33 protein-coding genes and 3 pseudogenes are annotated in these 46787 nt (G+C 63.4%); 15 read left to right on the top strand and 21 right to left on the bottom strand.

Annotated features, from left to right (window positions below; all coding sequences use genetic code 11):
• From EOA78_RS13665 to EOA78_RS13705, 8 genes are all read right to left on the bottom strand, one after another.
• The coding region (locus EOA78_RS13665) for a F0F1 ATP synthase subunit epsilon (RefSeq protein WP_245477493.1) at window positions 1–270 on the bottom strand (270 nt) is incomplete at its 3' end.
• 112 nt (window positions 271–382) lie between these two features.
• Window positions 383–1966, bottom strand: a complete 1584-nt coding sequence (atpD, locus tag EOA78_RS13670; RefSeq protein WP_164783745.1) for a F0F1 ATP synthase subunit beta — start codon at window positions 1964–1966, stop codon at window positions 383–385.
• Between the two features lie 73 nt (window positions 1967–2039).
• A complete protein-coding gene (locus EOA78_RS13680) occupies window positions 2040–2924 on the bottom strand; it encodes a F0F1 ATP synthase subunit gamma (RefSeq protein WP_127315585.1) in 885 nt (294 codons plus the stop codon).
• A 33-nt stretch (window positions 2925–2957) separates the two neighbouring features.
• Complete coding sequence (gene atpA, locus EOA78_RS13685; RefSeq protein WP_127315586.1) at window positions 2958–4487, bottom strand: F0F1 ATP synthase subunit alpha; 1530 nt, start codon at window positions 4485–4487, stop codon at window positions 2958–2960.
• A complete protein-coding gene (locus tag EOA78_RS13690; protein WP_029349048.1) occupies window positions 4487–5047 on the bottom strand; it encodes a F0F1 ATP synthase subunit delta in 561 nt (186 codons plus the stop codon). The genes atpA and EOA78_RS13690 overlap by 1 nt, the downstream gene beginning before the upstream one ends.
• 246 nt (window positions 5048–5293) lie before the next feature.
• Window positions 5294–5689, bottom strand: a complete 396-nt coding sequence (locus EOA78_RS13695) for a DUF4345 family protein (protein ID WP_127315587.1) — start codon at window positions 5687–5689, stop codon at window positions 5294–5296.
• Between the two features lie 97 nt (window positions 5690–5786).
• On the bottom strand, window positions 5787–6482 hold the full coding sequence (locus EOA78_RS13700; RefSeq protein WP_127315588.1) for an aspartate/glutamate racemase family protein: 696 nt from the start codon (window positions 6480–6482) through the stop codon (window positions 5787–5789).
• A 306-nt stretch (window positions 6483–6788) separates the two neighbouring features.
• On the bottom strand, window positions 6789–8972 hold the full coding sequence (locus EOA78_RS13705; protein ID WP_127315589.1) for a primosomal protein N': 2184 nt from the start codon (window positions 8970–8972) through the stop codon (window positions 6789–6791).
• A gap of 90 nt (window positions 8973–9062) precedes the next feature.
• On the opposite strand from EOA78_RS13705, the gene fsa reads away from it, so the two are divergent.
• A complete protein-coding gene (gene fsa / locus EOA78_RS13710) occupies window positions 9063–9716 on the top strand; it encodes a fructose-6-phosphate aldolase (RefSeq protein ID WP_029349054.1) in 654 nt (217 codons plus the stop codon).
• Window positions 9717–9841: 125 nt separating this feature from the next.
• Here fsa and lptE read toward each other — a convergent pair whose 3' ends face one another.
• Complete coding sequence (lptE, locus tag EOA78_RS13715; RefSeq protein ID WP_127315590.1) at window positions 9842–10429, bottom strand: LPS assembly lipoprotein LptE; 588 nt, start codon at window positions 10427–10429, stop codon at window positions 9842–9844.
• Complete coding sequence (gene leuS, locus EOA78_RS13720; protein ID WP_127315591.1) at window positions 10416–13040, bottom strand: leucine--tRNA ligase; 2625 nt, start codon at window positions 13038–13040, stop codon at window positions 10416–10418. Before leuS ends, lptE begins: the two co-directional genes overlap by 14 nt.
• 146 nt (window positions 13041–13186) lie before the next feature.
• Here leuS and EOA78_RS13725 point away from each other — a divergent pair, with 146 nt between their 5' ends.
• The 3 genes and pseudogenes from EOA78_RS13725 (at window position 13187) to EOA78_RS13740 (ending at window position 15496) form a co-directional block, all read left to right on the top strand.
• On the top strand, window positions 13187–13855 hold the full coding sequence (locus tag EOA78_RS13725; RefSeq protein WP_127315592.1) for a YggS family pyridoxal phosphate-dependent enzyme: 669 nt from the start codon (window positions 13187–13189) through the stop codon (window positions 13853–13855).
• A gap of 15 nt (window positions 13856–13870) precedes the next feature.
• Window positions 13871–14312 (top strand): annotated as a pseudogene (locus EOA78_RS13735) (type II toxin-antitoxin system VapC family toxin).
• Window positions 14313–14476: 164 nt separating this feature from the next.
• Window positions 14477–15496: pseudogene (locus EOA78_RS13740) on the top strand (aldo/keto reductase).
• Between the two features lie 60 nt (window positions 15497–15556).
• Here EOA78_RS13740 and EOA78_RS13745 read toward each other — a convergent pair.
• A complete protein-coding gene (locus EOA78_RS13745) occupies window positions 15557–16465 on the bottom strand; it encodes a LysR family transcriptional regulator (protein WP_127315593.1) in 909 nt (302 codons plus the stop codon).
• A 138-nt stretch (window positions 16466–16603) separates the two neighbouring features.
• Between EOA78_RS13745 and EOA78_RS13750 the strand changes: the two genes are divergently transcribed.
• Entirely contained in the window at window positions 16604–17785 is a 1182-nt protein-coding gene (locus EOA78_RS13750; protein WP_127315594.1) for an MFS transporter, read from the top strand.
• Window positions 17786–17822: 37 nt separating this feature from the next.
• Window positions 17823–18857 (top strand): aldo/keto reductase, encoded by a 1035-nt coding sequence (locus EOA78_RS13755; RefSeq protein WP_127315595.1) that lies wholly within the window; start codon window positions 17823–17825, stop codon window positions 18855–18857.
• A gap of 326 nt (window positions 18858–19183) precedes the next feature.
• On the opposite strand, the gene EOA78_RS13760 is transcribed toward EOA78_RS13755, so the two are convergent.
• Entirely contained in the window at window positions 19184–19456 is a 273-nt protein-coding gene (locus EOA78_RS13760; protein WP_127315596.1) for an usg protein, read from the bottom strand.
• Window positions 19457–19763: 307 nt separating this feature from the next.
• Between EOA78_RS13760 and acs the strand changes: the two genes are divergently transcribed.
• Window positions 19764–21719: an acetate--CoA ligase gene (gene acs, locus EOA78_RS13765; protein WP_127315613.1), complete on the top strand. Its 1956-nt coding sequence runs from the start codon at window positions 19764–19766 to the stop codon at window positions 21717–21719.
• A gap of 59 nt (window positions 21720–21778) precedes the next feature.
• Here the strand turns inward: acs and EOA78_RS13770 are convergent, their stop codons facing one another.
• From EOA78_RS13770 to EOA78_RS13780, 3 genes are all read right to left on the bottom strand, one after another.
• Complete coding sequence (locus tag EOA78_RS13770; RefSeq protein ID WP_127315597.1) at window positions 21779–23047, bottom strand: cyclopropane-fatty-acyl-phospholipid synthase family protein; 1269 nt, start codon at window positions 23045–23047, stop codon at window positions 21779–21781.
• 435 nt (window positions 23048–23482) lie between these two features.
• Complete coding sequence (locus EOA78_RS13775) at window positions 23483–24844, bottom strand: pilus assembly protein (protein ID WP_127315598.1); 1362 nt, start codon at window positions 24842–24844, stop codon at window positions 23483–23485.
• A gap of 342 nt (window positions 24845–25186) precedes the next feature.
• On the bottom strand, window positions 25187–26056 hold the full coding sequence (locus EOA78_RS13780) for a transglutaminase family protein (protein WP_095518125.1): 870 nt from the start codon (window positions 26054–26056) through the stop codon (window positions 25187–25189).
• A gap of 175 nt (window positions 26057–26231) precedes the next feature.
• Here EOA78_RS13780 and EOA78_RS13785 point away from each other — a divergent pair, with 175 nt between their 5' ends.
• Window positions 26232–26903, top strand: a complete 672-nt coding sequence (locus EOA78_RS13785) for an HAD-IA family hydrolase (protein WP_127315599.1) — start codon at window positions 26232–26234, stop codon at window positions 26901–26903.
• A gap of 20 nt (window positions 26904–26923) precedes the next feature.
• Here the strand turns inward: EOA78_RS13785 and EOA78_RS13790 are convergent, their stop codons facing one another.
• On the bottom strand, window positions 26924–27163 hold the full coding sequence (locus tag EOA78_RS13790) for a DUF1674 domain-containing protein (protein WP_065011324.1): 240 nt from the start codon (window positions 27161–27163) through the stop codon (window positions 26924–26926).
• Window positions 27164–27271: 108 nt separating this feature from the next.
• Here EOA78_RS13790 and htpX point away from each other — a divergent pair, with 108 nt between their 5' ends.
• From htpX to purH, 4 genes are all read left to right on the top strand, one after another.
• Window positions 27272–28288 (top strand): zinc metalloprotease HtpX, encoded by a 1017-nt coding sequence (gene htpX, locus EOA78_RS13795; protein WP_127315600.1) that lies wholly within the window; start codon window positions 27272–27274, stop codon window positions 28286–28288.
• On the top strand, window positions 28279–29673 hold the full coding sequence (locus EOA78_RS13800; RefSeq protein ID WP_164783746.1) for an RsmB/NOP family class I SAM-dependent RNA methyltransferase: 1395 nt from the start codon (window positions 28279–28281) through the stop codon (window positions 29671–29673). Before htpX ends, EOA78_RS13800 begins: the two co-directional genes overlap by 10 nt.
• A 138-nt stretch (window positions 29674–29811) precedes the next feature.
• Window positions 29812–31536: a heparinase II/III family protein gene (locus EOA78_RS13805; protein ID WP_127315602.1), complete on the top strand. Its 1725-nt coding sequence runs from the start codon at window positions 29812–29814 to the stop codon at window positions 31534–31536.
• Window positions 31537–31767: 231 nt separating this feature from the next.
• Window positions 31768–33384, top strand: a complete 1617-nt coding sequence (gene purH, locus EOA78_RS13810) for a bifunctional phosphoribosylaminoimidazolecarboxamide formyltransferase/IMP cyclohydrolase (RefSeq protein WP_127315603.1) — start codon at window positions 31768–31770, stop codon at window positions 33382–33384.
• A 125-nt stretch (window positions 33385–33509) separates the two neighbouring features.
• Here the strand turns inward: purH and EOA78_RS13815 are convergent, their stop codons facing one another.
• Window positions 33510–34886, bottom strand: coding sequence for an MFS transporter (locus EOA78_RS13815; protein WP_127315604.1), 1377 nt, complete (start codon window positions 34884–34886; stop codon window positions 33510–33512).
• 92 nt (window positions 34887–34978) lie between these two features.
• The gene (locus EOA78_RS13820) at window positions 34979–39757 is read right to left on the bottom strand and encodes an NAD-glutamate dehydrogenase (RefSeq protein ID WP_127315605.1); all 4779 of its coding nucleotides are present in this window, start codon (window positions 39755–39757) and stop codon (window positions 34979–34981) included.
• A gap of 135 nt (window positions 39758–39892) precedes the next feature.
• Here EOA78_RS13820 and EOA78_RS13825 point away from each other — a divergent pair, with 135 nt between their 5' ends.
• Together EOA78_RS13825 and EOA78_RS13830 are read left to right on the top strand one after the other, a co-directional pair.
• Window positions 39893–40456: a peroxidase-related enzyme gene (locus tag EOA78_RS13825; RefSeq protein ID WP_127315606.1), complete on the top strand. Its 564-nt coding sequence runs from the start codon at window positions 39893–39895 to the stop codon at window positions 40454–40456.
• Window positions 40457–40571: 115 nt separating this feature from the next.
• Window positions 40572–40895, top strand: coding sequence for a YciI family protein (locus EOA78_RS13830; RefSeq protein WP_095518128.1), 324 nt, complete (start codon window positions 40572–40574; stop codon window positions 40893–40895).
• Window positions 40896–40955: 60 nt separating this feature from the next.
• On the opposite strand, the gene EOA78_RS13835 is transcribed toward EOA78_RS13830, so the two are convergent.
• A complete protein-coding gene (locus tag EOA78_RS13835; protein WP_127315607.1) occupies window positions 40956–41570 on the bottom strand; it encodes a LysE family translocator in 615 nt (204 codons plus the stop codon).
• A 394-nt stretch (window positions 41571–41964) separates the two neighbouring features.
• On the opposite strand from EOA78_RS13835, the gene EOA78_RS13840 reads away from it, so the two are divergent.
• The gene (locus EOA78_RS13840) at window positions 41965–42591 is read left to right on the top strand and encodes a DUF1062 domain-containing protein (protein ID WP_127315614.1); all 627 of its coding nucleotides are present in this window, start codon (window positions 41965–41967) and stop codon (window positions 42589–42591) included.
• A 59-nt stretch (window positions 42592–42650) separates the two neighbouring features.
• On the opposite strand, the gene typA is transcribed toward EOA78_RS13840, so the two are convergent.
• Together typA and EOA78_RS13855 are read right to left on the bottom strand one after the other, a co-directional pair.
• Window positions 42651–44480, bottom strand: a complete 1830-nt coding sequence (gene typA / locus EOA78_RS13845) for a translational GTPase TypA (RefSeq protein WP_127315608.1) — start codon at window positions 44478–44480, stop codon at window positions 42651–42653.
• Between the two features lie 695 nt (window positions 44481–45175).
• Window positions 45176–46695: pseudogene (locus EOA78_RS13855) on the bottom strand (alkaline phosphatase); the annotation flags it as partial.
• Between the last annotated feature and the right edge of the window lie 92 nt (window positions 46696–46787).

A 46787-nucleotide genomic window follows, 5' to 3' on the forward strand; every position in this document is an offset into this window, starting at 1 on the left:
GATGTCGCCGACGGTTACCGCCGATTCGGCGAGCAGCGTGCAGCCGGCCGGAACGATATCGGCGAAGCCGCCGAACACGACGTAACGTTCTTGCTGGCCAGCCGCCGTCTTCACCGTGACGACGCCCGGCTTGATCGTGGTCATGACCGGCGCGTGATGGGCCATGACGGTCATTTCGCCTTCGGCGCCCGGAATGACGACGGATTCGACCTGCTCGGAAACCAGCAGGCGCTCCGGTGAGACCAGTTCGAATTGGAAAGCTTCAGCCATATCACCTTAGCGAGGAGGGAATAGTGAGTAGTAAGTAGTGAAAGGGTCCAAACGGCCCACGTCACACACCTGCTATTCTCTACTCACTACTCACTACTCCCTATTCGCTTGATTATGCCGCTTCGGCCGCCAGGCGCTGTGCCTTCTCGACCGCTTCTTCGATGCCGCCGACCATGTAGAAGGCGGCTTCCGGCAGGTGGTCATAGTCGCCGTTGCAGAGGCCCTTGAAGCCCTTGATGGTGTCGGCGAGGTCGACCAGCTTGCCCGGCGCGCCGGTGAACACTTCGGCGACGAAGAACGGCTGCGACAGGAAGCGTTCGATCTTGCGGGCGCGGGCCACCGTCTGCTTGTCCTCTTCCGACAGCTCGTCCATGCCCAGGATGGCGATGATGTCCTGAAGCGACTTGTAGCGCTGCAGGATCGACTGCACCTGGCGGGCGACCTGGTAGTGCTCTTCACCGACGACCATCGGGTCGAGCATGCGCGAGGTCGAATCGAGCGGATCGACGGCCGGGTAGATGCCCTTTTCCGAGATCGCGCGGTTGAGCACGGTCGTCGCGTCGAGGTGGGCGAACGAAGTCGCCGGCGCCGGGTCGGTCAGATCGTCGGCCGGCACGTAGATCGCCTGCACCGAGGTGATCGAACCCTTGGTGGTGGTGGTGATGCGTTCCTGCAGCGCGCCCATGTCGGTGGCCAGCGTCGGCTGGTAGCCCACGGCCGAGGGAATACGGCCGAGCAGCGCCGACACTTCGGAACCCGCCTGCGTGAAGCGGAAGATGTTGTCGACGAAGAACAGCACGTCCTGGCCCTGGTCGCGGAAATATTCGGCAACCGTCAGCCCGGTCAGGCCGACGCGGGCGCGCGCACCCGGCGGCTCGTTCATCTGGCCATAGACCAGCGCCGCCTTGGATCCTTCGCCGCCGCCCTTCTTGTTGACGCCGGACTCGATGAACTCATGATAGAGGTCGTTGCCTTCGCGGGTGCGCTCGCCGACGCCGGCGAACACCGAGAAGCCGCCATGCGCCTTGGCGACGTTGTTGATCAGTTCCTGGATCAGCACCGTCTTGCCGACGCCGGCGCCGCCGAACAGGCCGATCTTGCCGCCGCGGGCATAGGGCGCGAGCAGGTCGAGGACCTTGATTCCGGTGACCAGGATCTGCGCTTCCGTCGACTGCTCGACATAGGTCGGAGCCGGCTGGTGGATGGAGCGCATCTCGATGCCGTCGACCGGGCCTGCCTCGTCGACCGGCTCGCCGATGACGTTGATGATGCGACCCAGCATGCCGGGGCCGACCGGCACGGTGATCGGTGCGCCGGTGTCATAGACGTCCTGGCCGCGAACTAGACCTTCGGTCGAGTCCATCGCGATGCAGCGCACGGTGTTTTCGCCGAGATGCTGGGCCACCTCGAGCACGAGGCGATTGCCGACGTTGGACGTTTCCAGCGCGTTCAGGATCGCCGGCAGATGTTCGCCGAACTGCACGTCGACAACGGCGCCGATGACCTGGCGAACCTTGCCGGCCAAGCCAGTCTTCTTGATGGCAACGGTCGGCGCCTTCGCCGCGGCAGCCCTGGCGGGCGCGGCCGCTTTCTTGGCCGGAGCGGCCTTCGCTGCCGCTGCCGGAGCCTTTGCCGGTGCTGCCGCCGTCGCGGCAGCCTTCGGGGCCGCCTTCTGGGGGGTCGCTGCTTTCGCCATCGTCTTTACCCTTTTCGTCTCTTTGTTTCTCACGCAATCCGCCTGAAGGTCGCTGACCTTCATGGGAGCGCGCCTAGAGCGCCTCGGCGCCCGAAATGATTTCGATCAATTCCTTGGTGATCTGCGCCTGCCGCTGGCGGTTGTAGGTGATCGACAATTTGTTGATCATGTCGCCGGCGTTGCGCGTCGCATTGTCCATGGCGCTCATCTTGGCGCCCATCTCGCCGGCCGCGTTTTCGAGCAGAGCGCGGAAGACCTGTACGGAAATGTTGCGCGGAATGAGGTCGGAGAGGATTTCGCCCGGCTCCGGCTCGTATTCATAGACGGCACTGCCGCCGTCCGTCGCCTCGGTGGCAGCGGAAGGCACGCCTGCCGGGATGATCTGCTGGGTCGTCGGGATCTGGCTGATCACCGACTTGAACTGCGAGTAGAACAGCGTGCAGATGTCGAAGCCGCCGTCGTTGAAGAGCTGGATGACTTTCTTGGCAATGGCATCGGCATTGACGAAGCCGAGCGTCTTCACTTCGCGCAGGTCGACGCGCTCGATGATCAGCGCCGCGTAGTCGCGGCGCAGGATGTCGAACCCCTTCTTGCCGACGCAGATGATCTTGACCTGCTTGCCGTCGGCCAAAAGCTTGCGGATGTGGTCTCGGGCAAGGCGTGCGATCTGCGAATTGAAGCCGCCGCACAGACCACGCTCGGCGGTGCAGACGACGAGCAGATGCACGTCGTCCTTGCCGGTGCCGGTCATCAGCGCCGGGGCCTCGCCACCGCCGCCGATCGCCTGGGTGATGTTGGCCAGCACAGCGCCCATGCGCTCCGAATAGGGGCGCGCCGCTTCCGCCGCTTCCTGCGCGCGACGCAGCTTCGCCGCGGCGACCATCTGCATCGCCTTGGTGATCTTCTGCGTCGCCTTGACCGAGGCGATACGGTTACGAAGGTCTTTTAGTGAAGGCATGCCTCAAACCTGATCCCGTCCGTCCGGCTTCGTTCAAGCAAAGGTCTTGGCAAAGGTGTCGATCTCCGCCTTCAGCTTGGCACGCAGATCGTCCGACAGCGCCTTCTCCTTGCGGACGCCGTCGAGCACCTCTTTGCCGGCCGAGCGCATGTGGCTGAGCAAACCATGCTCGAATTTGCTGACCTGGTCGATTGCCAGCTTGTCGAGATAGCCGTTGACGCCGGCGAAGATCACCGCGACCTGCTCCTCGACCTTGAGCGGCGAGAATTGCGGCTGCTTCAGGAGTTCGGTCAGGCGCGCACCGCGGTTGAGCAGGCGCTGCGTGGCGGCGTCGAGGTCGGAGCCGAACTGGGCGAAGGCCGCCATTTCGCGATACTGCGCGAGCTCGCCCTTGATCGAGCCGGCGACCTGCTTCATCGCCTTGATCTGCGCCGAGGAACCGACGCGCGACACCGACAGGCCGACATTGACCGCCGGGCGGACGCCCTGGAAGAACAGATTGGTTTCCAGGAAGATCTGGCCGTCGGTGATCGAGATGACGTTGGTCGGGATGTAGGCCGACACGTCGTTGGCCTGGGTCTCGATGATCGGCAGCGCCGTCAGCGAACCGCCGCCATTGTCGTCATTGAGCTTGGCGGCCCGCTCCAGCAGGCGCGAATGCAGGTAGAAGACGTCGCCCGGATAGGCTTCGCGGCCGGGCGGGCGGCGCAGCAGCAGCGACATCTGGCGGTAGGCGACGGCCTGCTTCGATAGGTCGTCGTAGCTGATCAGCGCATGCATGCCGTTGTCGCGGAAATATTCGCCCATGGTGCAGGCGGTGAACGGCGCCAGGAACTGCATCGGCGCCGGATCGGACGCGGTGGCGGCGATGATGACCGAATAGTCGAGCGCGCCGCGCTCTTCGAGAACTTTCACGAACTGCGCGACGGTCGAGCGCTTCTGGCCGACGGCGACGTAGACGCAGTAGAGCTTTTCCTTCTCCGGCCCGTGTTCGTGCACCGATTTCTGGTTGAGCATCGTGTCGAGGATGATCGCGGTCTTGCCGGTCTGGCGGTCGCCGATGACCAGCTCGCGCTGGCCGCGGCCGACCGGGATCAGCGCGTCGATGGCCTTGAGGCCGGTCGACATCGGCTCATTGACCGATTTGCGCGGAATGATGCCGGGCGCCTTGACGTCGACGCGCTTGCGCTCGGTCGCCTGGATCGGGCCCTTGCCGTCGATCGGGTTGCCGAGCGCGTCGACGACACGGCCGAGCAGGCCCATGCCGACAGGCGTGTCGACGATAGCGCCGGTGCGCTTGACGATGTCGCCTTCCTTGATGTCGCGGTCGGCGCCGAAGATGACGACGCCGACATTGTCGGCTTCGAGGTTGAGCGCCATGCCGCGGATGCCGCCGGGGAACTCGACCATCTCGCCGGCCTGGACATTGTCGAGGCCATAGACGCGGGCGATGCCGTCACCGACGGACAGAACCTGGCCGACTTCGGAGACCTCGGCCTCCTTGCCGAAATTCTTGATCTGGTCTTTCAGAATTGCGGAAATTTCCGCGGCGCGGATGTCCATCAGCCGACCTCTTTCAGTGCAAGCTTGAGCGAATTGAGTTTGGTTTTGAGCGACGTATCGATCTGGCGCGAGCCAATCTTGACCACCAGCCCACCGAGCAGCGACGGATCGACGGTCACGGTGATCGCGACATCCTTGCCGGCAACGCTTTTCAGCGCCGCCTTCAGCTCGGTTTGCTGGGCGTCGGTCAGCGCATGCGCCGAGGTAACTTCAGCGGCGGTCTCGCCACGGTGCTCGGCGGCGACCTGGCGGAATGCCTTGATCATGCCGGGGATGGCGAACAGACGGCGGTTCTGGGCGACGACGCGCAGGAAATTGCCGGTGAGGCCGGTGATCCCTGCCTTGTCGGCGATCGCCGCAATGGCCTTGGCCTGGTCCTCGCTGGAGAACACCGGGCTGTTGATCAGACGGGTAAGGTCCGCACTGCCTTCGAGCATCGCCGCGAAACTGTTGAGGTCGGCCTCGACCTGGGCCACTGAATTCGCCTGGAGCGCGAGCTCGAACAGCGAACCCGCATAGCGCTCTGCGACACCTGAGATTGGCGATGACGATTGGGCCACGGACCGTCTTTTCTCTTGTCTGACAGGCCGCAGATTGTTGGCGCGAGCGAAAACTCTAGCTAAATCTTTGACCTTACTGCATTTTTCCAAGCACGGAGGCGCGGCTTCCGCTATCCCCGGCCGAAAGTCGATTGCCGTCTAGCACAGGCATTTTAAGACCGCAATGCGTCGTCCCGCATGGTTTTCAGGCACTATTGTCGCATCTGGCGTTGCGGTTCGACCGTCGGTCCCGAATTACCCTTTGATTCAAGCCACAAAGCCGAAGGCGAAGGCAAGCGGCAGCGCCGCCAGCACCAGTTCCACCACGATGGACGCCCAGTTGAAAGGTGTGTTGGCGCCGTCCGACATCATCGACAGCAGGCGGCCGAAGGCGGTGAACAGCCAGGAAAAACCAAGCGCCATGTAGAGCAGCGGTTGCGCCAGCAGAATGCAGCACAGGCCGACTCCGAGATAGAAGCCCGACATCCTGCCGCGCCCTTCGGCGATCGCTGCCGCCTTCTCAGGCTTGACCTGCAGCCGCAGAATCCGGAAGGCCAGCCCCGGCGCCAGGAACAGCAGCAGGCCGAACAGCAAGGTCACGACGGCGCTCGACCACGCCAGCCACTCGCCCTGGCTCATCGGCCACGGAAACGCAAATTCCATCCTTGTCCCCTCGCAAAATGGCTGTTTCGAAATTTTGGGCATTCTAGCGAAGGAAGAAACATGCGCCAGATGGCGTCGGTGAATTGCGCAAAGCGCATCAACCCAGAGCGAATTCGACCGCCGCTTCGGCATGGATGCGCGTCGTGTCGAACACAGGAACGTCGAAAACCTGCTGGCCGATCAGCATGGTGATCTCGGTGCAGCCCATGATGACGCCGTCGATCTTGTCATCACGCCGCATGCGGGCGATTTCGTCGATATAGGCCGCCTTCGATACCTCGCTGACGATGCCCTGGCACAGCTCATCGTAGATCACCCGGTGCACCATATCGCGCCCGGCTTCATCCGGCACAACGGGATGAAGTCCGTATTTGTCGATGAGGCGGCCCTTGTAGAAGTCCTGTTCCATGGTGAAGCGCGTCGCCAGCAGCCCTGGGCGGTTGACACCGGCCCGGCCGATCGCGACGGCGGTGGCGTCGGCGATATGGATCAGCGGCATCGCCACCGCCGCCTGCACCTGGTCGGCAAGCTTGTGCATGGTGTTGGTGCAGATCAGCAGGCCTTCGGCGCCCCCAGCCTCGAGCTTGCGCGCGGCTTCTGCGAGAAGCACGCCGGCGCCGTCCCAGTCTCCTTTGTGCTGACGCTCGGCGATCTCGGCAAAGTCGAACGACCACAGCAGCAGTTTTGCCGAATGCAGCCCGCCCAGCCGCTCTCGCACGATCTCGTTGAGCAGGCGGTAGTAGATCGCGGTCGATTCCCAGCTCATGCCGCCGAGCAGGCCAAGGGTTTTCATTCGGCGACACTCCAGAAGGACCTGATGATCTCTTTCAGCGGTTCGAAGTCCCTCTGAACTTGTACTCGTCCCGACGCCATGGCCTCAGATGATTACAGCCAACCTTCGCCACGATGATAAGCGTAAAAAACAGAAGGCAATACAGAATTGGGTGGTGGCTAAAAATCAGAGCTGTAAGGAAGAAAATGCTAAAAATCACCCAACCGGCTCGCAGCGCCAAAAAAACGACACTTGTCAGAAAACTCATATTCACCCGCTCGCGGTCATTTGTGGGTTACCCACTAAAGATAGCGGTCGGACGCCATGCTACAAGAAGCTTTGTGGGTCGATATCGACCTGCACCTTGACCGAGCCCCGTATCTTCGGTCCCTCGGCCAGCATCGCGCGGATGAAACCCTGCATGTCGGCGCGCCGCTCGCCCTGAATCAGCAGGCGAAAGCGATGGCGGCCGCCGATCAGCGACAGCGGCGCCTCGGCCGGGCCGAGCACGAACAGGTCGGAGGCCTGGGGCGCCGCCCGCCGCAGGCCGCGGGCGTGCCCTTCGGCTTCCGCCCGCGTCGCCGCGCTGACGATGACGCCGGCGAGCCGGCCGAAGGGCGGCAGCGCCGCCCGCTCGCGCTCGGCGATCTCGCGCTCGTAAAAGGCCTCCGCATCGCCGGAGACGATCGCCCGCATCACCGGATGGTCGGGCTGGAAGGTCTGCAGCAGGCCAAGGCTCTTCTTGCCGGTACGGCCGGCGCGGCCGGTGACCTGGCTGAGCAGCTGGAAGGTGCGCTCGGCGGCGCGCGGATCGCCATTGGCCAGGCCAAGATCGGCGTCGACCACGCCGACCAGCGTCATGTTGGGGAAATTGTGGCCCTTGGCGACGAGCTGCGTGCCGATGACGATGTCGGCCTCGCCCTTGGCGATGGCTTCGAGCTCCAGCCTCAGCCGCCGCACGCCGCCCATCAGGTCGGACGACAAGACGATGGTTCGGGCGTCGGGGAAATGCGCGACGACCTCTTCTGCGATGCGTTCGACGCCCGGCCCGCAGGCGACCAGATGATCAAGCGTGCCGCATTCCGGGCAGGCCTCGGGCCGTCGCTCATTGTGTCCGCAATGGTGGCAGACGAGCTGGCCGCGAAAGCGGTGCTCGACCAGCCAGGCCGAGCACACCGGGCAGCCGAAGCGATGGCCGCAGACCCGGCACAGCGTCAGCGGCGCATAGCCGCGCCGGTTGAGGAACAGCAGCGACTGTTCCTTTTTCTCCAACGTCTGACGCATATGGCCAAGCAGCACCGGCGACAGGAAGCCGCCGCGTGCCGGTGGAGCGCGGCGCATGTCGATTGTCTTCAGGTCGGGAAGCGCCGCCTCGGCGAAGCGCGCCGAAAGCACCGCCCTGCTGTAGCGGCCTTGGCTCGCATTGACGCGGCTTTCGACCGACGGTGTCGCCGAGGCGAGCACCACCGGAAAGCCGCCGATATGGCCGCGCACCACCGCCATGTCGCGCGCATTGTAGAAGACGCGGTCTTCCTGCTTGTAGGCCGGGTCGTGCTCCTCGTCGACGACGATCAGCCCGAGTTCCCTGAACGGCAGGAACAGCGCCGAACGCGCGCCGGCAACGACGCGCACGCCACCTTCCGCCACTTGCCGCCAGACGCGCTCGCGCATCTTTGGCGGCAGGTCCGAGTGCCATTCCGCCGGTTTGGCACCGAACCGTTCCTGGAAGCGCTCGAGGAAGGCATGGGTCAGCGCGATCTCCGGCAGCAGGATCAACACCTGCATGCCACGGTCGAGCGCCGCCGCAACCGCCTCGAAATAGACCTCCGTCTTGCCCGATCCGGTCACCCCGTCGAGCAGCGTGACGCCGAATGCGCCGGCGGCGACATTGGTGCGCAGCATCTCGGCCGCATCGCACTGGTCCGGCATCAGCGAAGGCTGGGCGTAGCCCGGGTCGGGTGCTGCGACCACCGGTCGCGGCGGGATCATGACCGTATCGAAGACGCCTTGCGCTTTCAGCCCGTCGATAACGGTCGACGAGACGCCGGCCGCATGCGCCAGCCCGGACCGCGTCCAGGCGAGCCCGCCTTCGGCTGTTTCCAGCACGCGCATCCTCGCACCCGTCATCCGGTCGGGTTTGGCGAAGGTGCGTTGCAGCCCTTCGATCCACGGTTCCGGGTCGAAGGCCTCGGGTGCCCTGAGCAGCATGCGCGCCACCATACCGGGCGGCGACAGCGTGTATTGCGCGATCCAGTCGACAAAGCGGCGCATGGCGCGGTCGATCGGCGGGCAGTCGAAGACCTGCTCGATCGGGCGCAGCTTTTTGGCATCGACCTTTTCGACGGCGCCGTCCCAGACGATGCCGGCGACCTGGCGCGGACCGAGCGGAACGCGCACGATCGAGCCCGGCACCACGCGCATGCCGGCGGGCACGGCATAGGTGTAGGGCCGCTCGGCGGGCATCGGCACCAGCACCGGCGCAGCTGCGATAAAGGGCGAATCTTCGATCATGAGGCGTGACCTTGCCCCGACTTTCGTCTAGATCAAAGTCCGACCCCAAATGTGCATGACATGCACATGAAAATTCTTCAGGAGACCGTCATGAAATTTTTTGTCGACACCGCCGATGTCAAGGAAATCCGTGAGCTGAACGATTTGGGGCTGCTCGACGGCGTCACCACCAATCCCTCGCTGATCCTCAAATCCGGCGGCAAGATCGCCGACGTCACCAGAGAGATCTGCGAGATCGTCAAGGGCCCGGTCTCGGCCGAAGTCGTCGCCACCGAATACACGGACATGATGGCGGAGGCCAAGATCCTGGCCAGGATCGCCGATAATGTCTGCATCAAGGTGCCGCTGACGCTCGACGGCCTGAGGGCCTGCAAGGATATCCGGTCGGAGGGCCGCATGGTCAATGTTACGTTGTGCTTCTCGGCCACCCAGGCGCTGCTCGCCGCCAAGGCCGGCGCCTCCTTCATCTCGCCCTTCGTCGGCCGCATCGACGACAGCGGCTGGGACGGCATGGAACTGATTGCGGACATCCGCACCATCTACGACAATTATGATTTCCAGACCGAGATCCTGACCGCCTCGGTGCGCACGGTGAACCATGTCAAGCAGGCCGCACTGATCGGCGCCGACGTCATCACCGCCCCGCCGGCGACGCTGAAGGCGCTGGTCAAGCACCCGCTGACCGACAAGGGCCTGGAGCAGTTCCTCGCCGACTGGGCCAAGACAGGCCAGAAGATCGGCTGAAATTAGAGGGTCGGCTGAAATTAAGACGCCGCGTTCCCGTAAAAAGGCCGAGCAATCGGCCTTTTTTGTGCGCGAGCAACTAGACCTCGGCGTAGCCGGAACGTCTCGATCCCCGCCGAAAAGTTTTAACCCGCCACCGTCTTGCCGTGCTTGACCAGATCCTGGGCGATCGACAGGCGCAGCAGGTCCGCCAGTTCGCGCGCCGCGCGGTTCTCGGCGTCGATTTGCGCCCGGTAGGAGGCAAATTCCTGACGGGGCTTATCGAAGGACGACGCTATCGAGCGCCTGCCGGTCGCGATGGTCTTGCCGGTCTTGGCGTCGGTCAGCACATAATTCGCGGTCAGTGTCACCGTGCCCGCTGTTGGCTCGTCGTCATCGGTCGTGACCTGCACGGTCGCAGCTGATTCAACAAGTTCGGTAACGCCGAGATCGAGCGAATAGGCGGGCGACGCCGGCTCGCCCGTGCCCTGGCCAAGCGCGAAGATCAGATTGTTGCGGACCTGCTGGGCGTAGCGGGTGTTGACCGGCTTGACCTGGATGGACGCGAGTTCGGCGGCAGCGCCAACTTGTGAACCGGCCGACAGCGGCGCGCTCGAATAGAGCGGGCGAACCGTGCAGGCCGAAACCAGCGCGACCGAAGCGACCAGGCCATACAGCGCGGTACGGCGCAGCAAATGCGCCACTTCTGTCTTCCTCGGATCAGGCAACGACATTGACGATCCTCTGCGGGACGATGATCACCTTGCGCGGTGCCTTACCTTCGAGCGCTTTCTGCACGAAGTCGAGAGCCAGAACCGCTTTTTCGACGGCACCTTGGTCCGCGTCGCGGGCAATTGTCAAATCGCCGCGTTTCTTGCCGTTGACCTGGACCGGCAGCACGATCTCGCTGTCGACGACAAGCAACGGATCATAGACAGGCCAGGGCCGTTCGGCGACCAGATCGGTGCCGCCGAGCGTCTGCCAGCATTCCTCGGCCAGATGCGGCATCACCGGCGCAATCAGATGCACGAGGATGTCGACGGCTTGCCGGCACGCAGCCTTGAGCGCCGGATCGGCCTTGCCTTCGGCCGCCTCGTTGAGCGGCGTGGTGAGCGCATTGGCGAGCTCGTAGATGCGGGCGATGGCACGGTTGAAGGCGAGCTTTTCGATATCCTCGCCGACCGATTTCAACGCCCTGTGCGCGGCCTTGGAAACAGTCCCTGCCTCGCCCTCTCTCGCCGCTGCCGGCTGGATTCCGGCGAGCGATTCGGCAGCCGTCGACACCAGGCGCCAGATGCGCTGGATGAAGCGGTGCGCGCCGGCAGCACCTTCGTCGGTCCATTCGACGTCACGCTCGGGCGGCGAGTCCGACAGCATGAACCAGCGCGCGGTATCGGCGCCGTAGCCGTCGGTGATCTCTTCCGGGCTCACCGTGTTCTTCTTCGACTTCGACATTTTTTCGAGCGGGCCGATCACCGCCTCTTCGCCGGTCGCGATTTCGATGGCCCGGCGATTGCCGTCGACGTCCTCCAGCCGCACCTCGCTGGGCGCAAGCCAGCGGCTGTTGGAGCCACTGCCGACCCGATAGGTCTCGTGCACCACCATGCCTTGCGTGAACAGGCCCCTGAACGGCTCGGCCAGATCGACATGTCCGGTCTCGCGCATGGCGCGGGTGAAAAAGCGTGAATAGAGAAGGTGCAAAATGGCGTGCTCGATGCCGCCGATATACTGGTCGACCGGCAGCCATTCGGTAGCTGCCTTGGGATCGGTCGGATCGTTGGCCCAGGGTGCGGTGAAGCGCGCGAAATACCAGGACGAATCGACGAACGTGTCCATCGTGTCGGTTTCGCGGCGTGCATCCTTGCCGCATTGCGGGCATTTCACATGCCGCCATGTCGGATGGCGGTCGAGCGGATTGCCCGGCCGGTCAAACTCGATGTCGTCCGGCAGCCTGACCGGCAGGTCCGCCTTCGGCACCGGCACCACGCCGCAATCCTCGCAGTGGATCATCGGGATCGGGCAGCCCCAGTAGCGCTGGCGCGAAATTCCCCAGTCGCGCAGGCGGAAGTTGACCTTGCGCTCGGCCACCGGCCGATTGCCGATGGTCTTTTGTTCCAGCAGCTTCGCCACCTCGTCGAACGCCTGATCAGGCTTCATGCCGTCGAGGAAGCGCGAATTGATCATCACGCCGTCGCCGACATAGGCCTCGTCGATGATCTGGAAGTTTCCCTGGTTCTCGCCTTCCGGCATCACCACCGGAATGACCGGCAGGCCGTATCTGTTCGCGAAGTCGAGGTCGCGCTGGTCACCGGACGGGCAGCCGAAGATGGCGCCGGTGCCGTACTCCATCAGCACGAAATTGGCGACATAGACAGGCAGCGCCCACGCCTCGTCGAACGGATGGACGACGCGGATGCCGGTATCGAAACCCCTCTTCTCGGCTGTCTCCAGTGCCGCCACTGAAGTGCCCATATGGCGAACCTCGTCGATGAACTTGGCCAGCGCCGGATTGCTTTCGGCCGCCTTCTTCGCCAGCGGATGATCAGCTGCGACCGCCATGAAGGAGGCGCCGAAGATGGTGTCGGGCCGCGTCGTGTAGACTTCCAGCTCATCTTCGCCGTCGACTGGAGTGGCCAGCGGCCAGCGGATCAGCAGGCCTTCCGAACGGCCGATCCAGTTCGCCTGCATCAGCTTCACTTTTTCCGGCCATTCGTCGAGGCCTTCCAGCGAGTCCAGCAGATCCTGCGCATAGTCGGTGATCTTGAAGAACCACTGCGTCAGCTCGCGCTGTTCGACCAGCGCGCCCGAGCGCCAGCCGCGTCCGTCGATGACCTGCTCGTTGGCAAGCACCGTCATGTCCTCCGGATCCCAATTGACCTTGGAGGATTTGCGCGTCACCAGCCGCTTCTCGACGAAATCGAGGAACAGCATCTGCTGGCGGTGGTAGTAGTCGACATCGCAGGTGGCGAATTCGCGTGCCCAGTCGAGCGACAGGCCCATGACCTTGAGCTGCTCGCGCATGGCGGCGATGTTCTGGTAGGTCCAGTCCTTGGGATGGACCTTGTTCTGCATCGCCGCGTTCTCGGCCGGCATGCCGAAGGCATCCCAGCCCATCGGGTGCAGCACGTTGAAACCCTTGGCTCGCTTGTAGCGCGCCACCACGTCGCCCATCGTGTAGTTGCGGGTATGGCCGATATGGATGCGCCCCGACGGATAAGGGAACATCTCGAGCACGTAGTATTTCGGGCGCGGGTCGTCGTTGTCAGCCTCGAACAGCTTCTTGGCGTCCCAGGCCTTCTGCCATTTGGGCTCTGATGCGCGCGGATTGTATCGTTCGGTTGCCATCGGATGTTTTTCACTTAAAAAGCAGGCGCGAACGGCCGGACAATGCCCGGCGGCTCAGGAAATGTCGTCGCGGTGTTCACCATGGATTGCCGGACCCGTCAACTGCGGCGATCCGGTGAGGATAGAAACTAGGGGCAGATATAGGCATGGCGAGCGCCGTCGAACAGTTTTTCACGGTCAAGGCGAAGATCACCGCCGCCGAGCGCGAGGCAGGACGGCAAGCCGGCGCGGTGACGCTGGTCGCGGTCTCGAAGACCTTCGACGCCGCCGATATCAGCCCGGTCATCGAAGCCGGCCAGCGTATCTTCGGCGAGAACCGCGTCCAGGAAGCACAAGCCAAATGGCCGGCGCTGAAGGAAGCCTTCCCCGACATCGAGCTGCATCTGATCGGTCCACTGCAATCGAATAAGGCGAAGGAAGCCGTCGCGCTGTTCGACGTCATCGAGACGGTCGATCGCGAGAAGATCGCCGCCGAACTCGCAAGGGAAATCGCCAGACAAGGCCGATCACCAACGCTCTACGTTCAGGTTAACACCGGCTCGGAACCGCAAAAGGCCGGCATCGAACCCCGCGGAGCCGTCGCCTTCGTCACCCGCTGCCGCGACGTCCACGGCCTCGCCATCGAAGGTCTGATGTGCATTCCGCCAGCCGATGAGAATCCCGGTCCGCACTTCGCGCTGCTGGAAAAGCTCAGCACGGAGGCAGGTGTGGAGGAGCTTTCGATGGGCATGTCCGGCGACTACGAAACCGCGATCGCCTTCGGCGCGACAAGCGTCAGGGTTGGATCGGCGATTTTCGGCAGCCGCTATCCATGAACTGGCACCTTCAGGATGCGAAAAACAACTTTTCCAAAGTGGTTCAGCGCGCGCGCAGCGAGGCTTGATACGAGCATCGTTTCGGATGTGCAGAGGCGTCTGCCCAAGCCGACCGCCTGGCTAGCTTCTGTGGATCCGGCCTCGATCAATCTCAGTGTTATTACCCTCGGCGAGATCGAACGGGGGATCGCCAAGTTGCACAAGGTCGATCCCCGAACGCGGAATGCGGCTCGACCTCTGGCTGCGAGAGCTTCGGCGGGACAATGCCGACCGGATCCTTGCAGTCACTGAAGATGTCGCGTTGTCGTGGGGTCGCATCTCGGCTGGCCGCACGCGAGGCAGCGCCGACATGCTCATCGCCGCCACCGCAGTCGTCCACGACCTCATTCTGGTTACGCGCAACGTCGCCGATTTCGACGAAACCGGGGTGACGGTCCTCAAACCTTGGACAATCTGACCTGTTCCCCACTACGCCGGATCGTCGGTCGCGGAACTTGGTCCAGAACCACTAGGCCGTTACGCCAACAATTGAAACGAGCCGTATCGTTCCTATATGGGCCGGGTCATCCAAAACTTTCCGGAGCTGCACCATGCGCTATTAACCAACTTGGAAACACGGGGATGTTCGTCTCCGAACTTTGCCTCGGCACCATGACCTTCGGCGCCGCAGGCGAAAACGCCCAATGGGGCCTGATCGCCAGCCTCGACCAGGATGGCGTCGACAGGATCGTCGAGCGCTCGCTCGCCGCCGGCGTCAATTTCTTCGACACGGCGGACGTCTATTCCTTCGGCGCATCGGAACGGCTTCTCGGCCAGTCGCTGAGGAATCTCGGCATCAAGCGGCAGGATGTGATCATCGCCACCAAGGTCCATGGCGCCATGGGCGACGGCCCCAACCAGCGCGGTTCCTCGCGCGGCCACATCATGGACTCGGTCGAGGGCAGCCTCGAACGGCTGTAGCTCGACCATATCGATCTCTATCAGCTTCACGGCACCGATGCGGTGACGCCGATCGACGAGACGCTGCGGGCGCTCGACGATCTGGTTGCCAGCGGCAAGGTCCGCTATGTCGGCGTCTCGAACTGGGCCGCCTGGCGCATCGCCAAGGCGCTTGGCATTGCCGACCGCAAGGGCTTTGCCCGTTTTGAGACCGTGCAGTCTTACTATTCGATCGCCGGCCGCGATCTGGAGCGCGAGATCGTGCCACTGCTCAACGAGGAGAAGCTTGGACTGATGGTCTGGTCGCCGATGGCGGGCGGTCTGCTCTCCGGCAAATACGGACCCGGTGCCCCCGGCAATGGCGAGGGTCGTCGCGCCAGCTTCAATTTCCCGCCGGTCAATGAAGACCGCGCCTGGGCTGCGGTTGCGGTCATGCGCGAGATCGCCGGCAAGCATGGCGTCAGCGTCGCCACGGTCGCTTTGGGCTATGTGCTGGCCAAACCCTTCGTGATGAGCGTGATCATCGGCGCCAGCCGCATGGAGCAGCTCGAACAGAACCTTGCCGCCACCGCGTTGAAGCTCGACAGCGACGATCTTGTCCGCCTCGACGACGTCAGCGCGCTGCCGGCTGAATATCCGGGCTGGATGCTCGAGCGTCAGGCAGCGGGCCGGCGTCCGGCGCCCTTTGCGCCGCAAAAGTAATTCAATCTCAGCTTCGATTTGATGTTTCGGGAGCCGGCGGGCTCCCGATCTTTTTTTGGCTCAGGTCAGCCGGACAGTCTCGACCAAAAAATCGAGAAAGGCCCGCACCCGCGCCGGCAGATGCTTGCCCTGCCCGACATAGACAGCATGGGTGAGCTCCTCGTCGCCGGGGTTGAAGTCCTCCAGAAGCGGGACCAGCCGCCCGGCGGCGATATCGGGTTCCACATGCCAGCGCGCCAGCCGGGCGATGCCAGTGCCCGAGAGCGCCATCAGCCGCATCGCCTCGCCGTCGCTGACCAGCGCATTTCCGGTGATCGGGACAATGAGGGCCTCGCCGGCCGAGTCGACGAATGGCCAGCCGTCGACATGGCGCACGAAGCAGAAACCCATCCGGTTGTGATGATCGAGGTCGGCCGGCGTTCGGGGTGCGCCGTGCTTCCTTAGGTAAGGTGGCGCGGCGACGACGACCACCCGGCTCTGCCCGAGCTTGCGCGCCACCAAACGTGATTCACCGAGCGGCCCGGCGCGGATGGCAACATCGGCGCGCTCCTCCATCAGGTCGATGACATTGTCGGTCAAAACCAGATCGATGGCGATTTCCGGATAGCGTTCGAGAAACCGCGGCATGAGCGGGATCAGCCGGTGCTGCCCGAACGGCACGTAGCTGTTGACGCGCAGCCGTCCCCGCGGGGCGGCACCGGCCGCCGCCTCGCGCTCGGCTGCCGCCATGTCGGCCAGGATACGCACGCCGCTGTCGAAGAACGCCGCTCCTTCCGGTGTCAGTTGCAGCTTGCGCGTCGAACGGCTGACCAGCCGCGCGCCAAGACGGGCCTCCAGCCGCGCAATCAGCTTGCTCACCGCCGACGGCGTCATGCGCAACATCCGCGCCGCAGCCGAAAAGCTGCCCGCCTCGACGACGCGGACGAATACTTCGATCTCGCCGGAGCGGTTGATGTCGGGTCTCGCCATTCGTGAATCTATTTCACAGACGATGCGCCCGGCGCAAGGCTGGTTCACAGCACATCCCGACACGATCTTCCGGGTCGGGGCGTGGGAGGACACGGCGTCCCAACGTCAAAAACGACCGTGATCGAAGTGGGAACCGCCATGCCTCTTGCTCTTTATGCCCTCGCCGCCGGTGCCTTCGGCATCGGTGTCACAGAATTCGTCATCATGGGCCTGCTGCTCGACGTCAGCACCGATCTCGGCGTCTCGATCTCGGCCGCCGGCCAGCTGATTTCCGGCTATGCCCTGGGCGTCGTCATCGGCGCGCCGTTGCTGACGATCGCCACCGGCCGCTGGCCGCGCAAGACCGTGCTTCTGACGCTGATGGCGATCTTCACCCTGGGCAATCTGGCCTGTGCGTTGGCCCCCGACTACTGGACCCTGATGGGGGCCCGCGTGCTTACCGCCTTTGCCCACGGCACCTTCTTCGGTGTTGGTTCGGTCGTTGCGACCGGGATGGTTGCGCCCAACAAGAAGGCCTCGGCGATCGCCCTGATGTTCACCGGCCTGACCATCGCCAACATCCTCGGCGTGCCTTTCGGCACATGGCTCGGCCAGGCTTTCGGCTGGCGGGCGACCTTCTGGGCCGTAACCCTGGTCGGCATCGTCGCCTTCGCCATCATTCTCCTGCTGGTGCCGCGTAGCCAGGCGGCGCTGGAAAAGAGCGACCTGCGCGGCGATCTCGCGGTGCTCGGCCGCGCGCCGGTTCTGCTTGGCTTCGCCACCACCGTGCTTGGCTATGCCGGCGTCTTCGCCGTCTTCACCTATATCGCCCCCTTGCTGACCGAGATCACCGGTTTTGAGGAAGCAGCCGTGTCGCCGATCCTGCTTGTCTTCGGCGGCGGCCTCATCGCCGGCAATCTGTTTGGCGGCAAGGTTGCCGACCGCTGGCTGGTGCCTTCCGTTCTCGGCAGTCTCGTTGTGCTGGCGCTGGTGCTCGGCACCATGACCTTCGCCCTGCACAGCCAGGCGATGGCCGTCATCTATGTCGGCCTGCTCGGCGCCGCTGCCTTCGCCACCGTAGCGCCGCTGCAGATGTGGGTGCTGGAAAAGGCTGAAGGCGCCGGCCAGAGCCTCGCCTCGTCCTTCAACATCGCCGCCTTCAACCTCGGCAACGCCGCCGGCGCCTGGCTCGGCGGCGTGGTCATCGCCCACGGTCCCGGCCTCGGCGCTGTCACCTGGGTCGCGGCGCTGCTGCCGCTCTCCGCATTGGCCGTGGCGGTGCTGGCGCTGCGCCTCGACCGCAGCTCAATGCTCGGCGTACCGGCATCCGCCCGGTCGTGACGATCCCAAACAAATCCAAAATACAAGGAGCAAAACCATGGATTATCGACGTCTTGGCGCCTCGGGCCTGAAGGTCCCGGCGCTCTCGTTCGGCGCTGGAACATTCGGCGGTTCGGGGCCGCTGTTCGGCGCCTGGGGCAATAGCGATGCGACGGAAGCGCGGCGGCTGGTCGACATCTGCCTGGAGGCCGGCGTCAACCTGTTCGACACCGCCGACGTCTATTCGAACGGCGCCTCCGAAGAGGTGCTCGGCGCGGCCATCAAGGGCCGCCGCGATGCCGTGCTGATCTCGACCAAGACCTCGCTGCCGATGGGCGACGGACCCAACGATGCCGGCTCCTCCCGTTCGCGTCTCATCAAAGCCGTCGAGGACGCGCTGAAGCGTCTCGGCACCGATTACATCGACCTGCTGCAACTGCACGCCTTCGACGCCGCAACGCCGATCGAGGAAGTGCTGTCGACGCTGGACAGTCTCGTGGGCGCCGGCAAGCTGCGCTATGTCGGCGTCTCCAACTTTTCCGGCTGGCAAGTGATGAAATCGCTCGGCCTGGCGGACAAGCACGGCTACCCGCGCTACGTCGCCCATCAGGTCTATTACTCGCTGGTCGGGCGCGACTATGAATGGGAGTTGATGCCACTAGGCCTCGACCAGGGCCTCGGTGCGCTGGTGTGGAGCCCGCTCGGCTGGGGCCGCCTGACCGGCAAGATCCGCCGCGGCGAGCCACTGCCGGAAAAAAGCCGGCTGCACGACACCGCGAGCTTCGGGCCACCTGTCGAGGACGAGCAGCTCTACAGGGTCGTCGATGCGCTCGACACTGTCGCCAAGGAAACCGGCAAGACGGTGCCGCAGATCGCCATCAACTGGTTGCTGCAGCGGCCGACCGTCGCCTCTGTCATCATCGGCGCGCGCAACGAGGAACAGCTGCGCCAGAACCTCGGCGCCGTCGGTTGGTCATTGACATCAGACCAGATGACGAAGCTCGACGCTGCAAGCGCGGTCACCGCACCCTACCCGTATTTCCCCTATCGCCGGCAGGAAGGCTTTGCCCGGCTGAGCCCGGCTGCGGTCTGATCGCGCGCGACCGTTCGTTTCGGGTGATCATCATAACTTCCGGGATTAGCTGAAGCTTCCCCAACTTCGTCATCCCAGGGCGAAGCAGGAGCGAAGCTCCGTCGCGGAGACCCTGGGATCCATGCCGCTACCTCAGCCGAAAGTGCAGCGGAGCAGAATTCTGCACCGCAGCGGCGCTTTGAAGTCACGGCATGGATCCTGGGGTCTGCGCCGCGTCGCTTCGCTCCTTGCTCCGCCCCAGGATGACGAAGCGATGGACGTTTCCGCCATCGCCAAGGCATGCGATCCGTCACGCAAGCAGCCCGTTAAAACTTCTGCGCCGTAGCCTAGTGCAGCACGAACTCGCCGTCGACCTTGTGCCATTCATTGGGCGCGATCAGCTTCTGGTGCGTATAGCTCACCGAATGCAGCGGGCCATCGAGCTTGGCCTGCCAGAACTCGATGAACCGGATCAGCACCGGAAATTTCGGCGCGATGTCGTAGTCCTGCCAGATGAAGCTCTGCAGCAGATGCGGATGATCGGGGAAATGATAAAGGATCTTGGCCGTGGTCAAGCCATAGCCCTTGAGGATCAGGTCCATTTCGGAATGGTCACGCATCGCGGTCCCCTGGTTGATTCTCCTTTCCTCCCAATGTGAAATTGTGCGCGCTATTTGCTTTATCGTCTATTGATTTTTTGTGGTGTAGACCGGGTTTACTACGCAAAAACATGCAGTTAGCAGCGATCCCGCCCGAGTGCTGACAGCAGCGACGAGCACGTCTGCGGCATCCCGCCGCGCAAATCCAACGTCTAATATTGCCGTCACCGCGGAACTGTTAATAATGCGCGCGAATTCGCGGCCGCTTCGCCGTGATGCCGCGCCGGCGGTCAAGCCGGGCGGCCTGGTTTCGGGAGGAAGTGAAAATATGTCCGAGGATCATGTCCATCGCGTCCAGCCGGCGTGGAAGAAGAACGCGCTGATCGACAATGACACCTATTTGAAATGGTACACCGACAGCGTGAAGAACCCGGATAAATTCTGGGGCAAGCACGGCAAGCGCATCGACTGGTTCAAGCCCTACAGCAAGGTCAAGAACACCTCCTTCGACGGCAAGGTCTCGATCAAATGGTTCGAGGATGGCGAGACCAACGTTTCGTGGAACTGCATCGACCGACATCTGAAGAAGCGCGGCGATCAGACCGCCATCATTTGGGAAGGCGACAATCCCTACGATGACAGGAAGATCACCTATAACGAGCTCCACGCGCATGTCTGCCGGCTCGCCAATGTGATGAAGAAACACGGCGTCAAGAAAGGCGACCGCGTCACCATCTATATGCCGATGATCCCGGAAGCCGCCTATGCGATGCTCGCCTGCACGCGGATCGGCGCCATCCATTCGGTCGTCTTCGGCGGATTTTCGCCGGACGCGCTGGCCGGCCGCATCGACGACTGCAAATCAACCTTCGTCATCACCGCCGACGAAGGCCTGCGCGGCGGCAGGCCCATCCCGTTGAAGGACAATACAGACAAGGCGATCGAGATCGCCGCCAAGGCCGGAACGAAAGTCGAAAAGGTCGTCGTCGTGCGCCGCACCGGCGGTAAGACCGGCTGGATGGCCGGACGCGACGTCTGGTACCACGACGAGGTCGCGACGGTTAAGGCGGAGTGCAAGCCGGAGAAGATGAAGGCCGAGGACCCGCTGTTCATCCTCTATACATCAGGTTCGACCGGCAAGCCGAAGGGCGTGCTGCACACCACGGCGGGCTATCTCGTCTATGTCTCGATGACCCACCAACATGTCTTCGACTACCATGACGGCGATATCTACTGGTGTACCGCCGATGTCGGCTGGGTCACCGGCCACAGCTACATCGTCTACGGGCCGCTCGCCAACGGCGCCACCACGCTGATGTTCGAAGGCGTGCCGAACTACCCGTCGCAGTCCCGGTTCTGGGAGGTCGTCGACAAGCACAAGGTCAACATCTTCTACACCGCGCCGACGGCGTTACGGGCGCTGATGGGCGCCGGCGACGCCCATGTCGCCAGGACGTCGCGCAAATCGCTGCGCGTGCTGGGCACGGTCGGCGAGCCGATCAATCCGGAGGCCTGGGAGTGGTATTTCAACGTCGTCGGCAACGGCAAGGTGCCGATCGTCGACACATGGTGGCAGACCGAGACCGGCGGCATCCTGATTACGCCGCTGCCCGGCGCCACCCACCTTAAGCCAGGTTCCGCGACGCGGCCGTTCTTCGGCGTGAAGCCGCAACTGGTGGACGGCGACGGCAAGGTGCTGGAAGGTGTTGCAAGCGGCAACCTCTGCATCGCCGATTCATGGCCAGGCCAGATGCGCACCGTCTATGGCGACCACGAACGCTTCGTGCAGACTTATTTTTCCACCTATAAGGGCAAATATTTTACCGGCGACGGCTGCCGACGCGACGCCGATGGCTACTACTGGATCACCGGCCGCGTCGACGACGTCATCAATGTCTCCGGCCACCGCATGGGAACGGCCGAGGTCGAATCCGCGCTTGTTTCGCACGAGAAAGTCTCGGAAGCCGCCGTCGTCGGCTATCCGCACGACATCAAGGGCCAGGGCATCTACTGCTACGTCACTTTGATGGCCGGCGAGAAGCCGAGCGAGGAGTTGCGCAAGGAACTCGTCGCCCATGTCCGCAAGGACATCGGCGCCATCGCCACGCCCGACAAGATCCAGTTCGCTCCGGGCCTGCCGAAAACCCGCTCGGGCAAGATCATGCGACGCATCCTGCGGAAGATCGCCGAGGACGATTTTGCCGCGCTCGGCGATACCTCGACGCTGGCCGACCCGGCGGTCGTCGACGACCTCGTCGCCAACCGGCAGAACAAGCGGGGATAAGAACCATCCGATCGACGGTCGGCAGAAATCCAATTGGATGAGATCGGCTCGTCCCCGCGCTACCGATAAAGGTCCGCTCGCGTCGGCGGCAGTCCGCTCGGCCCCCGCGCGCGCTTGGTGACGACGGTCTGGAAAATCTGCGCCGAGGCGCGTTCGAAAGTGATCGAGCAGCCGGTCAGATAAAGCAGCCAGAGGCGCGCCTTGGCTTCGCCGACCTCGGTGATCGCTTCGTCGAAGCGTGCTTGGAGGCGCTCGGCCCACAGACGGCACGTGCGGGCGTAGTGCTCGCGCAAATTCTCGACATCGTAGACGAGGAAGCCGTGCGCTTCGAGATTGCCGAGCGTCATGCCGATCGTATCGAGCTCACCGCCGGGAAAGATGTATTTGATCAGCGCCTTGAATTCCGGGCCCTTGCGCAAGGTCTTCTTGATGCTGCCCTTGTCGCGCCGCGTGATGGCATGATGCAGGTAGATGCCGCCCGGTTTGAGCAGGCGATGGATGGTCGAGAAATAGGCCGCGTGGTTGGCGAGCCCCAGATGCTCGAACATGCCGATCGAGGATATCTTGTCGAAGGAGCCGGACAGCTCGGCGTAGGATTTTATCTCGATGGTGATGCGATCTTCCAGCCCCTCGGCGCGGATGCGCTCGCGGGCAAGTTCGGTCTGGGCTTCCGACAGCGAGACGCCGTGGCCGACGACCCCGTAATTTTTCGCGGCATGGATGAGCATGGCTCCCCAGCCGCAGCCGATGTCGAGCAGTCTTTCGCCGGGCTTCAGCCGGAGCTTGCGGCAGATGTGATCAAGCTTGTCTTTCTGCGCCTGGTCGATGCCGTTGGCGAAATCGGTGAAATAGCCGCAGCTATAGACCATGCGTTCGTCGAGGAAGAGCCGGTAGAAGGCGTTCGAAATGTCGTAGTGGTGCTGAATCGCTTGCCTGTTCGACCCGCTGACGAAGGGGTTGCGCCCGGAAAGGTCGGTCCGCGCCGTCATCTGTTTTCTCGAAAACAGCACGGCCGGCAGGTCGCGCAGGACCGCGAGCTTGGGCAACGACTTTAGCTTCGTCCTGAGCTTGCCGTGCGCAGGCAGAGCGTAGAAATCGAACAGCGATCCGCCTTCCACGTCGATGGTTTTGGAAATCCACATTTCGATCAGCGTCGAGAGATTGGGCCGACGCATCACCTGCCAGACGATGTCCTGGTCGTTTATGGTGAGCACGGGTCCCGTGGCGGGCCCGATCCGCTCGCCAGTCCACAGCCTGACCGCGAAACCCGGCTGCAACGTCTCGATAACCGTTCGAACGATCCGTGCGGCTCTGTCGGCTGCCTCCATCCCCGTCCTCCCCTGCTCAGCACGCTGGCGGTCCGACACCGACTTTGCCTGTCCGATCGGACAGTCGCAAGCCGCCAGCGACGAACACGCACGGCATTTTCACCATTGCGCCTTGCCATTTGCGGATCGACACCCCATCATGAGGGCGTGTTCAACAAATCGAAAGGAGGTGATCCGATGTCGAGTGATTTCGTTTTCCAGAACGTGGCCTCAGCGGATTGCACTTTCGGGAAGCAGTCTTCCCGTTAAGGCGCGAGATGCGCGGCTGGCGACGCCTGGAGCGCCGCGCGTCCTTTGGACGCGCAAAGGACGCTCCAGCACCTTAAAGTAACGTCGCTGCCATGAGCCGCACCATGGACGGAAACACGGAAGGCCGCCGGCTTCGAATGAAGCGGCGGCCTTTTCCTTGTCCTGATCCTGTCTGGTCAATGCCCTCTATTTGGTCAAGGCCAAGCTTTCGATGTTGCGCGCTATGTCCTGGAAAGCCTGATTGAGTTCCGCCCCGTTGGCGGCCTGATAGAAGTGCTTGATCTTGGCCGTATCCGGGCTCGCGCAATTCTGCAGTGTCGCCTTGGCATTCTCCTCGTTGAGATCGAAACCAATGGTGAAGATTTCGATGCCCTTGTCGCGCATGGCGGTACAGAGCGTCTTGGCTGCCGTGCGGGTCGGTTCCTTGCCGGCATTGTTGTAGACCCCACCGACAGTGCTGGCATCGAAATAGGACAGGTTGAACTCGCCGTCGGTCATCAGGATCGCGATTTTGGCGACCTTGTTCGGATCCGCCTTGGCCGGCCGCTGCGAAGCATTCATCACGCTGCCCCAGCTTTCCGAAAGCATGTACCAAGTCCACTGCACGCCGATATGGCCCGCGGTGCCGCCCGATGCGACAAAGTTCTTGATGACGTTCTTGAGCGCCGCGGCGTCCGCCGTCAGCGGCTTCAACGCGGCGGCCGGGCAGGCAGCCGTGCCGGTCTGCCAAGCAAAGGACGACAACAGGTAATCGCGATTGACCATGCTGATGTCGGGACCTACATCCGAATATTGATAGGTGCCCTTGCGCTCCGTGGCGCAATTGTCCGGACGCATTAAGCCGGAGACGTACTGTATGGCGCCATTGCCTGGCGCCTGCTTGCGCTGGCTGGTCGAGGTTTCGACATAGACGCTGCTGGCGGCAAGCGCGCCGGCATTCACCGAATTAGCGTATGGTACGATTGAGACACGCACCCGGGGGTTGAAGGAGTCCTGACCGTCCAGGAAGCTGTCGACCGCGTTCGCTGCAGCTGTCCTCAGATCGATGATTTTCTGGCCGGCCATTGACCCTGTGACGTCGAGCATCATCGCCACTTCGATCGTCTTGTCCGAATAGAGCGCTGTCGTCGATGCGGCAACGCGCTTCATGTCGCCCGTGCTGAAAATCGGAAAATAAAGCCTGAGATCGACATGGACGTCCGCCTGGACCGTCTTGGCGGTCTTGTCGACGGTCAATTTATCGAGGACGATCTGGTCGGCGCTCAGGACGCCCGCTCGGCTGTTGGCATCGAGAAACGCCTGCACCGACTTGTTGGCATCGGCCTCCTTGATGACGCCGGTCGTCAGGTCGCGCGCCGTCGAGGTCACCGCCGCATCGACCACGCCTTGCAAACTGGACTTGGCGTTGTAGAGCTGGGAAACGTTGACGGCAAAGCCGACGCCCAGCGCCAGCACCGACGCGACCATGCCGAACAGAACCGCTAAATTTCCGCTTCGATCTCTGGCAAAGCCGCCGATCGCGTGAACAAAACCCCCAAAATGCCGCATGCTTTTGCCTCCATTCGCCACGACCTCGAAGCCGTGTGAAGGCCGCATTGCAGGATTCCGGCCGGATGGCGCCGTCGACGCAGCGAAAGCCGGCGGCTCATCATCAAACCATTGTTTTGGCTTGGTTTCGCTATGCGGCAAGGTGAACAACCGGTAAACGAAAAGCCGCTGCGGCAGTTTCGTTTACGAAGCGCTTACCATGATCCCGATGTCTGCCGTGGAGCACAAGAACCCGATCCCAATCCGGCACAGGCGCGCTGTGCCGGAGCGGATCAGAACCATCGGATCCGTAGACAGCCTGGGTAACCGTAACAACGGGACGCGCGCAGTTCGCTTGCGCTTCTATGCCAGCATCTGCGCGCTGGCGGTCCTGTCGACGCCGCGATGGGGCGGGTTGAACAGGTTGCTTTCCTGCTCGTAGGTCCAGACCTTGAACAGGCTGAGCCGGTGCGGGCCGAAACTGTGCAGCAGCGGCACGTCGGTCGCGTCGCGACCGCGCGCGATGACGACGCGGCCGATCCTCGGCACGTTGTGGCGGGGGTCGAACGTGTACCATTTGCCGTCGAGGAACACTTCCAGCCACGCCGAAAAATCCATCGGTGCCGGGTCGACCGGTACGCCGATGTCGCCCAGATAGCCGTTCACGTAGCGGGCAGGGATGTTCATGCAGCGGCAGAGCGTGATCGCCAGATGAGCGAAGTCGCGGCAAACGCCGACGCGCTCTTCATGCGCCTGCGCCGCCGTGCGGGTCGGGCGCGCATAGCCGTAACCGAACGACAGGCGGTTGTGGACATAGTCGACGATCGCCTGCACCCGCGCCCAGCCCGATGGAACAGGCCCGAAAACCTGCCAGGCCAGATCGCTGAGATGATCGGTCTCGCAATAGCGACTGCCGAGCAGATAGCAGAGCACGTCGTCGGGCAACTCCGCCACCGGCACTTGCCTGGCCAGCGGGTTGACCTCGTCGGTCTCGCCGCTGTCCTCGACGACGGCGTCGTAAAGAATGCGAAAGCCGCCGCCAGGCGCCGTGAAGCGGCGGCAGGTGTTACCATAGAGATCGTGATAGAGCCGGGTTGGGACGGAAGGCGAGGTCAGCACGCGCGTCTGCCGCTTGATATCGGCCTGGCGCTCCTTGTGGATCTCGAGCAGCGAAATCACCGGGGTGGCTTCAGCACAGTCGATGGCGATTTCGTAGCCGAGCCGAATCAGCATCGCGTTTCCCCGTTTTTGAGCATAGTCGAAGGCAGTTCGGTCAACGCGAGACGGCTCGCCGTGGTTCCCTGGTATTGTCGAAAAGGCGATCTCGCGCCTTCCCATGCAGCCGATGCGACGTTACGGTCGATCGACAGGCTTTTGGTCCCTCCAAAACAACCTCCCGGGATAGCAGATGTTTGCAGGCAAGAAATTCGCAGCCTTCCTGTTCGACATGGATGGCACGGTGGTCAATTCGATTGCCGCCGCAGAAAGGGTCTGGGCAGATTGGGCACGCCGGCAAGGTCTCGACGTTGCCGCATTCCTGCCGACGATCCACGGCGTGCGGGCGATCGAGACCATCGCTCGGCTGGCGCTTCCAGGCGTCGATCCAATGCGCGAGGCCGATGCGCTTCTGCAGGCCGAGGCGGCCGATATCGACGGCATCCTTCCGATCGCCGGCGCCGCGGCGTTTCTGGCGTCGCTGCCGTCCGAGCGCTGGGCCATCGTCACTTCCGCGCCGCGCGAGCTGGCTCTCCTGCGCATCGCGGCCGCCGGCATCCCGCTTCCCGCCATCCTTGTCGCGGCCGAGGACGTCTCCCACGGCAAACCGGCCCCCGATTGCTTCCGGCTGGCGGCCGAGCGGCTGGGCGTCGATGCGCGCGACTGTCTCGTTTTCGAAGACGCGCCCGCCGGCATATCGGCGGCCGAGGCCGCAGGTGCTGCGGTCGTGGTGATCAGCGCCACGCACCAGCATCCGTTGCAAACGCCGCATGCTGCGATCGCCGGTTATGACGCGATCGGCATTGCTGTCGACGACCGCGGCTGGATCGCCATTGAGCCGGAGCGCGCCGCCGAGGTCTGCTGACGTCCGGTATCCTGTCGTGCCTAAAAATCGCTGGTCAGGCCCTTGACCTCCCAGTCACCATAGCGGCCCGGTTCCTTGCCGCCACGGCCGCCGATCTCCTTCGGCACCGCGGCTTCCTGCTGGCGATAGCGTTCGCGCCGTGCTTCCGCCTCCGCCAAAGCGCGGCGGGCTGCCGGCGTCAGCGTCTTTTGCGGCGCGCCGTAACCGGGATCGGCGTTTGTATTGCTGGCTTCGCCTGTTTTACTGGTTTCGTCGATCATGCGATTTTCCCGGCGGATTGAAACAGGGCCACACGTTTCCCATCATATAGCGATGAGCCGACAAGGATCGACCATTTTTCCGCAGCGCCGGCAGAAACGGAGCAGACAATGAACACACTTCGCACCGCTATGCTTTTGGCAGCGATGACGGCGCTGTTCATGGGCGTCGGCTATCTGATCGGCGGGTCGGGCGGCATGATTATCGCCTTGCTGATTGCCGCCGCTATGAACCTGTTCAGCTACTGGAACGCCGACAAGATGGTGCTGTCGATGAACCGCGCTGTCGAGGTCGACGAAAGGAACGCGCCGGAATATTACGCCATCGTGCAGAGCCTCGCCAGACAGGCCGGCCTACCGATGCCGAAAACCTATCTGATCGACAACCCGCAGCCCAACGCTTTCGCCACCGGTCGCAACCCGCAGAATGCCGCGGTCGCCGCCACGACCGGACTGTTGCAGCAACTGTCGCATGAGGAGGTCGCGGCTGTCATGGCGCACGAGCTCGCCCATGTGCAGCACCGCGACACGCTGACCATGACGATCGTCGCCACGCTTGCCGGCGCGATCTCGATGCTCGGCAATTTCGCCTTCTTTTTCGGCGGCAACCGCGACAACAATAATTCCTTTGGCATTATTGGCGTGCTGGTGGCGATGATCGTGGCGCCCTTTGCCGCGATGATCGTGCAGATGGCGGTCAGCCGCACCCGCGAATACGAAGCCGACCGGCGCGGCGCCGAGATCTGTGGACAGCCGCTTTGGCTTGCCTCGGCCCTTGACAAGATCGCCCGCGGCGCCGAACGCATCCGCAACCCGGATGCTGAGCGCAATCCGGCGACCGCCCACCTCTTCATCATCAATCCTCTTTCCGGCGAGCGCATGGATAGCCTGTTTTCCACCCACCCGAGCACCGACAACCGCATCGCGGCGCTGCAGGCGATGGCGCGGGATATGGCATCCGCCCCCGCTCAGCGGCAGGCCCCGATGCCGCGGCAGGCGGACGGGCAGCGTCGGTCGGGCCCGTGGGAGAGGACAGCCGAGCAGCCTGAGCAGTCGACTGAACCGGCCAGGCCGAAATCCAATCCCTGGGGCCGCAATCCGACCGGACCCAAGGGTCCGTGGTCGTGAGCGAAGCGAAACGCCGGCACCGAATTTCAGGCGATCATGAAAACAATGCAGCGAGCCCCGACGAGCCCGTCGCTGGTCTCGCCGCGCGCAAGGCGGCGGCACGGCTGCTTGCCGCCGTCATCGATGCGAGGACGCCGCTAGACGGACTGACCGACCATGAGAACGGCCATCCGCAATACAAGGCGCTCGACCTGCGCGATCGAGCGCTGGTGCGCGCCATACTGGTTACTGCGCTGCGCTTCCGCATGACTATATCAGGGTTGCTGGCCCGTCGCCTGGAAAAGCCGCTGCCGCCCAACGCCACCGCGCTTTCGCACATTCTGCATGTAGCAGCGGCACAGATACTGTTCCTCGACATTCCCGACAGCGCCGCCGTCGACCTTGCCGTGACCCACGCCAAATCCGATCCGCGCACAGTGCGCTTCTCCGGTCTCGTCAACGGCGTGCTGCGCACGCTGGCGCGGTCCAAGCAGGCCGAGTTGGCTGCAGCGCTTGCCGCCACCGACGAAGCGCCGAAGTGGTTTTCCGACCGGCTGAAAGCCGCCTATGGCGTCGACAAGGCCAGGCAAATTCTCGCCGCTCACCGGCACGAGGCACCAGTCGACTTCACCATCAAGTCCGACCCCGCGCTGTGGGCCGATCGGCTCGGCGGCATCGTGCTGCCGACCGGCACGGTGCGAGTGGAAAAGCTCAGCGCCTCCGTCACCGAACTTCCCGGCTTCGAAGACGGCGCCTGGTGGGTTCAGGATGCCGCCGCCAGCCTTCCGGCCCGGCTCTTCGGCGACATCAAAGGTTTGCGCGTCGCCGACCTCTGCGCCGCCCCCGGCGGCAAGACCGCTCAGCTCATTCTCGGCGGCGCCAATGTAACCGCCGTCGATACCTCGAAGAACCGGTTGGCGCGGCTATCGCAGAATCTCGAACGGCTTGGTCTGTCCGCAGAGATCGTCCAGGCCGATCTGCTCAAATACGAGCCGGAACAACTGTTCGACGCCGTTCTCCTCGATGCACCGTGCTCTTCGACCGGCACGGTGCGGCGGCATCCCGACGTGCCCTGGACGAAGACAGCGGCCGACATCGAAAAACTCGCCGATCTGCAGCGAAGGTTGCTCGCCCGAGCCGTCACCCTGGTCAGGCCCGGCGGCCGCATCGTCTTTTCCAACTGTTCGCTCGACCCGCTCGAAGGCGAGGCGCTTTACCACGCCTTCCTCGCCGGGACGGCGGACATCGTCGACGATCCGCTCCGCCCGGGCGAGATCGCCGGCATCGATCCGTTCCTGACGCCGCAAGGCACGCTGCGCACCACGCCCGCCGATCTGGAGCTCGGCTCACCGGAACGGTCCGGCCTGGACGGCTTCTTCGCCGCCCGCTTTCGCAGAGCCGGCTAATGGTGAGAATTTGTCGGGTATTTTAGGAAGAATCCTGCGGAAAACAGGCTGAACGCCAAGGCCTCCATGGAATTCGCCTTCGCATAAGTTCTTGAAGCATATAACTTGTCTTCGGGTTGAGGGGTATCAGGAGGGCTTTTGGCGATCGCTGCCGTCAGCACGACGCGTTTATGGACGCTTGTCGCGAAGGAGTTCTGGCGCAAGACGCGCCGGCGCCTGCGTGCCGGGCCGCTCCATCGCTGGCGCTACTCCGGCCGCACGCCGGAACGGGTGTTGATCGCTCCGCCGGACCTGCGCCTGGCCGACCCGCAGATCGCGCTCGAGATCTATTATGGCCGCTATCCGCTGTCGGGGCATCTGGTCGAGACCGGCGGCAAGTCGCCCTTTCAGATTGCCGTGCCCAATCCCGGCTGGCAAAAGGCGCTGCACGGTTTTCGCTGGCTGCGCCATATGCGCGCCGCCGGCACCGAGCTTGCCGCAGCCAATGCCCGCGCGCTGGTCTCCGACTGGATCGCTATCCATGGCAGCAACATTTCCGGTGTCGCCTGGGAGCCCGGCACGACGGCCAAGCGCGTGATTGCCTGGCTGCAGCATTCCTCGGTGGTGCTGCAGGGCGCTGAATTTCCCTTCTACCGCGCCTTCCTGAAATCGCTGGCCATGCAGATCCGCTATCTCAGGGCGATGGCACGCGAAATGCCGGACGGCAAGGACAGGCTGCGCGCCCGCATCGCGCTTGCCTTCGCCGCTCTGTCATTGCCGGCGCCGCCATCGGCGCTGCGCGGTGCGACACGCAACCTCGCCGAGGAGCTCGACCGTCAGATTCTGCCGGATGGCGGCCATATTTCCCGCAATCCGATGGCCGTTCTTGAAACCCTCGCCGATCTTCTGCCGCTGCGCCAGACCTATGCCAATCAAGCCGAAACGCCGCCAGCGGCGCTGATGGGCGCCATCGACCGCATGCTGCCGGCGCTTCGCTTCTTTCGCCACCAGGACGGCAGCCTCGCCCGCTTCAACGGCATGGGCGCGACCATCCACGACCGCATCGCCACCATTCTGCGCCACGACGACACCGCCGGCGCGCCGTTGCTGCACGCACCGCATTCGGGCTACGAGCGCCTCTCCATGGGCGGCGTCACCGTGATCGCCGATACCGGCCCGCCACCGCCTATCGATGTTTCCAACGCTGCGCACGCCGGATGCCTGGCCTTCGAGCTGTCTTCCGGCCGCCGCCACTATGTCGTCAACGCCGGCGTGGACACCTATGGCGCCGCCGAATTCCGGCCGCTCGCCCGCGCCACGGCCGCCCATTCGACCGCCACCATCAACGACACCTCGTCGGCGCGTTTCAGCCACTCGCTGCGCGTCAACGATCTGCTCGGCACGCCGTTGATCGGCGGCCCGCAGCATGTGCTTTGCAAGCGCACCGACCAGCAAGGCAGCCAGGGTTTTCTGGCTCGCCACGACGGCTATGTCGCGCGCTTCGGCTTCCTGCATGAGCGCGAACTGAAATTGTCGACGAACGGCAATGTGCTCGCCGGCAGGGATCGCCTTCTGCGGCCGGGCGGCGCGGCGATCCGCAGCAACGGCCGCGATTTCGTCACCGTACGCTTCCACATCCATCCCGACATAAGCCTGCTCCAGGACGAGCACGGTCGCCTGGTGCTGACCGCCGAACAGGCCGACACATGGGTGTTCACCTGCACCGAGGTAGCCCCCGAGGTCGAGGAATCGATTTATTTCGCCGGTCTTGGCGGCCCGCGCCGCAGCCGGCAGATCGTGCTGGCCTTCAAGGCATCGGAGATTTCCGAAGTCCATTGGCAACTGACGCGAACGGCCATCGCCGGTCATCCGGCAAAAAGCTGAGACTGCAGCTGGCAGCGGCGAATGGTCCGGGCCTGGAGCAAAGGATGCTGTAACGCATCGGCCCGAAAATCGGAATCGATTTTCGGAAAGCACGGTGCGCAGGACGAAAAGTGTTAGAGCGTACTCTGTGCGTCCAAGTGGACGCACGTCGCTCTAACGGGTTGATTTCCGGTCGCCATGTGCTACGGCGCGCGGACACTTTCCCAACCAGCCGTGAAAGGCCGCCAGCCCATGGCCGTCGCCGCCAAGAACATTCCCGCGCCCGACCTCGTTCCCGTTCGCCGCGCGCTGCTCTCCGTCTTCGACAAGACCGGCCTCATCGATTTCGCCAGGACTCTGGCCGCGGCCGGCGTCGAGCTGGTCTCGACCGGCGGCACGGCAAAGGCGATCGCCGAGGCAGGCATGGCCGTGCGCGACGTCTCCGACCTTACCGGCTTTCCCGAGATCATGGACGGCCGCGTCAAGACGCTGCATCCGTCCGTGCATGGCGCGCTGCTCGGCGTGCGCGACGATCCCGAACACGCCGCGGCGATGCGCGATCATGGCATTGAGCCGATCGATCTCGTCGTCTCCAATCTCTATCCTTTCGAGGATGTCCGCCGCTCCGGCGCCGCTTACGCCTCGATCGTCGAGAACATCGACATAGGCGGCCCGGCGATGATCCGCGCCTCGGCCAAGAACCACGCCTATGTCGCCATCGTCACTGACCCGGAGGACTATGCCTCGGTGCTCAACGCACTGGAGATGAATTTCGGCTCGCTCTCGCTGGATTTCCGCAAGAAACTGGCGGCCAAGGCTTTCGCACGCACCGCCAGCTATGATGCGGCGATCTCCGGCTGGTTCGCCGAAGCGCTGGAGATCGAGCATCCCACCTGGCGCGCCTTCGGCGGCAGGCTGGACCAGGTGATGCGCTACGGCGAAAACCCGCACCAGAGTGCCGGCTTCTACGTCGATGGCGATAAGCGGCCGGGCGTCGCGACGGCGCGCCAGCTTCAGGGCAAGCAGCTTTCCTACAACAACATCAACGACACCGACGCCGCCTTCGAACTGGTCGGCGAGTTCGATCCGGCCCGCTCCGCCACTGTCGCCATCATCAAGCACGCCAACCCGTGCGGCGTCGCCGAGGGCGCTTCGCTGAAGGCGGCCTACGCCAAGGCGTTTGCCTGCGACCCTGTCTCGGCTTTTGGTGGCATTGTCGCGATGAACCGTACCCTTGATGCTGAGGCGGCCGAGGAGATCGTCAAAACCTTCACCGAGGTCATCATCGCGCCGGGCGCCTCGGAAGAAGCAATCCGCATCGTCGCCGCCAAGAAGAATCTGCGCTTGCTTGTCACCGGCGGCCTGCCCGATCCGCGCACGGCCCGCTCCACCGTGAAATCCGTTTCCGGCGGGTTGCTCGTCCAGGGCCGCGACAATGCGGTGGTCGATGACCTCGATCTGAAAGTGGTGACCAGGCGCGCGCCGACGCCGGCCGAAATGGCCGATCTCAAATTCGCTTTCCGCATCGCAAAGCACGTCAAGTCGAACGCCATCGTCTATGTCAGAGACGGTGCCACCGTCGGCATCGGCGCCGGCCAGATGAGCCGGGTCGATTCCTCGCGCATCGCCGCGCGCAAGGCGCTCGACGCGGCCGAGGCTGCCGGCCTGGCCGAGCCGCTGACCAAAAATTCTGTCGTCGCCTCGGATGCCTTTTTCCCGTTTGCCGACGGGTTGCTGTCTGCGATCGAAGCCGGCGCTACCGCCGTCATACAGCCGGGTGGCTCGATGCGCGACGACGATGTCATCGCCGCCGCCGACGACCACGGCATCGCTATGGTGTTTACCGGCGTGAGGCATTTCAGGCATTGAGCAGTCTTCCCTTCTCCCCTTGTGGGAGAAGGTGGCCGAGCGAAGCTCGGTCGGATGAGGGGTGTCATCCGTCTCGGCGCTATCGCGCCGATCCACTTCTCCCACGGGGAGAAAGGAAGAGCAGTTCACTCTGCCGGCTGGTCCGCTGGATAAGGCGTGCGGACCAGGATCGCCAGGCCGACGCCGAAGAACAGCACGATTGCCGCCATGCCTAGCCGCGACGAGCCGCTGGCCAAGGTGATCGTGGCCACCATGAATGGCGCAGCAAAACTGGTCGCCCGTCCGGCCAGCGCATAGATGCCGAAATAGCGGCCCGATTCGGCAGCAGTGACGCTGCGCGCCATATAGGAGCGCGACGACGCCTGCACCGGCCCAAAGGCAAGGCCGATCAGCAGACCGAAAAAGACGTAGGCTTTTTCGGCGGGTGTACCGAACAACCCGCCGCTATCGGCTCCGGGCATCATCCAGGCACCGAACAACGTGTAGCCCGGCCCGGTCGAGACGATGCCGATCGTCGCAATGCTAAGCAGGACAAGAGAAATCATCACTATGGTCTTAGAGCCGAGCGCCACGTCGAGGCGTGCGGCAACCAGGCAGCCGACGATGGCGACGACGTTGAGGATGATGCCGAACAGGCCGATCTCGGTGATCGACCAGTGGAACATCGCCGCCGCAAAGGCACCGCCCAGCGCAAGCAACGCATTGACGCCATCCTGATAGATCATGCGGGCGACGAGAAAGCGGAAGATGCCGCTGCGCTTGCGTATTTCGCCCAGCGTCGATTTCAATTCCGACAGCCCCTCGCGCACCGCCGGGCCAAGGGGAATACCCTTGGCCGCATCCGGCGTGAAGAAGAACATTGGCAGGATGAACAGGAAATACCAGGCCGCCGATAGGGGCCCTGTCGCCCGTGCGTCCTCGCCGAGTTTCGGATCGAGCCCGAGGATCGGGTCGAGGCCGACGATCGTCTTCCCGGTTTCCGGTGAACTGGCCATGAAGGCGACGACGACGATCAGCGCGATCATGCCGCCGAGATAGCCAAGCCCCCATGCCATATTCGAGATTCGGCCGATTTCGCTCTTCGGCACCAGACGCGGCATCATCGAATCGTTGAAGACGGTCGAGAATTCCGCCGCGACCGAGGCCAGCGAGAAGAACAGAACGACCAGGAAAAGGTTCGAGCCGGGAGCAGCGAACCACAGCAGGCAAAGACTGGTGATCTTGATCGCGGCGAAGAACGCGATCCACGGTTTTCGCGGGCCGGTCTGGTCGGCGACCGAGCCGAGGATCGGCGACAGAACGGCGATAGCCAGACCCGCCGCGGCGATGCCGTAACCCCATGCCGCCTGCCCCGTTTCAGGATCGCTCGCCATGCGCGAGACGAAATAGGGCCCGAAGATGAAGGTGGTGATCACCGTGAAGAACGGCTGTGCCGCCCAGTCGAACAGCATCCATCCCCAGATGCCGCGTTCCGGCGCTCGCTGCACTGCTACCTCGGCCATGTGCCCTCCCACAAACGTTACCCCGAAGCGGGGAACCGTTTCGCTCTATAGCGCAGTTCTTGCCGGCAATCGCGCGCGATTCGGAAGGCTTCTCACAGCGCCGTCAGGTCGCTGATCAGCCCCGATGCCACCGACAGCCGGGACACCGTGATGTCGCCGCCCTCGGTCAGCGCCTGCAGCCGCTCGCGGATGCGCCCGACCCTCTCGCCGCCGGCCTCCAGCCACGCCGTCACCGGATCCGCCGCCTTGGCGTGGCCGGTGAGCGCCGCCACCGCGATGCCGCGCCTGGCCGCGCCGATCGTGTCGGTGGCGCGGGACAGCGCCAATTGATCGTAGTAGTCGGACGGCGCGATCGAGCGCGCCGCATCCTCGACGCGCGGAATGCGGAAGGCATCGCTGACCGCGAAAAACGCCTTCGCAGCGACGACGATGTCGGCGTTCGCCGTTCGGGCCGTCAGCGCGATGTCAGGAACGACGCCCGCCACATCGGTCAGCGCCAGCTGTTCTGCCAGTCTTTCGGGCGCGCCGCCCTTGGACAGACCATGCCGCCGCTCCTCGATCCGCTCGCGCGAGAAGGCCGGCAGCAGCGAAACCAGCTTCGGCTCCAGTGCCTTGCGCGCGTCCTGCAACTCGGCGATCCGTTGGCCGAGCGGTGCGGTGCCGCTATCGTTCTTGAGATACCAGCCGCTGGCCACATAGGTGAGCCGACTAACCGCCTGATAGAGGTCGAGCTGCACCTGCCCGTCGATCTGGTTATTGAGCGCGTCGATCTGGCGATAGAGCGCCGGCAAGCCGAAGCCGTCGCGCACCACGGCGAAGGTCCGGACCACGTCGGCCGCACTGCGTCCGGTCGCTTCCTGCAGCCTGTTGACGAAGGATGGGCCGCCCCGGTTGACCAGATCGTTGGTGACGACACGGGCAATGATTTCGCGGCGCAGGCGATGGCCATGGATCTCGGCCGCGTATTTCTTCGCCATACGGTCCGGAAAATAGCCCATCAGGTCACGGTCGAAATGCGGATCGTCCGGCACGTCGCTGGCGACGATGTCGGAAAACAGCACGATCTTGGCATAGGCCAACAGCACGCCGAGCTCGGCCCTGGTCAGCGGCTCGGCGCGTGCCTCGCGCTCGGCAAGGGCTGCCGGCGACGGCAGAGCTTCGACATTGCGGTCGAGCAGGCCGCGCGCCTCGAGCGCTGCCATGAAACGGCTCTGATGGGCGATGTCGGCAAGGCCGCGCTTGCGGGCAAGGGACAGCGCCAGCGTCTGCTCGTAATTGTTGGACAGCACCAGCGCGCTCACCTCGTCGGTCATCTCGGCAAGAAGCTTGTTGCGCGCTGGGCGGGTCAGCGCCCCTTTGCGCATGGCGGAAGCCAGCGCGATCTTGATGTTGACCTCGACGTCCGAGCAGTTGACGCCGCCCGAATTGTCGATGGCGTCGGAATTGCAGCGCCCGCCATTCAGCCCGAACTCGATGCGGGCTCGCTGCGTCGCGCCGAGATTGGCGCCCTCGCCGATGACCTTGGCGCGCACGTCGAGCGCCGTCACCCGGATAGCGTCGTTGGCGCGATCGCCGACGTCCTGGTTGGTTTCGGTCGATGCCCTCAGATATGTGCCGATGCCACCGAACCACAAAAGGTCGACCGGCGCCTTGAGGATGGCGCTCATGATCTCGACCGGCGAGGCGGTCGTCTTGCCGAGGCCGATCGCCGCGGCTGCGGCCGGCGGCAGCGTTATCGACTTCTGGCTGCGCGAGACGATGACGCCGCCTTCCGACAGTTTTGTCTTGTCATAGTCCTGCCAGCTCGACCGGGTGAGGGCAAACATGCGCCGGCGCTCGGCCATCGAAGCCGCGATGTCGGGAGCGGGATCGATGAAGATGTCGCGATGGTCGAAGGCGGCGATCAGCCGGGTCTTCTCGGACAGGAGCATACCGTTACCGAACACGTCGCCCGACATGTCGCCGACGCCGACCACGGTGAAGGGCGTGGTCTGGATATCCCGATTCATCTCGCGGAAATGCCGCTTGACTGCTTCCCAGGCGCCCTTGGCGGTGATGCCCATCTTCTTGTGGTCGTAGCCGGCCGAGCCGCCGCTGGCGAAGGCGTCGTCGAGCCAGAAGCCATGCTTCTCGCTGATAGCGTTGGCGGTGTCGGAAAAGGTCGCTGTGCCCTTGTCGGCGGCGACGACGAAATAGGGATCGTCCTGGTCGCGCCTGATCACACCGGCTGGCGGAATGACGCCGTCGAGGCCGATATTGTCGGTGATCGACAACAGGCTGGAGACATAATTCTTGTAGGCGGACGCGCCGGCTTCGAAGATGGCGTCGCGGCCGGCGCCCATCGGCAGCTTCTTCGGATAGAACCCCCCCTTTGCGCCAACCGGCACGATCACCGCATTCTTCACCTGCTGTGCCTTGACCAGACCGAGCACCTCGGTGCGGTAGTCCTGGGCGCGGTCCGACCAGCGCAGGCCGCCGCGGGCGACCGGGCCGAAGCGCAGATGCACGCCCTCGACCTCGGAACCGTAGACGAAGATCTCCCGCCATGGCCGCGGCGCCGGCAGGCCGTCGACCGTTTGCGAGTCGAGCTTGATCGCCAGCGACTGGCCCTTCTCCTTCAGAACGAAATGATTGGTGCGTAGCGAGGCTTCGATCAGATTTAGGTAGCGACGGATGATCGTGTCGTCATCGATGTTGGGAACCTCTTCCAGAGCATCCTTGATCTTTGCCTTGAGGTGCTTGGCCGCGACCACCCCTTCCGTCTCCGCCGTCGGTCCGAGGCGGGCGACGAACAGCTCATGCAGGCCACGCGCGATCTCCGGATAGCGGTTGAGCGCGGCGGCAATGAAATCCTGGCTCTGCGGGATCCCGGCCTGCTGCAGATAGCGGCCATAGGCGCGCAGGATGGTGACCTCGCTCGACCACAGACCGGCGGTCTGGGCAAGGCCGTTATAGCCGTCATTGTCGATGTCGCCGCGCCAGACGGAAAGGAATGCGTCCTCGAACAGCGCGCCGCGGTCGCCAAGGTCGATCGGCTTGCCGTAGCTGTTTTCGAGCTCCATGTCGTGGATGAAGACCATGCCGGAAGCCTCGTCCCCGACCTCGAAGGTGCGCTCGCTGATAACGCGGAACCCGATGTTCTCCAGCACCGGCACCCGCCGCGACAGCGCCACCGGGCTGCCATGGTGATAGATCTTCAGCGCCGCCTGATGCGGTTCCTGGTTGGCATGACGGTAGTAGTCGATGGCGATCGGATTGGCCGCGCTGATCTTGGCGATGCGCCCGGCATCGGCCAACGCCTCCGCCGGCGAGAAGCTGTCGCGATAGCCTCCCGAGAAGCGCGAAGCGATCGCCGTGAGCGCCGCATCGGCGCCGCTCTCGGCCGCCGTCTCCCGCAGAATGTCGTCCCAGGTCCGCACGATGGCGCGGATCGCTGCCTCGATCGTCGTCTGGTCGATCTTCGGCGTCCTGCCGCCGGAACGGCCGATGATGAAGTGGACACGCGCCAGCCCGCCTTCCGGAAAGGCGGGATAGTAGGCCGACAGCCGGCCTTGGAACACCGTCTTCAGATAGGTGCCGATTTTCTCGCGTACGACGCTGTCATAGCGGTCGCGCGGCACGAAGACGAGGATCGAGACGAAGCGGTCGAACTGATCGGCGCGCACCAGCGCTCTGACGCGCGGCCGCTCGATCAGCCCCAGAATGGCTTCGGCGTGCTTGCGCAGGATCGGCACCGGAACCTGGAACAGTTCGTCGCGCGGGTAGCTCTCCAGCACGTTGATCAGTGCCTTGCCGGAGTGATCTTCAGGGTTGAAACCGGATTTGGCGATGATGGTTTCGGCTTTCGACCTGAGATAAGGGATCTTCATCACCGAGCGCGTGTAGGCGGTCGAGGTGAACAGGCCGACGATGCGCAACTCGCCGGCAAGCACGCCCTTGGCGGTGTAGGTCTTGACGCCGATGTAATCGAGATAGATGCGGCGGTGCACCGACGATTTGGCATTGGCCTTGGTGACGATCAGCGCTTCCGGCCCGTGCAGGAAGGCGCGGATTTCCGGCGTCGTCGAAACCGCTTCGGTGCCGCGCCGCAGCACCAGCACGTCGGGATCGGAGAGGATACCCAGGCCGGGCTTTTCTGTGCGCTCCAACGTGCCGCTCTTCTCGCCGCCGGTATATTTGAACTCGCGCATGCCGAGGAAGGTGAAATTGTCGTCGCGCAACCATTCGAGGAGGGCGATCGCTTCGGTGACGTGGGCCTTGTCGAGCGGCACCGGAGCGTAGCGGAACTCGGAGATTGCCTGGTCGAGGCGGGCCAGCATCGGCTTCCAGTCGGTGACAGCGGCGCGCACCTGGCCTAATATTTTCTTCAGCCGCTCAGCCAAGGCCTCGGCCTGCTCGGGCGAAAGACGGCCGATATGGACGTGGATGACGCTCAGCCGTTCATGACTGTGATCGCCCTTGGCGAACCCGCCATCGCCGAGGATTTCGTCGACGCCGCTCTTGCCGTGCCTGACGACGATGACCGGATGGGTGACCAGCAGCGGTTCGCCGGCGCTCTCGGTGATCTCGCCGAGAATGGAATCGAACAGGAACGGCATGTTGTCGTTGACAACGGTGATCACGGTCATCGGCCTGCCCTGGCGGACGACACCGGAATCGACCTCTATGGCGACGACGCTATCGCCCTTCTTGTGCCTGGCGACCGCGCGTCCGGCGAGATCGGCGGCGCGTTCGAGGTCGACGACGTCATAGGCGGCGACATCTTCGGCCGGCGCTCGGGCCAGCAGGTAGTCGGCAAGCCGGCCGGGCTTTTCGCTGCCCTTGGCCGCACTCATCTTTTTCAACTGGCTTGCGGATTTCAGGCCGACCATGAGCTAATCCCTCCCGTCATATGTTTTAAAACTATGGTAGCAGATGACCGGCGCTTGGCGACAAAGGTTTGACGGCTTGCGACGAAATGTCGGAATTCGCCGGTGAGGTCATCGAAAATGAGGAGAACATCCGCCATGAAGGACAAAATCACCGCACTCGATCTCGCACCCGCCGAGCTGAGCGAAGCGACAAAAGCCTATTTCGCCAAATGCGAGGAGAAGCTCGGCCTCGTTCCCAATGTGCTTTTGGCCTACGCTTTCGACGAGACGAAGCTGCGTGCCTTCACCGATATGTACAACGATCTGATGCTGGGCCAATCCGGCCTGTCGAAGCTGGAGCGCGAGATGATCGCGGTCGCCGTCTCCTCCATCAATCACTGCTATTATTGCCTGGTTGCGCACGGCGCGGCGGTGCGCCAGCTTTCCGGCGATCCGGCCTTCGGCGAGATGATGGTGATGAATTTCCGCGCCGCCGACCTTTCCCCCGGACAGAAAGCGATGCTTGAGTTCGCGGTGAAGCTGACGGAGCAGCCGGGCAAGATCGTCGAGGCCGACCGGGCAGCGCTGCGTGAGGCCGGCTTTAGCGACCGCGACATCTGGGACATCGCCGCGACCGCCGCCTTCTTCAATATGTCGAACCGGGTGGCGGCGGCAATCGACATGCGGCCGAACGATGAATACCACGCGATGGCGAGGTGATGATCTTTATATTAGCTGCCGCGCATTCTCGTTGCGTGTTCGCCGTTTTGGTCCGATGATCGCAATGCGGCGCGACCGCATGCCGGTTCGATGCCGCTGGATCAAGGAGGAGACCATGGCGAAATTTCTCTACGTCTATCATGGCTCGGGCAAGATGCCGACCGAGGAGGCCGAACGGAAAGCGGCGATGGAGGCCTGGAATGGCTGGTACGGCAAGCTTGGCTCGGCCGTAGTCGACGGCGGCAATCCGGTCGGCATGTCGAAGACGGTGCTGCCTGACGGCAAGGTCGAGAACAATGGCGGCAGCAATCCAACCGCCGGTTATACAATCATCGAGGCGAAAGACATTGACGATGCCGTCAGCAAGGCCAAGGATTGTCCTATCCTGAAGGACCCGGCTTTCAGCATCGAGATCGCGCCAATCATCGAAATGGGCTGACGCGTAGCTTGGTTGAGCATGATCTTTCCGAAAACCGGTTTCTACTTTTCGGGATCATGCTCAGGACCGCGCCGCGATCGCCGCCGCAGCGCCGGCCATGGTGCTGGCGCTGACGCGGTTGGCGATCTTCATCGCCCGCTTGCTCTTCAGCAGTTTTCGCGCCTGCGCTGCCGCAAGCACCCAGGCCAGATCGATGGCGACCAGAACCACGGCCATGGTCAGCGTCAGCTCGACCCAGCCGACGATCGTCACCGAGGCGAGATCGATGATGGTCGGCAGCAGCGCCAGATAGAACATCATGATCTTGGGATTGCCGAGCGTCACCGCCATGCCGGCAAAGAACAGTTTGACGGCCGACTCCTCGCGCGGCATCTCGCCCTCGCGCGCCTCGACCGGCGCCGTCCACATCTTCCAGGCGAGGTAGGCGAGATAGGCGACGCCGACCCATTTCAGCACGACAAAGGCGAGATGGAAGGTCTGCGCCACCACCGCCAGCCCAAACACCGCCAGCGACAGCCAGATACCTTCGCCTATCCACATGGCGAGCAGGAACGGAAACACATCGCGAAAACCCTTTGCGATGACCCGCGCCACCAGAGCTGCAATCGAGGGGCCGGGCGAGCCGGCGGCGACGAAAAGAGCGGCGGCGAAGATCAGGAGCGAGGTGAGATGCATGACCGGGATCTTTGTTTGAGACGTTGACCGCTCGATTGTAGCGCAAGTATTCCACCTGCGGTAGCACCGACAATAGAGGGGCTTGTCGACCCGATGCGTCGCAGCTAGAAGTTTCGCCCCGACACGTTTTCGAGCTTCACTTTGCCTACGTAACCACCGGTCTCGTCAACTCCCCCGACACAATGCATGGCGCCGCACTCGCGATGCCTGTGTTCATTTCATGTGTTCCTCAGGGTGGCGGTTCGAGACCGGTTTGGCACTGCTGAACCGCTGTCGCGCGCTTTTCACCGCGACGCCTGATTTCGGACCGCCGCAGCCTCTCGCCACGCCGTGCCCGCATGGGCATCTCGACATCGCCGATCTGACGAACTTCCCGACGGGAAGGGTTTTCGGCATGTCTTCGATATTGCGTATCCGCTGGGTGATCGCGCCCAAAACTGCACCTCGACCTCTGATCAACTGCAACCGCTGCAACGGCCTGAAGGCTTACCACAGCAGCGGGAAATTCCGCGTCAACGCCAACGGCAAACGCATCGATGCGTGGCTGATCTACCGCTGCGTCGATTGCGACAATTCCTGGAATTTCGGCATTCTGGAGCGATGCAATCGCCGCGACATCGCGCCCGCGCTGCTGCAGGCGCTCGCAAGCAACGACCCGGCCCTGGCGCGTCGTCATGCCTTCGATGTTGTCGCATTGCGCAGCAGGATCGGGCGCGTCGAGGAGTTTTCTGACGTCACAGTTCACAAGCAAAGACTCGACGGCAAACCGGAGAACACCGCCACTCTCGACCTCCAGCTCGGCCTCGAAATGCCGACAGCACTGCGGCTCGACCGCTTGCTCGCCAGTGAACTCGGCATCTCGCGATCGCGGCTTCAGGCCTGGGAAGAGAAGCGATTGCTGGTCGTTGGTCCGGACGGGGCCAAAGCTTTGCGCAAGCCACCTCGAGCGGGGATGGTGATCCGCATCGAGCTCGTCGGTGAGCCCGACCGGGAAGTCATCATCTCGGCTGCCGGTGGATAAAACCAAAAAGGGAGCGAGCACGCGCGTGCTCCCTCCCTCATAATCGCCAAGAAAAGTGGCTAGGCCGCGCCGACCACTTTCGCCGACTTCTCAAAACGCTTGCGCTCGTTCGGGTCGAGATAGAGTTTGCGCAGGCGAATGGTCTTCGGCGTCACTTCGACCAGCTCGTCGTCCTGGATCCAGGCCAGCGCGCGTTCCAGCGTCATGCGGATCGGCGGCGTCAGCTTCACCGCCTCATCCTTGCCGGCGGCGCGGATGTTGGTCAGCTTCTTGCCCTTCAGCACGTTCACTTCGAGGTCGTTGTCGCGTGAATGGATGCCGATGATCATGCCCTGATAGACCTTGACGCCCGGATCGATGACCATCGGACCGCGGTCTTCCAGGTTCCACATGGCATAAGCCACTGATTCACCCTGCTCATTGGAGATCAGCACGCCGTTGGTGCGGCCCGGCAGCTCACCCTTGTAAGGCTCGTAGGCATGGAACAGCCGGTTCATGACAGCGGTGCCGCGCGTGTCGGTCAACAGTTCCGACTGGTAGCCGATCAGGCCGCGCGTCGGCGCGTGGAAGACGATGCGCTGGCGGTTGCCGCCTGAGGGGCGCAATTCGACCATCTCGGCCTTGCGCTCCGACATCTTCTGCACGACGACGCCGGCATGCTCCTCGTCGACGTCGATAACGACTTCCTCGACCGGCTCCAGCAATTCGCCGTTGTCACCCTGCTGCATGACGACGCGCGGTCGCGACACGGCGATCTCAAAACCTTCGCGGCGCATCGTCTCGATCAGCACGGCAAGCTGCAATTCGCCGCGGCCGGAGACGAAGAACGAATCCTTGTCCGGCGATTCCTCGATCTTCAGCGCAACATTGCCTTCGGCCTCGCGCAGCAAGCGATCGCGGATGACGCGGCTGGTCACCTTGTCACCCTCGGTACCGGCCAGTGGTGAATCGTTGACGAGGAACGACATCGTCACGGTCGGCGGATCGATCGGCTGCGCATGCAGCGGTTCGGTCACCGACGGGTCGCAGAACGTGTCGGCGACGGTGCCCTTCGACAGGCCGGCGATGGCTACGATGTCGCCCGCCTGCGCTTCGTCGATCGGCTGGCGCTCGAGCCCGCGGAAAGCCAGGATCTTCGAGATACGGCCGGTTTCGACCTGGGTACCGTCATGATGCAGCACCTTGACCGCCTGATTTGATTTCAGTGTGCCGGATTCGATGCGGCCGGTGATGATGCGGCCGAGGAACGGATTGGCCTCCAGAATGGTGCCGATCATCCGGAACGGGCCAGGATGGACGGTCGGCGCCGGCACATGCTCGATGACGAGGTCGAACAGCGGCGCCAGGCCCTGGTCCTTCGGACCTTCGGGGTTTTCGGAGACCCAGCCGTCGCGGCCCGAGCCGTAAAGGATCGGGAAGTCGAGCTGCTCGTCGGTCGCGTCGAGCGCTGCAAACAGGTCGAACACTTCGTTGACCACCTCGACGTGGCGGGCGTCCGGCCGGTCGATCTTGTTGATGACGACGATCGGCTTCAATCCGACCTTGAGCGCCTTGCCGACGACGAATTTGGTCTGGGGCATCGGCCCTTCGGCGGCGTCGACCAGCACGATGGCCGAATCCACCATCGACAGGATCCGCTCGACTTCACCGCCGAAATCGGCGTGGCCGGGAGTGTCGACGATGTTGATGCGAGTGTCCTTCCAGTCGACCGAGGTCGCCTTGGCCAGGATGGTAATGCCGCGTTCCTTTTCCAAGTCGTTCGAATCCATGGCGCGTTCGGCGACGCGCTGGTTGTCGCGGAACGAGCCGGACTGTTTCAGGAGCTGGTCGACGAGGGTGGTTTTTCCATGGTCGACGTGCGCGATGATCGCGATATTACGAATTTTCATGTTGCGGTCTCGGGAGCGTTGCAGGCAGCAGGCCAAAAGGCGCTGCCTCTTTCGGTTGGGCGGCTCATACAGGGTTTTTCGCAATTGCGAAAGAGGAGGCGCGCCACCAAATACATGGTCACCAAATCTTAAGCGTCTTGGTGTGAAATGGAATTATTAACCAAAGCGGAACCTTTCGCGGTCGGGACAGTTCAAATTTCATGAGCAATACGGGCATCAGATTCCGGCCAATCCTCGCATGGGCGGCCCTTGCCGTTCTCTTTGCGGTAGGCGCGGCACGATCGGCCGCGACGTCGACGGATACACGGCCTGCCCTGCCGTCTGACACACGAACGGCGGAGCAGTTATTTGCCGATGCTCCCGATGGCGTCGACCCGGTGGTGACCGGGCCGGTTAGCACCGCCTTCAAACAGAGGCAGGAGGCTGCCAACTGCGCCAGCGCTGTGTGGCCCCAAATTCCGACCGTTTGCTATCCGGACTGACGACCGCCGACGGCGGTTGTAGATCCCAGGGTGCAGCAGGAGCGAAGCGACGTCGCGGAGACCCTGGGATCCATTCCTTGAAATCTCCGGAAGAATGCAACGGCGCTGAATGAAGCCGTTCTAATCACTCCTTCGTGCCCCCTCCGTCCACCGGTTCCGGCCCGTTGCGACGCCTCGATGTCGCGGCATGGAAGGATGACGAAACGAAGCCTTTCACGCCGACTGCACCGGATCGAGCGTGACCTTGTAGAGCTCGTTGTCGTCGCGATCCATCAGCCGCACCGTCATCTGTTCAGTGGCGCCATCGATGTCGACAAGGCCGAAGAATTGCAGGCCGGCCGAAGGTGGCAGATTCTGCCCCTGCTCGGCGGTTGGCGCCTTGATGAATTTCAGCTCCGGACCGAAGGTCATGTCGAAATCATTGGGACCGAACGTGCCGGCGTGAAGAGGACCCGAAACGAATTCCCAGAACGGATTGAAGTCCTGGAACTGCGCCTTATCAGGATTGTAGTAGTGCGCCGCCGTGTAGTGCACGTCGGCGGTAAGCCAGACGGTGTTGGTGATGCCGGCATTCTTTATATAGCGAAGGAGGTCGGCAATCTCCAGCTCGCGGCCTTTAACCGGACCATTGTCGCCATTGCTGATGGCCTCGGCGCCGGCCTTCTTGGTGGCGTCGTTCCAGACGACGAGACCGAGCGGCATGTCGGCGGCGATGATTTTCCAGGTCGCGTTGGAGTTTGCCAGTTCGCGCTTCAGCCATTTCATCTGCTGTTCGCCGAGGATGCGCGATTGCGGCGTCACCGTATCCTGCATGCCAGGACCATTGGAGCCGCGATAGGAACGCATGTCGAGGAAAAACACGTCGAGCAGCGGCCCGTAGGCGATCTTGCGATAGACGCGGCCCGGTTCCGACGGCTCGTAGCGGATCGTCGTCATCTCGTGGAAGGCGCGTGCCGCGCGTGCCGCCAGCACATGGATGTTTTTTTCCGAGTAGCGGTCGTCGGCGCTCAGGTCCTTCGAATCCGACCAGTTGTTCACCACCTCGTGGTCGTCCCACTGGTAAAAGGTCGGGCAGATGGCATTGAGCCCCAACACGTTCCTGTCCATCATGTTGTATTTCCACTGACCCCGGTACTCGTCCAGCGTCTCGGCAACCTTGCGCTTTTCGTCGATGAGGACGTTGTTCTTCCACTTGCTGCCACCGGAAAGGTCGACCTCGTCCTTCATCGGGCCGTCGGCATAGATGGTGTCGCCGGAATGCAGGAAGAAGTCGGGCGTATGCTTGCCGATCGTGGCATAGGTCTTCATGCCAGTGTCGTCGATGCCCCAGCCTTGGCCGGCGGTATCGCCCGACCAGGCGAAGCGAATGTCGCGCTTCGAGGCCGGCGCCGTCCGGAAGCGGCCGACGATCGGCTCGGAGACGGCGTTGATGTCCGCGAGATCGGCCGCGGTCATGCGGTAGAAGATGTCCTGGTCGGAGGCGAGGTCGTGAGCAGCCGCTTTACCGTGTAATCGCTGGCCGGCGACGTATCGAGCGGCGCAAGACGGACGGCGTTGGCGAAATCTTCCGTCGACGACACTTCGAACATCACGCGCGAAGGGCGGTCGGTGCGAGTCCACACCACGCCGCTGGTTGCGTCGACATCGCCCGACTGGATGCCATGGGTGAAGGCGGGCCGCTGATTGGCGCGCGAATAATAGGGAAGCGCGAGGCCCGATACGCCGACGAGGCCGGCGCAACCGGCGGCACGTCGTCGGCGTCAGCGCCGTAGCGCACCATGCCGATCGAAGCCGGACGCTCCGGCACCAGCAGCCAGACCAGCGG

Source organism: Mesorhizobium sp. M5C.F.Cr.IN.023.01.1.1 (assembly GCF_003997585.1).
Taxonomy (GTDB): domain Bacteria; phylum Pseudomonadota; class Alphaproteobacteria; order Rhizobiales; family Rhizobiaceae; genus Mesorhizobium; species Mesorhizobium wenxiniae.

Bases quoted from the DNA above. Each gene is read 5' to 3' on its own strand.
- EOA78_RS13760 (WP_127315596.1), bottom strand. From the start codon at position 19,456: ATGCGTGACCATTCCGAAATGGACCTGATCCTCAAGGGCTATGGCTTG.
- EOA78_RS13770 (WP_127315597.1), bottom strand. From the start codon at position 23,047: ATGGAGGCAGCCGACAGAGCCGCACGGATCGTTCGAACGGTTATCGAG.
- EOA78_RS13755 (WP_127315595.1), top strand. From the start codon at position 17,823: ATGGATTATCGACGTCTTGGCGCCTCGGGCCTGAAGGTCCCGGCGCTC.
- acs (WP_127315613.1), top strand. From the start codon at position 19,764: ATGTCCGAGGATCATGTCCATCGCGTCCAGCCGGCGTGGAAGAAGAAC.
- htpX (WP_127315600.1), top strand. From the start codon at position 27,272: ATGAACACACTTCGCACCGCTATGCTTTTGGCAGCGATGACGGCGCTG.
- leuS (WP_127315591.1), bottom strand. From the start codon at position 13,040: ATGGCAACCGAACGATACAATCCGCGCGCATCAGAGCCCAAATGGCAG.
- EOA78_RS13695 (WP_127315587.1), bottom strand. From the start codon at position 5,689: ATGGAATTTGCGTTTCCGTGGCCGATGAGCCAGGGCGAGTGGCTGGCG.
- lptE (WP_127315590.1), bottom strand. From the start codon at position 10,429: ATGTCGTTGCCTGATCCGAGGAAGACAGAAGTGGCGCATTTGCTGCGC.
- EOA78_RS13785 (WP_127315599.1), top strand. From the start codon at position 26,232: ATGTTTGCAGGCAAGAAATTCGCAGCCTTCCTGTTCGACATGGATGGC.
- EOA78_RS13775 (WP_127315598.1), bottom strand. From the start codon at position 24,844: ATGCGGCATTTTGGGGGTTTTGTTCACGCGATCGGCGGCTTTGCCAGA.
- EOA78_RS13790 (WP_065011324.1), bottom strand. From the start codon at position 27,163: ATGATCGACGAAACCAGTAAAACAGGCGAAGCCAGCAATACAAACGCC.
- EOA78_RS13830 (WP_095518128.1), top strand. From the start codon at position 40,572: ATGGCGAAATTTCTCTACGTCTATCATGGCTCGGGCAAGATGCCGACC.
- EOA78_RS13825 (WP_127315606.1), top strand. From the start codon at position 39,893: ATGAAGGACAAAATCACCGCACTCGATCTCGCACCCGCCGAGCTGAGC.
- EOA78_RS13700 (WP_127315588.1), bottom strand. From the start codon at position 6,482: ATGAAAACCCTTGGCCTGCTCGGCGGCATGAGCTGGGAATCGACCGCG.
- EOA78_RS13780 (WP_095518125.1), bottom strand. From the start codon at position 26,056: ATGCTGATTCGGCTCGGCTACGAAATCGCCATCGACTGTGCTGAAGCC.
- typA (WP_127315608.1), bottom strand. From the start codon at position 44,480: ATGAAAATTCGTAATATCGCGATCATCGCGCACGTCGACCATGGAAAA.
- EOA78_RS13820 (WP_127315605.1), bottom strand. From the start codon at position 39,757: ATGGTCGGCCTGAAATCCGCAAGCCAGTTGAAAAAGATGAGTGCGGCC.
- EOA78_RS13680 (WP_127315585.1), bottom strand. From the start codon at position 2,924: ATGCCTTCACTAAAAGACCTTCGTAACCGTATCGCCTCGGTCAAGGCG.
- EOA78_RS13750 (WP_127315594.1), top strand. From the start codon at position 16,604: ATGCCTCTTGCTCTTTATGCCCTCGCCGCCGGTGCCTTCGGCATCGGT.
- EOA78_RS13840 (WP_127315614.1), top strand. From the start codon at position 41,965: ATGTCTTCGATATTGCGTATCCGCTGGGTGATCGCGCCCAAAACTGCA.
- atpD (WP_164783745.1), bottom strand. From the start codon at position 1,966: ATGGCGAAAGCAGCGACCCCCCAGAAGGCGGCCCCGAAGGCTGCCGCG.
- EOA78_RS13815 (WP_127315604.1), bottom strand. From the start codon at position 34,886: ATGGCCGAGGTAGCAGTGCAGCGAGCGCCGGAACGCGGCATCTGGGGA.
- fsa (WP_029349054.1), top strand. From the start codon at position 9,063: ATGAAATTTTTTGTCGACACCGCCGATGTCAAGGAAATCCGTGAGCTG.
- atpA (WP_127315586.1), bottom strand. From the start codon at position 4,487: ATGGACATCCGCGCCGCGGAAATTTCCGCAATTCTGAAAGACCAGATC.
- purH (WP_127315603.1), top strand. From the start codon at position 31,768: ATGGCCGTCGCCGCCAAGAACATTCCCGCGCCCGACCTCGTTCCCGTT.
- EOA78_RS13745 (WP_127315593.1), bottom strand. From the start codon at position 16,465: ATGGCGAGACCCGACATCAACCGCTCCGGCGAGATCGAAGTATTCGTC.
- EOA78_RS13705 (WP_127315589.1), bottom strand. From the start codon at position 8,972: ATGATCGAAGATTCGCCCTTTATCGCAGCTGCGCCGGTGCTGGTGCCG.
- EOA78_RS13725 (WP_127315592.1), top strand. From the start codon at position 13,187: ATGGCGAGCGCCGTCGAACAGTTTTTCACGGTCAAGGCGAAGATCACC.
- EOA78_RS13835 (WP_127315607.1), bottom strand. From the start codon at position 41,570: ATGCATCTCACCTCGCTCCTGATCTTCGCCGCCGCTCTTTTCGTCGCC.